The following is a 42,427-nucleotide window of genomic DNA, read 5'->3' on the forward strand; positions in this document are numbered from 1 at the left end:
CAATCACAAGATACATCGATACGACTGTATTTTCTGTGGCTTTAAAACTAATGATGACCGTGTTGGAGCTATGAACTTGTACGAATTAGGTAAACAATATATCTCCGGGATTGAAAATCCTAAATTTGAATTAACTAACGTTACTGACTGATATGTTGGTAATCTAGGGTGTTGTCAACCACCCAAATGTAGCCACGTATAGTGTGGAAGAAATTAATTGCGTTATGACCACTGACCGTAAGGTCGTGAGTTACAAGCCCCACGTCTTTAGACTGGGGTAGTTGACTTAGTAAGCTTGCTATAGTAGGAGTAGCAAATCTAGAAAGGGGCATAGCTATGCAAAAGAGTCTAAAAAATACCTTGGTTGCCGGGTTAGCGGCGGGGTTGATTTCTGGTTTAGTTAAATTAGGCTGGGAAAATATCTTGCCACCAAGAACGCCGCAACGTGATGCCGTTAACCCACCGCAAACATTTTTGCAACAATTAGGGATTCCAGCCAAGGTCACCCAGTCGACTTACAGCTACTCTGGCCACCAAATGCCTTGGGCTAGCTTTTTAGTTCACTTTGGTTTTTCGGTAACCTTTGCGACCACTTATGCACTCGCGTTGGAAAAGAAGGTGACCTGGCTAACCAAAAAGCAGGGACTACCCTTTGGGGTGGCAATGTGGATTGCCTTTCACTTAGTAATCATGCCGGCGATGAAGACTATTCCGACTGCTAAGCGCCAACCGCTAGCAGAACACGTTTCGGAAATCTTAGGTCACATGTTTTGGATGTACACCAACCACGAGGTAGCTAAGGAAATTCTTGACCGCTTAGATAGAAAATAAGGACTTAATAAACAGCTGTAAGAGGCTGTTTATTTTTTTGCGTAAATTTTCTTTACATAATCTTTACACAAGCCCCCAAGAGCCTTTACATAAGTCAGGTATGATAAAGGTGACAAAGAAAGGAAGAAGGCTCATGAAAAAAATAGTGCAAATTACAGCGCTTAGCCTGTTTTTAGGGCTTTTTTTAAGCGCTTGTGGTAACGAAAATAAAATTAAACAAGTAACGATTGTGGGGTCGACGGCTTTACAACCGATGGTAGAAGTGGCGGCAGAAGAATATCAAACTCATAATGAAGGAATCAGTATCACCGTTCAAGGTGGCGGCTCTGGAACTGGTTTGAGTCAAGTCCAGGCTGGAGCGGTAACGATTGGTAACTCTGATATTTACGCAGCCGAACAGCCGGGGATTAAAGCAGATAAGCTAGTTGATCATAAGGTAGCGGTCGTAGGGATTGGCCCGATTGTCCACAAAGGAGTTGGGGTTAAAAATGTCAGCATGGACCAGCTAGCTGGAATCTTTACAGGAAAATATACTAACTGGAAACAGTTAGGCGGCAAAGACCAGGAAATTATTGTTATCAACCGGGCACAAGGAAGCGGGACCCGGGCCGCCTTTGAAGGTAAGGTGCTACCTAAACAAAAGGCGCTTAACGCCCAAGAACAAGAGTCAAGTGGGACCGTAGCCAAGATGGTGGCGGCTACTCCGGGCGCAATCAGTTACGTGGCCTTTTCTTATTTTAAGGATAACGTGACGGCCTTAGCAGTTAACGGGGTCAAGCCAACGGACCAAAACGTAATGACCGATACGTGGAAAATCTGGGCTTATGAACATATGTATACTAAGGGCAAGCCGGATTTAGAAACGAAAAAGTTCTTAGATTATATGCGCTCAGAAGAAATTCAAACTAAGGTAGTTAAAAAACTTGGTTATATTTCCATCAACGAGATGAAAGTTAAAGTAGACTAGGGGTGAGGATGAGGATGGACAAGATTAAAGAAAAAATTACCAGTAACTCAAAGGAAACCCGGCAAGAATTGCGGGGCAAAATCCTAACTTACAGTGCCATTGGCCTAATTATTTTAGTAGTGTTAGCAATTTTTATCTTTGTCGCTTCTAAGGGACTAGCAACCTTTATCCAAGATAAAGCTAGCTTAAAGACCTTTTTAACGACGACTACCTGGAATCCTAATGTCTTAGGGGCAGATGGCAAACCTTTAGTCGGGGCTTTACCAATGATTGCCGGTTCATTTGGGGTTACCATTTTAGCCGCCTTATTGGCAACCCCTTTTGCGGTGGGAACTGCTTTGTATATGACAGAGCTTGCCGGTAAACGGGGGCGGGATTTCTTACAGGTCGTAATTGAATTATTGGTCGGCATTCCTTCGGTTGTCTATGGTTTTATCGGCTTAAATGTAGTCGTTCCCTTCGTTAGAAATCATTTTGGCGGTTCGGGTTACGGAATTTTAGCCGGGGCGGTGGTACTATTTGTAATGATTTTGCCAACGGTAACCTCGATGACAGTCGATGCCTTAAAGGCGGTTCCTAAGCACTATAAATCAGCCTCCTTGGCCTTAGGTGCCACCCAGTGGCAAACCATCTATAAGGTGTTATTACGTGCTAGTATCCCCGGAATTTTAACGGCGGTAATTTTTGGAATGGCGCGGGCCTTTGGGGAGGCCTTAGCGGTGCAAATGGTAATCGGTAACGCCTCCTTACTGCCAACTAGCTTGTTGAACCCAGCTTCGACTCTAACTAGTGTCTTGACAATGGGAATTGGTAATACTGTCATGGGGACAACTGCTAATAATGCCTTGTGGTCCCTAGCCTTAGTGCTCTTGTTAATGTCACTACTATTCAATATCTTAGTTCGCTGGGTCGTTAGAAAGAGGAAGATGTAATGAATGCAAAACTACAAAATAAAATTGCTTTAACCATTATTAAATTAATCGCAGGAATTGTGGTCTTGATCTTGGCCTTTTTAATCGGCAAGATTTTGCTTGAGGGTCTCCCTCACATTTCTTGGCAATTCTTAACTTCACCTGCCAAGGCCTTTGAAGCCGGGGGCGGGGTTGGAATTCAGCTCTTTAACTCCTTTTACCTCTTGGTGTTAACCCTCTTGATTTCTTTTCCAATCTCACTGGGGGCAGGAATTTACCTTTCCGAGTATGCTCCTAAAAATGCAGTGACTGCTACGGTGCGGATGGCCATTGAAGTTTTGAGTTCCCTTCCTTCCGTGGTGGTTGGCTTGTTTGGCTTCTTGTTATTTGTAGTCCAATTTAAATTTGGCTACTCAATTTTATCCGGGGCAATTGCCTTGACCTTTTTTAACTTGCCACTACTAACCAGAAATATTGAGGAATCTTTACAAGCAGTGCCTAACCTCCAGCGGGAAGCAGGGTTAGCCCTTGGTTTGTCAAAGTGGCGGACGGTCAACAAGATTATTTTGCCTGAGGCTTTACCTGGAATTGTAACTGGGATTGTCCTTAGTGCTGGTCGAATCTTCGGTGAAGCGGCCGCCTTAATCTTTACCGCCGGGCAGAGTGCAACTAACGTTGATTTTACAAATTGGAATCCATTTGCCTCAAATAGTCCCCTTAATTTGATGCGGCCGGCGGAAACCTTGGCGGTGCATATTTGGAAAATTAATTCGGAAGGGATTATGCCCGATGCCGACGCTGTTTCCGCGGGTGCTTCCGCAGTTTTGATTATTGCAGTGCTAGTCTTTAACCTAGGGGCCCGGTTCTTGGGTAATTACCTCTATAAGAAGTTGACGGCAGCGGCTAGCAAGTAAGGAGTGATTTTTTTGAACCAATATGACTTAAAGCAAAACTATATTTTACCTTTACCAGAGCCAGAACATGAAATTGCCTTAGAAACCAAGAACTTAGAGGTTTTTTACGGAGCTAAGCAGGCCTTTTTTGAAGGCAACCTAAAGTTTGAACGCTATAAAATCACCTCCTTAATTGGAGCTTCGGGCTGTGGCAAGTCGACTTACTTACGGTCACTAAACCGGATGAACGATGGCATCGGTACGGTAAAGGGACAGATTTTATACCGGGATTTAGATATCAACGGTCCAGACATTAATGTTTACGAGTTAAGAAAGCACATTGGGATGGTTTTCCAACGGCCTAACCCCTTTTCTAAATCAATCAAGGAAAATATTACCTTCGCCTTAAAGGAAAATGGCCTCAAAGATAAGGAAAAGTTGGCGGAAATTGTAGAAGAGAGTCTTAAAAAAGCCGCTTTGTGGGATGAGGTCAAAGATGATTTAAATAAGAGCGCGCTTGCACTGTCAGGAGGCCAACAACAACGCCTCTGCATTGCGCGGGCAATCGCGATGTCACCAGATATCTTGCTGATGGACGAACCGTGCTCAGCCTTAGACCCGATTTCAACCTTGAAGGTGGAAGAAACGATGTTGGAACTAAAGAAGAACTACACCATCATTATCGTGACCCATAATATGCAACAGGCCTCGCGGGTGAGTGATTACACAGCCTTCTTTCACATGGGCCACGTCTTAGAGTTCGATAAGACCAAGAAAATTTTCACTAATCCAACTATTCAAGCGACTAATGATTACGTTTCAGGGAATTTTGGTTAGAAGGGATAACAAATGACAGAATTAATTACAACCCAAGACGTGCACCTCTACTATGGAAAAAAAGAGGCGCTCAAAGGAATCGATTTAAATTTTCCGGATAAAGGAATTCATGCCTTAATCGGACCGTCTGGTTGCGGTAAGTCGACCTACCTACGGTGTCTAAACCGGATGAATGATTTAATTGAAAATGTTAAAATTACCGGGAGCTTTAAATTAGCCGGCCAAGATATTTATGGGCCTAAGACGGACTTAGTTGAACTGCGAAAGCAGGTGGGGATGGTCTTTCAACAGCCTAACCCCTTCCCATTTTCAATTTACGAAAACGTTACTTATGGTTTGAGGTTAGCCGGGATTAAGGATAAGCAACTCCTAGATGAACGGGTGGAAACAAGCTTGAAGCAAGCTGCCGTTTGGGATGAAGTTAAGGATAACCTTAATAAAAGTGCCTTAGCGCTCTCAGGGGGGCAGCAACAACGGGTCTGCATTGCCCGCGTGTTAGCCGTAAAACCCCAGGTGATTTTACTAGACGAGCCGACTAGTGCACTTGACCCGGTGTCCAGTAATTTAATCGAAGACATGTTGTTAACTATTAAGGATGACTACACTATCATTATTGTGACCCACAATATGCAACAGGCTTCTAGAATTTCTGATACGACTTCTTTCTTCTTAAACGGGGAGTTAATTGAGACGGGTAAGACCAAGCATGTCTTCTTAAATCCTAAAAAACAGGCAACAAATGATTATCTCAGTGGGCGCTTTGGCTAAACAGAAAGGAACTAAGTAGATGAGACGGATGTTAGATCAACAGATTGATAATTTAAAAAAAGAATTTACGACTATGAGCTTGAATGTAGAGGCTGCCATTAAAAACAGCCTGTTAGCTTTTGCGGAGCAAGACTTAGAATTGGTGCAAGAGGTGATTGCTAACGATGAGACCATCAATGCCCAGGAAATTCACTTAGAAAAGCAATGCACCCAGGTAATCGCCCTCCAACAACCTGTGGCCAGCGATCTGCGGTTAATTATTGCTATGCTAAAAGCCAGCTCTGACTTAGAACGGTTAGGCGACCATGCAATCAGCATTGCTAAGGCTACCAACCATTTTGAAAATGAACAGCGTGATGAAGCCATCGACGCGACGGTAATCGAAATGGGGCAAGCAATCCAAGCGATGCTGGCTAAAATTATTCGCGCCTATGAAAATTTAGACACTAAGCAGGCAATCGAGATTGCTAATCAAGACAACGAAATCAATGACTACTTCAAACGAATTAGAAAGTTGTCGTTAAGGGAAATTCACAACGACACTGACTTTGCCGAAAGTGGGATTGATTACCTAAATGTGGCTAACCACCTCGAAAGAATGGGCGATTACATCATTAACCTGGCTGAATGGATTTTTTATGCGACTGAGGGTAAGATTACCGAATTAGGACGTAACGATTTGTAAGGGGTTTGACTGTCAGATTAAAAATGACAAAATGACAAAAATAGAGAAAAACTTATAAAAATGGTACGTTCACTTACAAAAGTGTGTTAAAATAAAGACGTGCTCATAAGAGTAATTTTAGATGTAAACTTTTTAGGAGGCTGTTTTATGTCATTCGTAAACGGTAACGAAATCTTTACTGCTGCCCGTCAAGGTCACTATGCAGTAGGTGCTTTTAACACAAACAACTTGGAATGGACACGCGCTATCTTAAAGGCTGCCCAAGAAAAGAACACACCTGTTTTAATTCAAGTTTCAATGGGTGCTGCTAAGTACATGGGTGACTACAAGTTAGTTAAGACTTTAGTTGAAGAAGAAATGCGTGTAATGGGTATCACTGTTCCTGTTGTTATGCACTTAGACCATGGTAACTACGAAGCTGCTAAGGCATGTATCGAAGCTGGTTACACATCAGTTATGTTCGATGGCCACGACTTACCATTCGAAGAAAACTTGGCTAAGACAAAGGAAATCGTTGAATTAGCACACGCTAAGGGTATTTCTGTTGAAGCTGAAGTTGGTTCAATCGGTGGTGAAGAAGACGGTATCATCGGTGCCGGTGAATTAGCTGACGTTGAAGAAGCTAAGCAAATTGCTGCTTTAGGCGTTGACTACTTAGCATGTGGGATTGGTAACATCCACGGTAAGTACCCAGAAAACTGGCAAGGTTTAAACTTTGACCGTTTGAAGGAACTTGCAGACGCTATCGACACACCACTTGTATTACACGGTGGTTCCGGTATCCCTCAAGAACAAGTTGTTAAGGCAATCAAGATGGGTGTTTCAAAGGTTAACATCAACACAGAATGCCAATTAGCATTTGCTGACGCAACTCGTAAGTATGTTGAAGCAGGTAAGGACTTAGAAGGTAAAGGTTACGATCCTCGTAAATTACTTGCACCTGGTACACAAGCAATCGTTGACACTGTTAAGGAAATCATCGACTGGCTTGGTACACCAGCAGTTAAATAATTAAGATTTAACTGATTAAAAATTACCCCGGCTAGTAGCGCTACTAGCCGGGGCAATTTTTTTATTATTCATGCTGGTGTTGCTGATGCTGAAGTTCGATTAGGCGGCTAGAGATTAATTTATAAATCACCGCCCGGACAGCGAATTGGACCGTGAAATTAATCACGCTGTCACCGGCATCAACCTGGAGAATCTTTTCTTCTTGCTGTCTGACCTGAATTAAAGTGCTATTAAAAACAGACGCAAAGTGATTATAAGCCTCCTTTACCGAACTTTGTGCAATGACCTCCCGAATGCTTTTCTTGATAATTTCAAGCGAGTAAACGTTTTTTAAGAGGCTAATTACAATTAACTCTGCGATGTGTTCGGGTTGGTACTTTTTCTTGATAGGGCGGGCCATCAAGCCTTTTTTGACGTAGCTATTAACCATTGATGAGGTAATGGGACTGTCTGTAAGGTTATCTAAATAACGATTACCCAAGCTAACTAGTTGATCCATATAAAGTTCAAAGTCTGGAAACTCCTCCCAGGTCGGTAGGTTGGGTGCTTGAAAATTTTTAAGCCAGTTGGCTAACATAACTGTATCCATAAGAATTTCTCCCGTAAGTTTACTTAAGTAAAGTATACCATAAAATCACCTTTATAAAGATTTAAACTTTATATCTAGACTAATAATCTAGATGATATTGAATTTAGATTTAATTTGCTTTAAAATAAAGGCAGTAAGAAAACGGGGGGTTTTATAATGGATCGAAAATCGCAAATTATCAATGAAGTTTTAAGTGCAGTTTCGCATGGAATTGGGGTGGGGTTAAGCATTGCCGGCCTAGTCTTTTTGATTATTAAGGGGGTGGCGGCCAACAGTGGGCAAGCCTTGTTTGCCTACCTAGTTTATGGCATCTCCTTATTAGGCTTGTACAGCTTTTCGATGCTCTTTCACAGCCTGTATTTCACCCGGGCACGGCGCTTATTTCAGATTTTTGACCACTGTGGGATTTTCCTCTTAATTGCTGGGACCTACACTCCTTATTGTCTATTAGCAATCAAGGGGAGCTTGGGTTTAGGGCTACTGATTATTATTTGGTTACTAGCCATCTTTGGAATCATTTACCATATCTTAGCTAAAAAAAGGTTGCAGTGGATTGAAACCTTAACCTTTGTGATTATGGGCTGGTTATGTCTAGTCGGGGCGCGACCACTAGCCCAAGCTTTGGGTAGCCACGGTCTAACCTTATTGGTATTCGGTGGGATTGTGTTTACCTTAGGGGCGCTAGTTTATAGCATAAAGGGAGTCAAGTATGCCCACGTTTACTGGCACTTCTTTGTGATGCTGGGGTCCTTGTTGATGTTCTTTTCAATATATTACTATATTTAATATTAGTGTTATCATTTCCATAAACTTAGTTGCAAAAAAGATAATTAATTATTGATTAATTAATTTAGAAGCCTGGTAGTTGAATAAAAATTTTGCAAAATATTTATATTTACGAATGTAAACGCTTGCTATCGAATTGAAAATATGCTAGGCTAAACTTAAAGTTAGGTAGCTCTGAGAGGAGATGGGGTCAATGCCAGTAGTAAAGCTGACAGCAAAACAGGAAACTGTTTTAGATCGTTTTGTAAATGAAATCAATGTTTTGAATGCATTAGCTGACGTTAAGCGGCAGCAAATTATTGTTATTTTGTGTAAACATGAAAAGGAAGGCTTGACCGTAACAGATATTACCAACCAGATGGAGATAACTCAGCCAGCTGTTTCACATCATCTGAAGATTTTACGGGAAGCAGGGTTAGTATCATTTAGAAAAAATGGCCTACAAAGTGTCTACTATCTAACGGTCAGTGAACCACTTAAGAATTTGGAAGAGGTAGTACACGCTTTGAGAACTGAGATTGTAGAAGCCTAAATTTGCTACCTAATAAAAGCTAGGACATGACTTATCAGCTAAGGTTGATAGTGATGTCCTTTTTTAGGCTCACAAAAAAGAGTCAAGCTAGTTAAAAGCTATCAACTAACTAACTTGACTCTTTTACATTTGATCCATAGTCTGATTTAATAAATAATCAACCCGATTATTTCCCGGGTTATTTGCATGGCCCTTAGTCCAAGTGTAATAAGGGATGGAGAAGTTAGGTAATAAGGTGGCAACCTCTTGCCAAAGCTCCTTATTTAGGACTGCGTTTCCGTCTGCTTTGCGCCAATTCCGGCGTTGCCAAGAAGTAAGCCACCCCTTAGTGAGACTGTCTAATACGTAGCGAGAATCTAAGACAAATTCCAACGGTTCATGATTCAGCCCCAGCGCTAGTAATTTTTTAAGGGCTTGGAGAAAGGCCATGATTTCCATCCGGTTATTGGTGCTACCATACTCACCGCCGCTTTCCTCATAGCTTCCCGTTGGGGTGTTAATCAAGTAGGCCCAAGCAGCCTTATCATCTGACTTAACATGCTGGCCTAACTTGTTGCCATGGTTACGAGAACCTCCGTCCGTATAAACTTGAATTGCCGCCTTCTTAACATTAGTGGATGGTTGGGTAGTGCTTGACTCTGCATTTAACCAGTTAAGGGCAGCGGTTTTATCGGTAAAACTCTTAAAACGGGCATTAGGGAAGCCACTTACCTGTTTTTGACAGTCAGGCCAGCTGGTAAAAATCCCAGTTTGTCGTCCACGTTTGACCGCGTAAAATTTCCCCACGATAATCTTCCTTTCACTTTATAAGATAAATATATTATACCTTAAAGGTCAGTGAAATAGGAAAGGACTTCTTGTTCACTTAGTTGGGCCCGGGCTGCTCCGGCAACGTCTAAGACAACCTGACCGTTGTTTAAAATGATGGTACGGTTACCATACTTCAGGGCATCCTTAAGCTGGTGGGTAATCATGATACAAGTTAACTTTTCGGCTTGTACCACCTCATCTGTTAAGGCTAGTAACTGTTTTGAGGTGTTAGGATCGAGGGCAGCTGTGTGTTCGTCTAACAATAATAACTCCGGCCGGTTAAGGGTGGCCATCAAGAAGCTCAGTGTTTGTCTTTGCCCACCAGAAAGCGAACCGGTAGCGGTGTTTAAGTGTTCGCTCAGTCCGTTTGGCAACTTAGCCGTCAAGCTTTCAAACTCTTGGCAGTGTTGTTTGAGGTGGCGGAGGCGTAAAGTTCGTTTTTGGCCCCGCTTATAGGCCAGCAGGAGGTTTTCTGCGACAGTCATTCTAGGGGCGGTTCCCATTTTAGGGTCTTGAAAAACCTGGGCAATGTATTGAGCACGTTTTACCTCGTTGAGTTTAGTCAAATCCTGACCCTTGAGGCTAATGGAACCCTGGTCTGGACTTAGGGCCCCGTTGATTACGTTTAAGAGGGTCGACTTACCGGCCCCGTTGGTACCTAAGAGGGTGATAAAGTCCCCTTGATTTACTTGTAGCGAAAGATTTTTTAGGATCTGGCGTTCTTCACCAGTTCCCTTGTTGACAATGTTGGAAATATTATTTAACTCCAATAATGCTGTCATGGCTTTTTAACCCCCTTAGAAATAAGACCAGTTAGATTTAGTTTACGTTCAATTAATGGTAGCATTAAGCACAGTGCTAAGACTAGGGCTGAAAGTAGCTTAAAATCGTTAGTGCTAAAGCCGAGTTGCAAGACGATTAGAAGGACAAACCGGTAGAAGATACTACCAATCACAACGGCAATTAGGCGGGCCGTTAAGGAGAGTTCACCAAAGGCAACTTCCCCAATAATGATTGCCGCTAAGCCGATAACGATTGTCCCAATCCCCATATTAACGTCAGCGTAGCCGTTGTTTTGGGCGATTAACCCGCCGGCTAAACTAATCATGGCGTTAGAAATCATCAACCCTAAGATTTTCATGGCATCGGTGCTAATCCCTAAGGAGCGCGCCATCTTTTCGTTATCGCCGGTAGCGATGAAAGCTTGTCCTAAATCGGTGTTTAAGAAGAGGGCTAACAGGCTGATAACAATCAAAACAACGATAATCCCTAAAAAGACGCTGTTAAATCCTTCTGGCAGCGAGTTGAAGAAGCTGGTTGTTAAAATAGTTGGCTTATTTAAAAGTCCAACCGTAGCCTTACCCAGGATGCGTAAGTTAATTGAATAAATCCCGGTCATTACCAAAATTCCGGCTAGTAAGATAGGAATTTTTCCCTTAGTGTAAAGCAAGCCGGTAACTAAGCCGGTGAGTAGGCCCGCGCAAAGGGATAGTAAGGTAGCAGTTAGTGGTGAAGCCCCATGGACTAGGGCTGCGACACAGACACTAGCTCCAAAAGGGAAGGTCCCTTCAACGGTCATATCAGGGAAGTTGAGGATACGGAAGGTTAAGAACAGTCCCAAGCCTAAGATACCCCAGATTAGGCCTTGACCGATAGCAGATACGATTAATGTCATTTGTAGATTACCCCTTTCTTTTCTGCTTGCTTGATTAAGTCTTGTGGAATATTGATGCCAAATCTTTGAGCCTGGCTGAGGTTAAAGGCGTAGTCACCTTGGGTTACGTGTTGAATTGGCATTTGGTTTGGCTTTTTGCCCTTAAGGATTTGGGCAACTAATTTACCAGTCAAGCGGCCAATATCGTATTGACTCACACTGTAGGTTGCGACCGCGCCGGATTTAACCATGGTTGCTACTGAGGCAAAAACTGGAATTTTAGCAGCGTTGGTATTTTTCAAAAGGGCTTGGATTCCGGAAGCAACCGTGTTATCAGTTGGGACGTAAACGGCTTGCACTTCGTGGGCCATAGTGGCTGCAACCTGGTCAATATCGTTAGTGGAAGTGATGGTGTAAGTTTTAACCTCGATGCCGGCTTTTTGGGCTAGCTGTTTGAATTCCTCAAATTCTGCGGTAGAAGAATCATCGCTAGAAGTATAAATTCCCCCGATAGTTTTTAGGTTAGGCATTAACTTCTTAATCAACTTTACTTGTTGAGCAACAGGTTCAATATGTTGGGTCCCAGTAATATTGCCGTTATTGCTAGGGTTTGTTAGGCTTTTGACTAAGCCGGAACCGACTGGGTCACTAATTGCCCCCATAACAATTGGGGTCTTAGTCGTGACGTGAGCCAATGATTGGGCGGAAGGCGTGGCGATTCCGACCATCACGTTGACTTTTTCGTTAGCGAAGCGGTCGCTCATAGATTTAAGGTTACTTTGATCACCTTGAGCATTTTGGTAATCAATTTTTAGATTTTTACCAACCACATAGCCATTTTCTTTTAGGCCAGCGATAATCCCCTTGTGGATAGAATCCAAGGCTGGGTGGGTCATTAATTGTAAGATCCCTACGGTAGGGGTTTTAGCTGCCTGGGTGGATATCTTTTGTTCGTGGAAGAAAGCAAAGGTTAAGAAAGCTACCAAGGCGATAATTGTAGTAATTAAACGTTTCATAGAAATTCTCCTTTGTCATAGTATTAAAAAAGAGCGCCCCCGTTGCTACGGGAACGCCCTGTTTGTTCCCCGCACATCGGACTGTGCGGGTTTAGTGAAAAGTTAACCAGCACAGATACGCTCTGAAAAGGTCGTATCCGTACTGAGACGAAAACAACCTACTGCTGGTTTTGCCAATGAGTATTCAAATTTTGCTTAAAGTTGTTTAACATCATAACTCTTCTCCTCCGTTACTTGATACTGTAATCATAAAAGGCAGACTAAAAATTGTCAAGCACTAAAATTAAAAAAGCCTAAAAATTATCATTTGTTAGCCATAAAAAGTGTTAGTTACCGCTATCATAACTGCGTTTCTATGGTAAAATAGTAGGTAACTATTAAATTGATTGGGAGGACATGATGGATTTTATTAAAAATTTCAATAATAATGCCGCCTTGGTGGTTGATCAGGCTGGCAACGAGTGGATTGTCCTTGGTAAGGGGGTGGGCTTTGGTCAAAAGCTAGGCCAACCTATTGATGAAGCTAAAATTGAAAGGCGTTTCAAAGCGGCGGGTTCTGATGATACTACGCTCGCAACGATTAAAAGCGTTAGTCCGCTAACCCTAGAAGCAACGAGTGCGGCAATTAAGTTGATTGAGGCGGAGTCGCCAATTAGGTTTGATAACTTCCAATACCTGGCCTTAGCCGATCACATTGACTTTGCAATTATTCGCTCGGAAGGCGGAATTGACATGGAAGACCGCGCTTTACGCTGGGAGGTAAAACGTCTATTTAAGCAAGAATATAGCCTAGCTAAACGGGTGGTTAAACTAATTAACGGCCTAACGGGGGCGTCTTTACCGGCAAGTGAAGAGGTATTGATGACCTATCACCTGGTCAATGCAGAATCCGATGGGGCTAAGGTTCAAGATACAATGAAGATTACCAAGCTAATAGCTGGCATTGTAGATATTGTCCAATATCAGTATGGGCTGACCTTGGATGTGGAGTCTTTTAATTACACCCGCTTTATCGGTCATTTGCGGGCCTTTATGGTCCAAAGGTTAAGTAACGCGCGTCCATATGGGGCAGAGTTAGACGGTGAACTGTTAGTTTTAATGGAACAAAAATACCCCCAGGCAGCTGTTACGGTTAACCGCATTGATAATTTTTTACAGACTAAGATGGGGTGGACCCTTAACCCAGATGATCGGGTCTATTTAATTTTACATGTTTGGCGGGTAACACATAGGCAAGAACAGTGATTAGAACGCTTGTTTATTTTGTAAAAATATTGTAACATATGGAATAGCTACTAACGCTAAAGAGGGTGGAGATTATTAATAAGAAAGTTAAAGTTATTGGTGCTAGTATAGTTGCTTTAGTTGTACTTGCTCTAGGGGGCCTAACTTGGTACCAGCACACTCATTTTAATTCACAAGTTACAATCAACGGTACGAAAGTGGGGGGCTTAACAGCTGACGCTGCTTTAAAGAAGTTACGCTCGGTTTCATTGACGAATGCGATTTACCTAGATGGTAAGTTGTTTTACCAAGGCCAAAAGACGGCGGCCGGTTTTACCGCCAGTGATTTAGGGGCGGTCAAAAAGGTCTTAAAAAAGCAGGTAACTTTGTTTCCAACTAAGGCGGCTAAAGACTATGAAATAGCTCCAAGCAAGATTAGTAATTACCGCAAGGTCACTTTAAAACAAGAGCTTAAGGCGAAGTTAGAAAGTGAAAACTTAAAGCGGACTAAGGCTCAAGATGCTTATGCAATTCTAAAAGACGGCAAGGTTTCGGTGGTGCCAGCTAAAAAAGGGAATCAATATGATGTTGCCAAGATTTTAAAGGAATACGACCGTATTAGTTACAGTTCCGACTTAAAATTGCAGGTGCAATACCTACAACCACTCAGTGCCAAGAGTCAGGAAGTAAAGACCGAACAAACTAAGTTAGCTGAATTAGCTGGGCGCAAAGTGGACTACCAGGTGCAAGATAAGCACTATGAATTAAAGGCTAACGAAATGTTAACCTCAGCTCGCTATGTTGATGGGAAGTATCAATTTGATACGGCCGCGTTAAAGAATAAGATTAATGAGATTAACCAAGCCCAGGCTACTTTAGGAAAGACCTTTACCTTTACCACCAGCACGGGCAAAACGATTCAAGTGCCGGGTAAGACTTACGGCTGGGCCTTACGGGATAGCGATGCAATCGCAAGTATTACCAAGGCTTATGAAACCGGCAAGACGAGTTTAAATGCCGTTAATGATATTTATGGAATCGGCTACCTGACCTATGGGACGGGGTATGATACCACCCTTAACGGGGGCTTAGGTAATACCTACGCCGAGGTGTCTATTGCAGATCAACACGTTTGGTTATATAAGAACGGCCAACAAGTGGCATCCATTGACGTGGTTACAGGTAAGAAGTCGACCGGCGAAGACACTCCGACAGGTGTTTGGTACATTATGTACAAGCAATCACCATCTGTTTTGCGCGGAAGCAGTACTGGTTCTGGTTCTTATGAAGTCAAGGTTAATTACTGGGCACAATTTACAAATTCTGGCTGTGGTTTTCACGATGCTAGTTGGCGGAAAAATTGGGCTAAAGATGCCTATATTAGCGATGGTTCCGGTGGTTGTGTGAACGTAAAGCCAAGCGAGATGCCTAATATCTATAATAATCTCAGCCAAAAAGAGGCTGTAATTATTTACTAAGTTAAACACTAGGACTTAACAGATTCTGTTGAGTCCTATTTTTGTGCTAGGGCTTTTTAGTTGCATTCCGTGCTAATTAGGGTATAATAACTATTTGTAACGGGGATGTTTTGGATTCGACAGGTATAGGTCGAGCTTAAACTGCGTTTGGTTTTGCACACCTAATGTGCTCAGTTAAAATATAACTGCAAAAAATAACACAAACTCTTACGCTTTAGCTGCCTAATCGCAGTTGCGTAAATCCACCTGCCATCGTCCATGTGTCAGTGTTGGGTTTTATAATTAGTGGACTTACGCTTAATGCTCCCACCTGAAGTGTTGAGAAGAGCTTAATCAGGTTAGCCTTTAATGTTAGCCCTGTTGCTTGGCGGAATTAAGGGTGAAGCTTAAATGAAGTAACTATGAGCGTAGACGTTTAAGTGGCGATATGCTTGGACGCGGGTTCAATTCCCGCCATCTCCATTTTAGAGGTTTGAGACGTTCTAAACGTTGTTATATCAAGCTTTAGGTTTTATAAACGTTTGGTAATGTAATGCTTTTTTAGGAAAAAGTATGCCGAAAGTATCCTAACAATTATAATAACTTGCCCTGGTGAGGACCGTATATTTTAGGTACGGTCCTTTTTTTTGTTAGCCAGCCTTGTTATGACTTTATAGTTGGCTAAGAAAAAATAATTCTTGCAGCCATTACATTTTAATGTTATTCTAATAAGGTATTCAAAGTAACGGAGGTTGTGCAAATGTCATATCGCTATAAAGTTAAAGTTAATACAACCACCACCTCAATCACAATTTAGGGCTGGTTGAGTTATTTTGGAGTTTAGATTTTAAATAGAAATTACCAAGTCAACGAAAACCGCCAAGGAAAGTTAATTAAGTGGAGGTTTTGGTTGGCTTTTTTGTATTTCAACTTAGAGAAATGAGGAATTATCTATGAGTAAGGATAAAAAGGTCGCTAACCATAGCGGCTTAAATCGGTCTTTATCTTCGGGTCAGATGGAAATGATTGCGCTCGGGGGAACAATCGGGGTAGGTTTATTTATGGGCTCGACTTCGACAATCAAGTGGACGGGGCCGTCAGTGCTATTAGCCTATGCGGTAGTCGGAGTGGTCTTGTATGCAGTGATGCGCGCCTTGGGGGAAATGATTTACATTAGCCCTGGCACGGGTTCATTTGCCGATTATGCTACCCACTATATCCACCCGTTAGCCGGCTATTTGACCAAGTGGAGCAATATTTTTCAGTACGTGGTGGTTGGTATCAGTGAGGTAATCGCGGTTACCCAGTATCTGAATTATTGGTGGCCAAACTTGCCTGACTGGGTTTCCGGGCTGGTAGTTGTCGTAACCTTGACCTTGGCTAACCTAGCTTCTGCTAAGGCCTACGGGACCTTGGAATTTTACTTTGCGATGATTAAGGTAGTTACGATTGTCTTAATGATTATCCTGGGCCTATTGGTTATCTTCTTAGGGTTAGGAAATGGCTGGCATCCAGTCGGGTTGGCTAACCTATGGCAACATGGTGGCTTCTTTACCGGTGGTTTTAAGGGCTTTATGTTCTCCTTGTCAATCATTGTTGGTTCTTATCAAGGAATTGAATTATTAGGGATTACTGCTGGTGAGGCGCAAAATCCTAAGCATGCCATCGTGGCTTCAGTTAAATCGATTGTCTGGCGGATTTTAATCTTTTATATTGGGGCAATTTTTGTAATCGTAACTATCTATCCGTGGAACCAGCTAGCCGCGGTGGGTTCGCCGTTCGTGGAAACTTTCACTAAAGTCGGGATTGCCGGAGCGGCCGGGATTATCAACTTTGTAGTACTAACAGCGGCTATGTCAGGGGCCAACTCAGGGATTTATAGTTCCAGCCGAATGCTTTATAAGCTAGCGCTCGATAAGGAGGCACCGGGAGTATTTGCTAAATTATCTAAGCATATCGTTCCTAACGTAGCAATCTTAACTATTTCTGGCGGGATTTTGATTGGCTTTGTCCTCAACATTGTATTGTCGTTACTAAGCAAGTCATCTGAAAACCTCTTTGTGATTGTTTATAGTTCCAGCGTGTTACCAGGGTTAGTGCCATGGTTTGTAATTTTACTGTCTGAATTACGGTTTAGACGCCAAAATCAGGCTAGTCTAGTAGATCATCCTTTCAAGATGCCACTTTATCCCTGCTCTAACTACTTAGCGATTATTTTCTTATTGGTAATCGTACTCTTTATGTTTATTAACCCAGATACCCGGGTGTCTGTTTCCGTCGGGGCGGTCTTCTTATTAGGCTTATCATTGCTTTACTATGTTAAGCATGGCCGGCAAAAATAACTAAGTTTAAATGAACCTCTTGCATTTTGAGCAGAGGTTCATTTTTTGCTTAAGTTTCTTCATGGTATAATTTAGGTGACTTAATTTAAAAGTGAGGTTTTTGCAAATGGAAAAAGCAGCTCAAATTCAAATGTTAACGGACTTTTCAAATGCCAATGCCGTTCCTGGTTTTGAACATGAATTTGTTAAGATGTTTGTTGACCGCATCGAACCCTATGCAGATATCGAAATTGACGGCATGCTTAACGTCTATGCCAGCAAGAAGGAAAACCAAGGCAAGCGGCCGGTAATCCAGTTAGATGCCCACTCGGATGCGGTCGGGTTTATGACCCAAGCCGTACGTCCTAACGGCTTATTGAAATTTGTCCCCCTAGGTGGTTGGGTAAAGTACAATATTCCTGGGACTAAGGTTAAGGTTAGAAATAAAGAGGGCGTCTATATTCCGGGGGTAGTGGCCACTAAGCCACCGCATTTTATGGCGGCCGGAGAGGGAGATAAGGTTCCAGAGATTGCGGAAATGCAAATCGATGTCGGTTCGTCGTCGCGCAAAGAAACGCTGGAAGTCTTTAAGATTGATACTGGCTGTCCGATCTTTGTGGACGTCGACTGCCAATACAATGAACAAACCGAAGTCTTTTTTGGTAAGGACTTCGATGATCGCTTTGGGGCAGCCGTCATGGTCAATTTATTGGCGGAACTTCAAGGTAAGCAAACCAACCTAGATGTAGTTTGTGCACTTTCCTCCCAAGAAGAAGTGGGGTTACGAGGAGCTTACGTAACCGCTCGAAAGATTAAGCCGGACGTAGCCATCGTGCTAGAATCATGCCCAGCCGACGATACCTTTGAGCCAGACTGGCTATCACAAACGGGAATGAAACGGGGGCCAATGTTAAGGGACATGGATAAAACCTTTATCCCTAACCCGGTTTTCCAACAGTATGTGTGTGAGCTAGCGGACCAAAGAAAAATTCCTTACACCCGGTCTGTAAGAACTGGGGGCGGTCAAGATGGAGCGGCCATTTATTACGAAAATGGAGCACCTACGATTGTAATTGGGATTCCGGTTCGCTATGAACACTCACCATATTGCTTTGCTTCTTATCAGGATTATCAAGCTTCATTGGCCTTGGCCTTAGCAATCGTTGAGGATTTGACGGTTGAGAAGTTAGCCAGTTTTAAACAACCGCGGTTGTAAAATTTCCTAAAAAAGACATATATTTTTAATAATTTTTGGCTAAAATAAGCTAGATAGAGAAGAGAGGGGACGTTTATGAAATTATTAATGGTGGAAGATAATAAGTCTGTTTCTGAAATGATGTCGATGTTTTTTAAAAAGGAACAATGGGATGTTGAGTACGCCTATGATGGCGAAGAAGCAGTCGAAAAGTTTAAGCAGGCTCCAGATAGTTGGGACATGGTTACGCTTGACCTAAACTTACCTAAAAAAGACGGGATGCAAGTGAACGCTGAAATTCGGGCAATTTCCAAAACAGTTCCGATTATTATTTTGACTGCCCGTGATTCGGAAAGTGACCAAGTTTTAGGCTTGGAAATGGGGGCTGATGATTATGTAGTCAAACCCTTCTCACCGATTACCTTAATTGCGCGGATTAAGGCTTTACACCGGCGGGCTGAAATTCCTAGTGTCAAAGTGGCTAACGTTCTTAATGACACCGAGGTTTACGACGTGGTCACAGATCACTTTAAGCTTAATACGAAGACGCGTGAAGCCTTCTTGTTTGATAAACAGATTAATGATTTAACGCCCAAAGAATTTGATTTATTAAAGACCTTAGCCCAAAAACCAAGACAGGTCTTCTCCCGCGAACAGCTATTACAATTGGTCTGGGATTATGAATACTATGGGGATGAACGGACCGTTGATGCCCACATTAAGAAATTACGGCAGAAGTTAGAAAAGGTTGGTCCACAGGTAATCCAAACCGTCTGGGGGGTCGGTTATAAATTCGATGATTCTGAGGTAAAACTTAAATGAAATTAATCTATCAACAAATGTTGGCCTTCTTTGTGGTCATTATTACTTTGTTGGTAATTTTAGGGGCCTCATTTTTCCATTTAATGAGAGAAAATGTCTACCAATCTACTTGGCAACAAATGGAGACCTACGCTTATAGCTTGAAGAGTACTTCCTTGAAGTTAGTCAACACTTCTAATGGTGAACAAATCGCCCTAAATGTTAGCAACTTGGAAATCAGTGAGTTACTCCTTCAAAACCAAAAGGTTCACTTCACAATCTACACCGGACGTGATAAGGTCCTGTACCCTTTGGACGGGTTTCAGTCAGTGATTTCTAAAACTGATTGGCAAAAACTGCAGGCGGGGCAAATTTTGCGGCGGCGCAAGGATATTGGGGATCGAAAAAAGGTTAACCAAAAACAGTTGAGCACGTCCCAAAATAAACTGAGTTCCGCCCAAAAACAGCTCCCTAATTGGGGTAAGCAAGTTATCACAACCGATGTCTTCGTACCCTGTTTTAACTCGCAAGGTAAGTTAGTGGCAGTTATTTCAGTCGGGGCAATGGTTTCTAATATCGAATCAAGTATTAAGGAAATCCAAAAGAGCTTGATTTATGCCCTGCTAGTTTCGGCGCTTCTAGGGATTTTAATTAGTTATATCCTGGCTCACTATAGTACCAAACGGATTAGCCGCTTACGTAAGGCCAGTCACCAGATTGCCGGAGGTAATTTTGACGTTCAGATTGAAAATAACGGCCGTGATGAGCTTGATTATTTGGCCGCCGATTTCAATAAAATGGCTAGCTCATTAAAGGAGTCGCAAGAAGAAATTAAGCGGCAAGAAGAACGACGGCGCCAGTTTATGGCTGACGCGGCCCATGAAATGCGGACCCCACTAACTACGATTAACGGTCTCCTAGAAGGATTAGCTTACGATGCCATTCCTGAAGAAAGCAAGGGCCAAAGTATCGAGTTGATGCGCAATGAAACCAAGCGCTTAATTAGGCTAGTTAACGAAAATTTAGATTATGAAAAGATTCGGAGTGGGGCGATTAGCCTATCGAAATCTAAATTTGATGCCGTTACCGTAATTCATAACCTGGTTGAACAGTTACAACAAAAGGCCCAGGAAAGTAATGATCGCTTTGAGTTGGCCTTGCCTAAGCAGTTAGAAGTCTACGCTGATTATGACCGCTTCGTGCAAATTTTATTTAACGTGATGCAAAATGCGGTCCAGTTTACCGATGATGGGGTGATTAATATTAGCGCTGAACGTGGCTTTAATGAAGTCATAATCCGGATTACTGATACTGGAATTGGAATGAGCCAAGAGCAGTTGCGCAATATCTGGGAGCGTTATTACAAGGCTGACCCATCACGTAATAATACCAAGTATGGAGAATCCGGCTTGGGCTTAGCAATTGTCCACCAGCTAATGCAGTTGCACCAAGGTAAAATCGAGGTAACTAGTCAAGAGGGAAAGGGGACGACCTTTAGCTTAACTTTCCCTAGCCCTAAGTAATTAGGTAATCAAAAAAGAAGGAATTCTAAGAGCAATTCTTAGGATTCCTTCTTTTTACTTATTGTGCAGTAGCCTGACTGCTAGCAGTGGAGGCGCTAGCGTCAGTACTAGCGTCGCTTGCTTCTTGATCAGTGGTCTTTAACTCGGGGGCATCAGAGTTATAAAGGTTGGCAGTAGTTTGGTTGCCCTTTTGGCTCCAAAGGCTGGTAGAGTTATTACCTAGGATTTGTTGGAGCTTTTCGAGTTGGCTTAACTGCTTTTTGTAGTTGTAATTTTGTGGATTTACTGGGGTAAAACCTGCTGGAACATAGAAGCGCAGTAGGTTTTTGTTATTGAGCGAATCAGACAAAGCTAACTCAGTGCGGACCTTTTGCTTATCGGCCTTGAGCTCCTGTTTAAGTTTATTGGTAGGGTGGGTGATTACGGTCCCACTCCCATTTTGATAAATGGTAGAGCCAACAACTGTGTACTTAGGGGTGACAAAGGTACCGCTTCTAAAGGCTACAACCTGATCATGGCTTGGTGAGAATAAGTCGGTTCCAAATTGGACGTACTTCGAACTGTCAATTCCTAGGAGGTGGAGAAGGGTTGGTAGTACGTCAATTTCGCCCCCGTATTGCTCTTGAATTCCTCCGGTAGTGATACCAGGAATATGAATCATGAATGGTACGCGCTGCATCTGGGCATCGTCATAGTCAGACCAGGTGGTGGCAGACTTGCCTAGTAGTGGGGCCAGTTTTAGGTTGCGGGAATCAGAAATACCGTAGTGGTCTCCGTAGATAACGATGATGGAGTTATTGTAGAGGCCTGATTCCTTTAGGTAGTTAAAGAACTCGTTTACAGCTTGATCTAGATAATGGGCCGTTACAAAGTAATTATCAACCGTGCTATCCCCGGTGTTAGCTGCTTTGAAGCTAGTGTTTTTCTTGTCTAATTCAAACGGGAAGTGGTTTGAAACGGTAATGAACTTAGCATAGAAAGGTTGTTGCAATCTTTCTAAGTATTTAACCGAGTCGTGGAAGAGCAATTTGTCTTTGAGGCCATACTCAGTGAGGTTATTAGAATTGGTATTGTAATAAGAGGCATCAAAGAAATATTGGTAGCCCATGTTCTTATAGGTATTGTCCCGATTCCAAAATGAACCCACATTACCATGGAAGACGGCGGAACTGTAGTTACCCTCTTGGTTTAAAATCGCTGGGGCTGCTTGGAAGGTGTTATCACTACCGAGGGTGGTAAATAAGGAGCCTTGTGGCAGCCCGTAGGTGCTAGTTTCAAGCATATTTTCGGCATCGGAAGTTTTACCCTGACCCACTTGGTTAAAGAAGTTGGCAAAACTATAAGTTTCGTTGCCGTTGTAGAGACTGTTTAAGAAAGGAGTAACCTCTTTGCCATCTAACTTATAGTTGATTAAAAATTGCTGGAAACTCTCTAGGTGAATGACAATCACGTTTTTTCCCTGGGCAATGCCAAATAAGTCCGGATTAGGTTTGGCGTAATGTTCCTTAGTAAAGGTTAAAACCTTATTTAAATCGGCACTCTCTGCGTCGCTTCTAGCTTGGTTGGTCTTAACGGTTTTAAGGCCATCGTAAACTGTGTAGGCGTCAAGGCCCAGGTACTTAACGAGGTAAACCCGGTCAAAGGTCCGTCCTAATAGCTGGGGCCGCGAGATCTCGGCCAAAGTCAAGTTGAAAAAAAACATTAAACAACCCAAGGAACTGATAGCTACGGCCGTCTTGCGCGCTACGGGCTGAGGGTCGAGTTTGATTTTCTTGGTAATTAATGCCCCTAAAATCAACACTAAATCTAAAATTAAGATAAGGTCAGCCGGTTCCAGTAAAGCTAGTGAACTAGTACTCAGCCCATTTGAAACTGACGAGTAACCGAAAATAACGTTAAAGGTCATGAAGTCGGTAAACTCGCGGTAATAAATCACATTAAAAATGATGAGGGCGCTATTGGCAATGTAAATTAAAACCATGGTTAGGTACGAAAGTAAGGTTCGGTGTACATACAAAGCCAATCCGAATAACAGCATGGTGGTTGCAAGGGGGTTGATTAAAAGGACCAACCATTGGTAGGGAGTAGCTACCCCTAACTTAAAGTCCATACAGTAAACAATGATGGTTTTTAACCAAAAAAGTCCGACTAGGAAGGTAAAAAAGCCCTTGCGTGTATTTAGAAATTCACTAATTTTTTTTAAACGCACGGTTATAAACCGTCCTTTCCAAAAGAATGTCACCTAATTTTAAACCAAAAAAGAATTTTAAGTCAATTAAGCTTGGGGGACTTACTGAAGTCTTAAAAAATTAGCGATGAAAATAAATAATAAATTTTCATTTTTGGGGTTGATTTAAATAAATGTGAACTAGTCACAAGAAATGATAGTTGGTAAACTAGGGCTATTTAAAACGCTTGTGAAGAAAGTTCTTGAAAATACTTTCTTGTGCGTCATTAAAGCGTTAAAGCGGTAAATTTAAGACTTGAAATTAGGGGGCAGAAACTGATAAAATATTTTTTTGTTATGACAAGAGAGAATGCATAAGAAGAGAAAAGAGAGGAACTTAATATGTTAATTGCGCTAATTCCAGCTTTAGCTTGGGGAAGTGTTGGCTTAATTTCCGGTAAATTAGGTGGAAATGCCAACCAACAAACACTTGGAATGACTTGGGGGGCTTTGGTCTTCTCAATTTTAATGACGCTATTTTCCTGGCAACACTTTATTAGTAGTAATAGTTTAAAACTATGGTTGGTCGGAATTGTTTCAGGTTTATTTTGGAGTTTAGGTCAAAACCAACAATTCCACGCGATGAAGGCGGTCGGAATTTCTAAGGCTGTGCCAATTTCAACGGGGGCCCAGTTAGTGTCTAACGCCTTGGCCGGGGCTTTGTTGTTCCATGAATGGACAACCGGCCGGCAACTATCGCTAGGGACAATCGCCTTAGTGGTATTGGTATTAGGGGCAACGTTAACAGCCTTAAAGGATAAGAGTGTCGCAACTGATAATACCGTGAAAGAAAATTGGGCTTTAGGTAGCCGGGCGTTAGTCCTATCTACCCTTGGTTATTTGGGTTATACAGTAGTAGTAACTTGGGCAAGCGTTGATACTCAGGCAATGGTGTTACCACAAGCTTTAGGGATGGTTGCTGGTGCTTCGGTCTTTGCTTTAGGTAAAGATGCCTTCGAAGTGGCTACCTTCAGAAATATTATTACCGGTTTAGTTTGGGGAACAGGGAACTTCTTCATGTTCATGGCGACTGCAGCCGTCGGGTTAGCAATTAGTTTTTCCTTCTCCCAAATGGGAATCGTTATTTCCACCTTCGGTTCAATCCTCCTATTGGGTGAACATAAGACGAAAAAAGAATGGCTATACGTATGTCTAGGCTCAATTCTAGTAATTGCCGGTGGGATTATCTTAGGACAATTGAAATAAAGTTGCAGAACTCCGCTCAAGTGTAGCGGGGTTCTTTTTTCTTAGTTGTTAAGTATTTTTAAGGAAAAATAATAATTTATCGTCAATTTGTGCTTTAAAAATTGTGGGTATAATTGTATAATTACTTCTGTAGATAACATTTACTAAGGAGAGATCTAAATGGCTCATATTTCATTTGATAGCTCAAATTTAACTAAGTTTGTTAACCCTAACGAACTTGGTGAAATGCAAGCTTTAGTTACAGCAGTTGATAAAGAATTACGTGAAGGTACTGGTGCAGGTAACGACTTCCGTGGTTTCTTAAACTTACCAGTTGACTACGATAAGGAAGAATTTGCACGGATTAAAGAAGCTGCTAAGAAGATTCAATCAGACTCAGATGTTTTGGTTGTAATCGGTATCGGTGGCTCATACTTAGGTGCCCGGGCAGCAATTGAATTCTTACACCACTCATTTTATAACTACTTACCAGCTGAAAAGCGGAATGCACCACAAATCTTCTTTGCTGGTAACTCAATTTCATCATCATATGTTCATGACTTATTAGACTTAATCGGGGACCGTGACTTCTCAGTTAACGTAATCTCCAAGTCTGGTACAACTACTGAACCTTCAATCGCTTTCCGTGTCTTTAAGGAAAAATTGGTTGAAAAGTATGGTCAAGAAGGTGCACGCGAACGGATTTATGCTACAACAGACCGGGCACGTGGAGCTTTGAAGACCGAAGCTGATGCAGAAGGTTACCAAACATTTGTCATTCCTGATGATGTTGGTGGTCGTTTCTCTGTATTGACACCAGTTGGGTTATTACCAATTGCTGTTTCAGGCGCAGATATTGATAAATTAATGGCTGGGGCAGCCCAAGCTCGTGAAGACTACGCTGATGCTGACTTAGAAAAGAACGAAGCATACCAATACGCAGCTTTACGTAACATCTTATACCGCAAGGGTTACACTACTGAAATCCTTGAAAACTACGAACCATCCTTACAATACTTCTCAGAATGGTGGAAGCAATTGATGGGTGAATCAGAAGGTAAGGATCAAAAAGGTATCTACCCTTCATCAGCTAACTTCTCAACAGACTTACACTCATTAGGTCAATACATCCAAGAAGGACGTCGGAACTTAATGGAAACTGTTGTTAAAGTTGGTAAGCCAAACCATGACGTGGCTATTCCTAAGGAAGAAGAAAACTTGGATGGTTTAGGTTACTTAGAAGGTAAGTCAATGGACTTCGTTAATACTAAGGCCTTCCAAGGGGTTGTTTTAGCTCACACTGACGGTGATGTTCCTAACATGATCGTTAATATTCCTGACCAAACAGCTTTCACTTTAGGCTACACAATCTACTTCTTTGAAATTGCTGTTGCTATTTCAGGTTACTTAAATGGCATCAACCCATTCAACCAACCAGGGGTTGAAGCTTACAAGAAGAACATGTTTGCTTTACTTGGTCGCCCAGGTTATGAAGAATTAACTGCAGAATTGACTAAGCGTTTAGAAAAATAAGCTGCTTTTAAAGCTCAAGCTAAAGGTCCTCAGGCTTTTGGCTTGGGCTTTTTTTAGTTGACCTGGCAAAGAAAAGACTTGAAATTACTAGGCTTTTAGCGATTAGCTTGGTACAATAGAGATTAATAAAGGATTATAGAGGTGACGAGAATGGCACAAATTTCTTATGGCATTTTAGGTGCAAGCCAGCCGGCAACAGAATTTGTCAAGGCAATCGAACAAGTTGAAGAAGCTAAAGTGGTAGCCATTGCCGGCCGGAGTCTTGCCGATGCGCAAAAACAAGCTGAGAGGTTGGGACTTGAGCGAGCATATGGTAGTTATGAAGAGTTATGTGAAGTAAGTGATGTAGATGTAATCTACATTCCTAAGTATAACCGGGCCCACTACGCTTGTGCTAAGTATGCGCTCGAGCATGGTAAGCATATTTTGATGGCACAACCCTTTACTAGACACAAGGTGGGGGCCGGAGAATTATTCCAGCTAGCTGCCAATAAGAATTTGCTATTGATGGAAGAACAAAGTGTACTCTTCTTGCCGTTAATGCAACGAATTAAGGCGGAAGTGGCTAAGGGGACGATTGGTAAACTACGGTTTATCGAAATTAAACGTTACCTCAAGCTCGCTAACAATAACGACTGGCTCCAAGACTTGGCAGCTGGTGGGGGGGCTTTAAATGTAGGTGGGAGTAACCCCTTAGAACTGGCAGCTTACTTAACTGATGGTGAAGTATCGGAGTGGGCAGGGTTTGCTGAAAATAATATTGGTGAAGCCGACCGCTCCGCCAGCTTGACCTTTAAGGTAGCTGACTTGTTAGTCAATGCCTTTGTCACCACCGAATTAACCGGTGAAGATAAGCTAACCTTGGTGGGAACAGACGGAAAGATTACCGTTCCTAATTATACCGAAGCTAAGGTTGCTACAGTTGAAACAACTAGTGGGACAAACCAGTTAGTAGATCAAAACTACCAGTCAGGCTTAGCTTACCTATTAGCTCACTTCAATGAGTGTCTAGCTAAGGGATTAGTTGCTAGTCCACTTGTAACGCCTGCTCAAACTATTAAGGCATTAACAGTCATCGAAGACCTCTATCAAAGATGGTACGGTGATCCTTTAAACTAGGATAAATAAAAGGCCCACGCTAATTTCTAGCGTGGGCCTTTTATTAGGTTAAATTAAAATCTTAAAGACCAAAAATAGCCTTGTAAAGTAAAGCGGCACTAATACCGGCACAGATAGGTGCAAGCACTGGTACCCATGAGTAATCCCATTGGGAAGAACCTTTGTGCTTCAGTGGAAGTAAGGCGTGCACAATCCGAGGACCAAGGTCACGAGCAGGGTTTAAGGCTGGACCAGTAGGACCACCGAATGAAGTAACTAATACCATCACTAATAGACCGATGCCGATGAAGCCTGCACCTTGGTTACCGTGAGCAAAAATTGGTGAGTGGGTAATTGCTAAGGCAGCAAAAACTAATGTGAAAGTCCCAAAGTATTCGTTCACAAACCCATTTAAGCGGCTCTTAGAAGCGTCGATAGTTGAGAAAGTTCCTAAGATAGCTTCAGGATTTTCTGTGAGGTCGTAGTGAGGTTTAAAGCAGGCAACAATAACTAATTGCCCCACCATTGCCCCTAAGAACTGAACGGCGATGTAAGGAAGAACTTCGGACCAAGGGAAGTCGCCGGCAAAAGCTAACCCTAAAGTAAAGGCAGGGTTGATGTGGTTACCAGAAACAGATCCAAACATTAAAGCGGGAATCATAACCGCAAACCCGTAACCAACAGCGATTGTCATCCAACCACTCCTGGAACCCTTAGTACCATTTAATTCAACGTTGGCAACAGAACCGTTACCTAAAATAACCATGATAGCTGTCCCAAAGAATTCGGCAGCTAATCTTGCTGTTAATGCGAAATGCATATGAGCCTCCTATATAAATATGTATAAACTTGATAATTATGTAACAATGAAATAATTACTCATACTATCATAATAAGGGACTTAGTTAATGTCAATAAGCTTTCTAAATTATTTGCAAAGTTTTTCGAGAAAAAATTAAGCTTTTCACAAATGAATTTGAAAAAGATTTTGTTAACATAGAAAAGCAAGGTGTTTAGACTTGTAATTTTATTTAAATACCATAGAATATAAAGTAGTAGCCTAAGGGGGTTTTTAGATGATAGCGAAAGCGGTAGAAGAAATGTTCAGCCAGCGTAAGGGTGGATATTTAATCCCGGCTGAAATAGTGGCTAATGTTTCTGAAACTAATAATTTAAATCATGCTTTATTGGTACTAACCAAGGTGAAGTATGCAAAGATTCCAGTTTTAGATAAAGAACAACGGGTTACGGGCTTGCTTTCTTTAGCGATGATAACCGAGACCATGCTAGGCTTAAATGGGATTGACCCTAGCCGGCTAAACCGGATGACTGTTAAAGAAATAATGCAGACCGATTTTCCTAAGATTCAGGCGCCATATGATATTGAAGAAATTCTGCACCTGTTGGTGGATCAACCCTTCTTAACGGTAGTTGATCAGGCGGGCGTTTTTTTAGGAATTATTACCCGGCGGGAAATTATGAAAGAAGTCAATTACTTTGCGCATGATTTAGAAAGGCAATATCTAATTGAACCTAAGGCAGGCTATCTAGAGGAAACAAAAAACACGGGGACTAAGGTAAAACTAGTTGTTCCCAAGAGGAGGAGTTCTAGTGCCAAAGTTAGACGCTAATGAAATTATTCGGACGATTGCGGAATCTAAAAAGCAAACGCCGGTTAAGGTTTTTGTTAAGGGCAAATTAAATGAATTAGAGGTACCAGCAAGCATCGATGCTTATCTAAACGATAAAGCTGGGGTCTTATTTGGGGATTGGCAAGAAGTTGAAGCCTTTTTAAAGGCTAACCAAGCTAAGATTACTAATTACCGGGTTGAAAATGATGGGCGCAACACTGGGGTGCCTATGATTGATAAAAAGCAATTTAATGCCCGGATTGAACCAGGTGCAATTATCCGTGACCAAGTTGAAATCGGAGATAACGCCGTGATTATGATGGGGGCCGTTATCAACATTGGGGCCGAAGTCGGTGAAGGTTCAATGATTGATATGGGGGCTATCCTTGGTGGCCGGGCCCTAGTTGGTAAGCACTGCCACATTGGGGCCGGCACGGTCTTAGCTGGCGTGGTAGAACCACCTTCTGCCCAACCAGTTACAATCGAAGATGATGTTTTAATTGGGGCTAACGCAGTAGTCCTAGAAGGTGTTCGGGTCGGAAAGGGTGCAATTGTTGCCGCTGGTGCAGTTGTTACTAAAGACGTTGAACCTTATACTGTGGTTGCAGGTACTCCTGCTCGTAAGATTAAGGATGTTAAAGACGTTGCCGGCGATAAGAAGGAAATCGTTGACGACTTACGGAAACTTTAAGACTAGAAGTGGGATGTTAAGCAGTCCCACTTTTTTTAAATAAAGAAGGGTTAATGATGGCATTTACAGCTGAAGAACTAATTAAAATTAGACGACAACTACACCAAATTCCAGAAATTGGGATGGAAGAATTTGAAACTTCCGCTAAGTTAATGGCAATCATCAAGTCATTGCCACAAACTTTTTTGGAAATTAAGACTTGGAAGACCGCAATCTTAGTTCATGTTCAAGGAAAGAATCCTAGCAAGACGATTGGCTATCGGACTGATATTGATGGGCTACCAGTGACAGAACAAACCGGCTTGCCATACGCTTCCAAACACGCAGGCCGGATGCACGCTTGTGGTCATGACATCCACATGACGGTGGCGCTTGGGATTTTAAGCCACTTTGCGGAGGTTCAACCAGAATGTAACCTGACGTTTCTTTTCCAGCCATCCGAAGAAATTTTAAGTGGTGGCAAGCAGGTTTATGAAAGTGGGGTCATGGATGAATGGATGCCTGATGAAATCTATGCTTTTCACGATAACCCCCAATTACCTGCGGGGACAATCGGTTGTCGGTTGGGCACCTTATTTGCAGGCACTTGTGAAATTCATGCCACTTTTACCGGCAAGAGTGGTCATGCTGCTTACCCGCACATGGCTAATGATATGGTTGTTGCTGGGGCACAATTTGTCAACCAAATTCAGACAATTGTTAGCCGCAATGTTGATCCAATCCAAGCCGGAGTGGTGACTCTTGGCCACTTTGAAGCCGGGACAACTGGTAACGTGATAGCTGGTAAGTGCCAAATTGATGGGACGATTAGGGCGCTGACCCAAGTAAATAATCGCTTGATTCAAAAGCGGGTGGAAGCAATCGCCAAGGGGGTTGCCCAAGCTTTTGACTGTCAATTGGATTTGAAATTAGAACAAGGTGGTTATTATCCGGTTGAAAATAATGACCAGACGACTAAGGCTTTTATCGACTTTATGCAAGCCAACCCAGAGGTCGACTTTGTGGAAACTCAGCCGGCTATGACCGGAGAAGATTTTGGCTTTTTACTCTCTAAAATTCCGGGAACCATGTTTTGGTTAGGGGTGGATAGTCCCTACTCACTTCATTCTGAATACTTGGCTCCTAAGGAAGAGGCAATTTTTGCAGGGGTAAAGGCAATGGTGGCTTACATTGAACACCGCCAAACCGAAGTTTTTGCGGCCAAATACTAGGCTATAAAAAATCTGACCCATCCTCATTGCGGGGATGGGTCAGGTTTTTTATTTACCGGCTAAGTTTAAGGGGCTAGTGGGAATTACAAAGCCATTGCTTCTTAACACTTCTAGATAGCGCTCTAAAAAGGCGCTTTGAATTGCAAACTGGGCGCCATTTTTAGTATAAATGGCAATTCTTAAGACCATGCGCCCGTTGCCGCTGTCAAAGGTGCCTAAAATGTTAGGACCACTGGTAATGTCAGGGTAGTTAGGCTTTAATTCCTCATTCACCTTGGTTACTAAGGCAATCATTTCCTTAATTTCTTTTTTAGGATCAAGTCCAATTTCAATTAAAGCCCGCATATCGTTACGCGAGAGGTTACTGATGATGGTAATGCTACGGTTAGGAATAAAGTTCAAAGTACCGTCATAGCCTAAGATCTGGGTAGTTCTTAGCCCTACTGAGTGAACGGTGCCTTCGATAGTTCCAATCTTAACGCTATCTCCGACCGCTAGTTGTTGTTCTAGGAGAATAAAAGCCCCGGTAATTACGTCGCTGACGAATCCTTGGGCCCCTAAACCTAAGGCAACTGATAAAATTCCAGCCCCGGCTAGGAGGGTTCCGACAGGGACACCTAGAATTGATAGGATTGCGTAGAGATAAAAGAAGAGAATCGTATAGTGGAAAATATTGCGGGTCAACGAATAGACCGTTTCGATACGATTGCTAGCCAGGTTTTGGACAAAACGGGTGTGTCTAAAACTTCGTTTAATAATGCTTTTGCCAATGAGGTTAAGCAAGATGAAGAGTAACGAAACTAGCAGTAGCGCGATGGTAGTAGAGACGACTTTTCCAATAATAGCGTCCCAATCAATATTAGCAACATACCGAGAAAGAATGTTGGTTTGCTTACTAACTTGTTTACTAACGTCGCTAGTTACTCCGGCTGTTAAGAGAATAGTATTAAGTTGCACAAATGACACCTGCCTAAAAATAATCTTAATTCTAATGATATCAAATCTAAGGGCGAGAAGAAACATTAAGAATTTAAGAAACTGACTGGTTGCAATTTGAAGTTTTAGGGTAAGAATGATATCCTAAAATAGGTAAATAAAATGCGGAAAGTGGGAAAAAGTATGGTTTTAACATTTGGACAATTAGCAGGTTTAATTGCTGCAGGAGCATTTTTAATACTAGTAATCGCCTTATGCTTTGTGCTCAAGGGCTTAATCAAGACCCTGGAAGAAACAACTAAAAGTATTGGGGCGGTAACCGAGGATATTAACGGCATCTCTAAAGAATTGGAACAGTTAGTAAATAAAACTAATACTTTGATGGATGATGTTAATCAAAAAAGTGCCAAGCTAGATCCACTTTTTGAAACAATGGCAGAATTAAGCGAATCTATTTCAGATTTAAATGCTGCTAGCCGGAATATGGCTGAAAGGGTGAGTGGTTCAGCTAAGGCTGCGACCCAAGCTTCAATGGCTTTTAGACTAGGAAAGCAAGCACTTAAGTTTTATAATAAACATAAGAAGAATCCGACAGACTAGAAGTGGAGGTAATTGATGATGAAGAAAACTTTCTTACTAGGTTTAGGTGCGGTTGCAGGTGCATCCTTTTTACTTTCTAAAAAGGTTACGGAAGAACAACGTGAAAAGATTGCCCTAAAACTGGATGAAGCATTGCTAGATGGACGAGAAAAAGCGCTCAAGTACGATCGCTATTTGCGCGACTTCTTACAAGCTAACAGCTTAGATTTTGCTCCTTTAAAAGATAAGGTTTTGGCCAAGACTGATGCTTTAAAGGAAAATGAGAAAATGACGGACGCAATTACTTCTTTGAAGCAAGCAACTACTGAATTGCGCGAACATTTAAGAGCTGCTAAGGAAGAGTTAGCAGAGGAAGACTTAGCAGAAGATATGCAAGACGACATCATAATCGATGGGCGTTCAGCTTTTGGAGAAGCTAAAGATGTTGCTGACTTTGAAAGTGAACATCCAACCGAAGTCTTTTATCCTAAAAAGAGTACTAAAGTAACAGACTAAGTGAATTAAAAAGAGCACGTTTACTGATTGCAAGTAAGCGTGCTTCTTTTTTAAAAGAGGGCATCCTCTTGTTTTTGGCGGAGGATTTTAAAGGTCTCCACCATCAAGACAGTATCTTCTACCAATTTATCCAGTCTAAAGATAATATCATGGTTGATAATCTCATTCCGGTAGAGATCTTGGCCTTCTACAAACACAATCTCAGGTAAAACCTGGGCTTTCATGTAGGCTAGAATTGGCTTTAATTGCATTTCAGCCACTAGGTAGTGTTTAGGAGAGCCGGCTGTAATGACTAGGGAGACAACTTTATCCCTAAGGGCTTTTTCAGGTAGGAGGTCAAGAATATTTTTGACGGAGCCGGGGATAGCAGCTTGAAAAATAGGACTGCCAATAATTAAAGCGTCTGCGGCCATAATCTTAGTAGTAACTTCTAGGGTGTCGCCACTGTACTCTAAGTAGTTACGACCGTCACTAAATTGGATATCTTTTTTAGCGAGCTCGATTAGCTCAAAGTCAATTTCACTAAAATCAGTGGCTATTTTTTGGGCGACGTAGTTCATGACCGTTAAAGTTTTTTTACCAACGACTGAACCAGCAAGGGCTACAATTTTCATTTTAATCACTTCCTCGTATATTTCTTGATGGCAGGTAGGATGTCCTTACCAATAATTTCAATATTTTTCATAACTTTTTCAAAGGGAAGACCACCAAAATCAATTTGAGCCATGTAACGTTGGTGTCCAAATTGTTTATGCTGGTAGAGGATCTTTTCAATAATAGCTTGGGGACTACCGATAGCCATTACATCTTGAATTTTAGCTCCGTTAGCAAATAGGCGCTTGTTAAAGCCGGTTCCATTAGCGAGGGTGATGCCCTTATCAACGTAAGGGTAAAATTCGCGTAAGGCGGTCTTGGTATCTGCGGCCGCGTAGAAAAGTCCGGTGGTAGCAACCGGAAAATCGGTTGGTTGATAACCACTAAGGCGCAAGCTCTGGCGGTAAGCATCAACGGAGCGTTTAAAGATGGCAACAGGTCCGCCTAACATTGCGATGGCCATAGGCACGCCCTGCATCCCTGCTTTAATGGCGCTTTCTGCCGGCCCACCGACTGCCCGCCAGATAGGGAGCTTGTCGTTTAATGGGCGCGGTAGAATTTCTGCATCATGGAGTGGTGCGCGGAAATTACCTTGCCAAGTAATCCTTTTTTCTTGATTTATTTTTAGTAATAATTCAAATTTTTCTTCGAACAATTCTTCGTAATCGCTGACGTTGTAGCCTAACAGTTCAAATAAGCCTAAACGCGAGGCCCGGCCACCGATAATCTCGGCCCGTCCGTTAGATAAAAGGTCGATGGTTGCAAAGTTCTCATAGATTCTTACCGGATCTGAAGTTGACACGATAGTAGCAGCTGAACCAAGCTTAATTTTAGAGGTAGCTTGAGCGACTGCCCCTAATAAAACGGCATGAGCTTGGCCCACAAAATATTGTTGGTGACTTTCGCCGATACTAAAAAAATCAAGGCCAGCGTCTTCTGCCAACTTGGCTTCTTGGATAATTTGATTAACCCTTTCTTTAGCTGAAACCCGCTCGCCGGTGAGCGCATCAGGCATATGATCACCTAGAGAATAAAGGCCAAATTCCAGTCCAGTTTTGGGGGTAATACGATAGTCAGTCATGGACATGCTAATCCCTCATTTATTTTACTTACTTTTTGTAAGTATTATACCAAATGATTTATGTTTGTAAAGGAAAAAATAAAATAACCTCAAATTAGCATTGGCTTGCTAGTTTGAGGTTATTTCAATAATGCTTAATCGAATTTTATTTAACGGGTAGGGTAATTAAGTCCTTAGGATAGTGGGTAAATGGTTCTACCCCGGTATCGGTAACGTAAACGCAGTCTTCAATTCTAACTCCGGCTACGCCTGGGATATAGATACCTGGTTCGATGGAGAAGCACATACCGGGTTCTAATTCCATATTATTTCCTTCCATAATTGATGGGAATTCGTGGTCACTTTGGCCCATTCCGTGACCAAGTCGGTGGATAAAGTATTGACCATAGCCAGCCTTGTCAATCACATCGCGGGCAATTTTATCCAGCTGGGCGGCGGTCATCCCTGGTTTAGCAGCAGCTTGGGCAGTCAATTGAGCTTCTAAGCAAACATCGTAGATTTCTTTTGACTTAGCATCAATTTGACCAAAGGCTACAGTTCTTGAAGCATCGGATACAAAGCCCTTATAGACGGTCCCAAGGTCGAATAAACAAAGTTCGTTAGGACGAATCTTGTCTGCCTTAGGGGCGCCGTGTGGGTCAGCAGCGTTAGCGCCACTTTGAACGATGGTATCAAAACTCATGTGGAGGATACCTTTTTTCTTCAAGGCATATTCAATTTCGGCCACAATATCTTGTTCAGTCTTATCTTGGGCTAAAGCGTTGAAGCCCACTTCAAAAGCAAAGTCAGCCCATTTACCAGCGACTTTTAATAATTCGATGTCTGCTGGGGTTTTGTAGAGTTTTTCGTGTTCGATTAAGGGACTGATATTGCCTGTAAAATCGGCGCTAGGGAATTGTTGTTTGAAAGCCTCGTAACGTTCAACAGTTAAGTTACCCTTTTCAATTGCCCACTTAACTGGATTACCAGCGGTTTGAAGAATGTGGTCCTTGATTAAAGCAAAAGGATTTTCATGGTCGAGGTAACCATAGACAGGATATTTCCAGCCCACTTCTTTTACAGCCTCGACCTCTAGGGCAGGTGCAAAAATGAAAGGATCTTTATCAGGAAAGATAAAGAGGGCTAACACCCGTTCAATGGGGTCACTGCCGAAACCTGTAAAGTATTGGATGTTCTTGTAATCGCTGACGTAAGCAATATCATAGTCGTTTTCAGCCAGCCATTGTTGGACCTTAGTTAAATGTGACATGAGGGTCACTCCTTTTATGTAAGTTTTACTAACTACCTCATTATAGCACACTAGTATTAGGCCCGTTAATTTTTGAAAAGCTAGCCGAATTTTTTGAAAATAATTATGAAAACTTGGCTTGAAACGCTTGCATTTTATGGTGAACTTTGATAAATTAAATAAGGCATTATGAAAGAAGTTATGAAAAATAAATTTTGGAGGAAAGCTAACATGGAAAAGCAAACCATCACTATTTATGATGTTGCGCATGAAGCAGGCGTTTCAATGGCAACTGTTTCTCGGGTTGTTAACGGTAACCCTAACGTTAAGCCCGCTACAAGAAAAAAGGTTTTGGAAGTAATCGATCGCTTAGACTACCGGCCTAATGCAGTCGCACGGGGATTAGCAAGTAAAAAGACAACTACTGTTGGGGTAATTATTCCCGATGTGACTAACGTTTACTTCTCATCATTAGCTCGCGGGATTGATGATGTGGCTGCAATGTACAAGTACAACATTATCTTAGCCAACTCAGACGGTAATCCTAAAAAAGAAATTCAAGTGTTGAACACTTTATTGGCTAAGCAAGTTGACGGTATTATCTTTATGGGTAATAACATTACTGATGATTTACGCGCTCAGTTTGAACGTTCTAAGACGCCAATTGTTTTAGCGGGTTCTGTGGACCCTAAAGAAGAAGTTGAAAGTGTACACATTGATTATGTGGCGGCCGTCGAAGAAGCTGTTTCTGACTTGATTAATCATGGTAACAAGCGGGTGGCCTTCATTTCTGGACCACTTTCAGACCCAATCAATGGTCAATACAGACTTAAAGGTTACAAGAACGTTTTAGCTAAGCATGGGATTGAATATGATCCAGAATTAGTCTTTGAAACAGACTATAGCTATCGGTCTGGCGAAATTTTATGGCCTGCGATGGTAGCTGCTAAAGCAACAGCCGCTTTTGTAGGTGACGATGAATTGGCTGCCGGGGTTATCAACGGTGCCCAAGATGCTGGGGTTAAGGTTCCAGATGAATTTGAAGTTATTACCAGCAACAACTCTAAGTTGACTGAAATCATTCGGCCACAAATGTCTTCCATCACCCAACCACTTTACGATATTGGGGCGGTGGCAATGCGTTTCTTGACTAAGATGATGAACAAGGAAACGGTTGAAGAAAAGACGATTGAATTACCATATGGCTTTATCAAGCGCTCTTCAACTAAATAAGCATAGCTAAGGTTAGATTATGGATTGAAAGTTTTTTAAGGCTTTCAATCCATATTTTTTTGTCCAAGCTAATAAATTGTTTCAAAAAGCAAGTAGTCCAATGTGAAATATTCTTATATGGAATATTTTTTGGGTAGAAAATATTGTTATAACAAGCATAAGTTTAATGACACTTGTGAATTTAAGAGTTATAATAAAGTTGCATTTAGGTTAGAATCATTCTAAAGGGGGTGACTAGCTTCTATTTGGAGGCTAGATAATCATGAAGAAACCAAAAGTTTGTATTTTTTCTACTTGCTTAGTTGATTTACTCTTTCCTAAAGTTGGGATTGCGATGGTCGAAGTGCTAGAACGCCTAGGTTGTGAAACCGTCTTACCGGAGAAACAAATATGTTGTGGACAACCAACTTATAACAGTGGCTACTCTAAAGCAAGTATAAAAACCTTTAAAAATGAAATTGATGCCTTGTTAAGTATCGACGCCGATTATATTGTGGGCCCTTCAGGTTCCTGCGTCTTTATGATTAAAGAGTACAAGGATATCTTTAAAGACGATCCAGAATATGGACCTAAGGCCGCAGAAATTGATAGTAAAATTTATGAATTTACCCAATTTATCTACCGGGTATTAGGCATTTTGGATTGCGGGGCGCAATTAGATGCTAAGGTAACGGTTCACCGTTCTTGTCACATGACTCGGTTAATTGGAGAGAGAACCGCGCCCTTTGTCCTATTAGACCACGTTAAGGACCTCAAACGGATTCCTTTAAAAAATGTGCAACTATGTTGTGGATTTGGGGGAACTTTCTCCGCCAAAAGGCCAGAATTGTCTGTAGAAATGGTTGACGAAAAGGTAAAAAATATCATGGATACCGATGCCGAAATTTTAATTGGAACCGAAGAATCCTGCTTGATGAATATCGCTGGCCGGATGAATCGCTTGGGGCATCAAATTAAGGCTATGCATATTGCCGAGGTTTTGAACCACAACGTCGATCCAAGTAGAATTAAGTATATCTCAGATACTGACCACGTTGTGGTTCCAACTAATGGAGAAGGGGTGTTTTAAATGGGAATTTCAACAAGCAATAAGCCTTACCTAGAAAGAATTGCGGACGCTAAGAGCGATAAGTTCATGCAAGCTGCTGTTGCTAAGGCCCAAGATGCCCAATTCATTAAGCGGACAAAAGCGCGGCGTGAGATGGGGCACTGGAACGAATGGCGCGATTTAGCAGAACAAATTCGCCAACACGTTTTAAAGTATTTACCAGATTACCTGGAAGAATTTGCGGGTAACGTTGAAAAACAAGGGGGTCACGTCTTTTTTGCCCAAACCGAAAAGGAAGCGCGTGACTTTATTAAGGAGCTAGTAATTAAAAAGCAAGCTCATAACGTTGTTAAGTCTAAGTCAATGGTGACAACTGAAATTGATTTAGATAAGACCTTGCAAGACATCGAGGGAGTCAATGTTTTGGAAAGTGACTTGGCTGAGTTTATCCTCCAAGAAGATAATTGGGATGAACCAACGCACATTGTCTTTCCAACCTTGCATAAAAACCGCGATCAAGTTCAAGCCGAATTTAAAAAATTAGGTTACACCGGTGATAACGACCCACAACATGAAGCCCGGTTTGTTAGGGGCTATTTGCGAGACTACTTCATGAAAGCCGACTTCGGTATTACGGGCTGTAACTTTGCGGTTGCGGATAAAGGGATTATTAATCTAGATACTAACGAAGGAAATGCGGATTTAACCATGGCCTTACCTAAGACGCAGGTGGTCGTAATGGGGATGGAACGCATTGTTCCTTCTATGAAGGAAGCCGAAGTTTTAGATAATATGCTTGCCCGTTCAGCTGTAGGTCAGAAGTTAACGACTTACTGTACTTTTTCTGGTAAACAAGTTGTCGGTGAAGTCGATGGTCCGGAAGACTTTTGGGTAGTTATTTTAGATAATGGGCGCTCTAACGCTTTAGGCACGGAATTTGAGCCAATTTTACAATGTATCCGTTGCGGTGCTTGCATGAATGTTTGCCCTGTTTACCGGCATATTGGGGGGAAAGGTTATGGCTCGATTTACCCCGGACCTTTGGGCAAGGTGTTATCACCAATTTTGGGTGGTTATGACCAATTTGAAGACCTGCCTTACGCTTGTTCCTTGTGTGCTGCTTGCAGCGAGACCTGCCCAGTAAAGATTCCGTTACACAATTTGATTAGAAAACACCGGATTGTTGAGATGGATGACAAACACTTAGATCATAGTATGACTAACTTAATCATGAAGGTGATTGGAACGGGGACGGGCTCACCATTCTTATTCCAATCTGCTTTAAAGATGGAGCACTTTGGGTTGGGGATGTTTGGTAAGGCCCAAGATGAAAAAGATGTCAGTGGGACTATCTATGAGAATGGTAAAATTAAGCATTTACCTAAGGTAGCGCCTAAGTTAGTTAAGGGTTGGTCTGATATTCGTGATATTCCAGTACCACCTAAAAATAAGGACAATTTCCGCAACTGGTATAAGAAGCACCAACCAGTTGAAGTAGCAATTAGGGTTAAGCAAAAGGGAGATGAAAGTGATGACTAATTTATTAAGCCAAGCTAATAGCAAAGAAAATCGTGAAGCTTTTTTAGATAGGATTGCGAAAAAAGCTGGGCGGCCTCGTCATCAGGTTAAAGCTTTCACTCCGTTAAATGATCTCCCTGAACAAGTTTTAGCGGATAAAAGTGGAGTAGAATTGCTAACAATCGCTAAAGAAAACGCCGAGGAAGTTAATGCTAAGGTGGTTGTGAAAAAGCGGGCTGAATTGGAAGACTTTCTGAAGGATTATGCCCAAGAAATTGGGGCTAAACGGCTCTTGCTACCGGGGGTTAAATCGGCTAAATGGCAAGAATATCAGTTAGACCACTGGGCAAAGGCAACCGGGATTGAGCAAACAGATTGTTGGTCCACCGAGTTGAGTCGAATGGAAAATGAACAACTAGCTAATCAAGCTGATTTAGCGGTCGGCTTTGCGGATTACTTAATTGCTAACACAGGCACAATCACCGTGGTTGTTAGTCCTAAACAGGGACGGGGGTTTAATTTCTTACCAGAACATTATTTGGCCTTGGTTCCTAAGAGTGGCTTAGTTGCTTCAACTAGGCAGGCGGTCACCAAGTATGAACAACGCTTGGCAGCGGGGAGCTTAAAAACATCAGCGATTAACTTTATCTCTGGTCCCTCAAATTCCGGTGATATTGAAATGGAACTGGTAGTAGGGGTACACGGACCATTGGATTGTACCTACTTAGTGGTAGAAGATTTATAAAACTAATAATTGACCTAGCACCTTCGTTTTTAGGGGCTAGGTTTTTTTAGTTTGGCAAAGGATAACTTGTTAGACTTACCTAGTAACTTTTGGCTATAATTGTGTCTTAGGTAGGTGACATGATGAATATTCAGAAATTTGTTGCACAAAGGAAAAAATTAGGACTAACACAAGTAACTTTATGTCAAGGAATCTGTACTCAAGCGACCTTAAGCAAATTTGAAAGGGGGAGCCAACTCCCCTCTCTGGCTATTTTGACCCAACTGTGTGCTAGGCTAGGCCTGGGGTTAGATGACCTAGATGACGGCGAAATATTGACTTTAAGGACAATCAAGGCTAGGCTAGCAGAGATTGAAGAAAACCTAATGGTTGAAGATTTCCCTAAAGTTAAGCAACTTTTAAAAAAGATTGATGTTAGCCAAATAAAGACTAAGGAAGAAGTACTACGTTACTATCTCTTAGAGGGAATGACTAACGTGTTAACTAACCAACCTTTGGGACGGGTAACAGCTTCCTTTAACCCAATTTTAAAGGCGTTAGACACTAACAATTTGAGTCTGTACGTTTATTTGGCTTATTTAGGTGAAGGAATTTTTTATATGCGCCACGATGCTTCCAGACAGGCGCACTTCTTTTTTCATAAGGTTGAGCGCTTCTTTAACAAGTTACCTAAAAAAATAGGGGGCGAGTTGACCTATGCGTACTTAACGATGGCTTACTTTTTAGCGGAATACCATTCATTAATGGCCGATTTTGAGGAAAGTAACCGCTTGATCAAATTGGCTTTAGCTAAGTGTGCTAGTAGCCACAGAACCTACTATTTGCCCCGCTTAAAACTATTAGAAGCAGAAAATAATTTAAACTTGAAAAAAGATAACCAAGTGATTTTAGAAGCGTTAGAAGATGCCCGCGCCTTTGCACGCCTAAACAATAATAATGCGGTCCAACTTCAGGTGGCAGCCTTGCTTCGTAGCTATCAGCGGCTAGTTTTGGATTAAAGATTATGTAATAATGTTTATGAGGTGAAGGAAGATGACGTGGATACCAGTCTTAGTTTTATGTTTGCTGGTAATAGTAAGTTTTAAACGAATTTATTTTTTTAAAAAGTGGACGAGTTGGCAAAAAATAACTTTATACTCAGCGCTAGTTTACAGTATCACGGTGGTGTGGCTAACTTTTTATCCAGCTGGGATGGCCTTTTTTGCTGGTAGCTATAAAACAATTAAATATTTTGGTAACGTAGCTTACAACCTCGTGGCACTTAAATATTTTGACGGGGGGTTTGTAGAAAATGTCTTGATGACCGTCCCCGCGGGAGTATACTTGCGACTAGCTAAACCCAAGTTAAGTTCAGTCCAATTAATTGGCTGGGCATTACTACCTGGCTTAGCGATTGAATGCTGTCAGTTTATAAGTGATATGGCGGTCAATCTTCAGCGCGTAGTTGACATCGATGATCTGTGTGCCAACACATTAGGGGTATTACTAGGTTTTGTGCTCTTACAATTACTGGAACATACCAGTCTAAAAAAACTAATTATTAAATTGTCTTTAGCTAATTAAGGATTGCATGAGCGTCATTAATTTGTTATTATGAAAGTTGGCATGATAGCCAAATTTGAAATAATCGGAAAGAGGTATTAGAAATGTCAGGACATTCAAAATGGCATAACATCCAAGGCCGCAAAAATGCCCAAGATGCAAAACGTGGAAAAATTTTCCAAAAAATATCACGAGAAATCTATATGGCTGCAAAGAGTGGTGGTCCTGACCCAGACTCTAACCCACAATTGCGCTTAATGATGGATAAAGCTCGTGCTGCCAACATGCCTAAAGATAACATTAAACGGGCACTAGACAAAGCTACTGGTGCCGGTGGTGAAAACTACGAAGAAATTACTTACGAAGGTTACGGTCCTGGTGGGGTAGCTATTTTAGTTCACACTTTAACAGATAACCGCAACCGGACTGCTTCTGCTGTACGGACAGACTTCAACCGTAATGGTGGTGCCTTAGGTGAAACAGGTTCTGTTAGCTTTATGTTTGACCGTAAGGGTTACATTGCGATTGCACGCGAAGAATTAGACGTTGACGAAGATCAAATGTTTGAAGACATCTTAGAAGCAGGGGCTGAAGATATGCAAGCTTCAGATGATGTCTTTGAAATCTATACAGATCCTAAGTCATTTGCAGAAGTGCGTGACGCTTTAGAAAAGAAATATGATTTAGCAACCGCTGAATTAACAATGATTCCCCAAAATACAGTTCCAGTTCCGGAAGATAAAGTGGAACAATTACAACGTTTAATTGATCGGCTTGAAGATGAAGACGACGTATCAGAAGTCTTTACTGCCGCTGAATTTCCAGAAGATTAATTAATTATTTAAGCACTAAGGAGAGTGGTGTGGGCCCTGTCAAGTAGACACTAAAAAAATATAAACTTTATGCAGCCTGATTTCGGTATTCTACCGGAGTTAGGCTGTTTAATTTCCATTGATAACGCTTATGATAACGCTTAGTGTTGTAGTAAGTAACATAGTCGTTAATACCAGCTACTAAGTC

Annotated in this window: 43 protein-coding genes, 1 other RNA gene and 1 pseudogene; 33 read left to right on the forward strand and 12 right to left on the reverse strand. The window is 41.9% G+C overall.

Translation table 11 applies throughout. The annotated features are described in order from the left end of the window. The 9 genes and pseudogenes from FC14_RS10850 to fba all read left to right on the forward strand — a co-directional run. Window positions 1-151, forward strand: a pseudogene (locus tag FC14_RS10850) (RNA-guided endonuclease TnpB family protein); the annotation flags it as partial. 185 nt (window positions 152-336) lie between these two features. Beyond that, on the forward strand, window positions 337-831 hold the full coding sequence (locus tag FC14_RS02250) for a DUF1440 domain-containing protein (protein WP_056976203.1): 495 nt from the start codon (window positions 337-339) through the stop codon (window positions 829-831). A 133-nt stretch (window positions 832-964) separates the two neighbouring features. Further along, a complete protein-coding gene (locus FC14_RS02255) occupies window positions 965-1,798 on the forward strand; it encodes a phosphate ABC transporter substrate-binding protein (RefSeq protein WP_056976205.1) in 834 nt (277 codons plus the stop codon). Between the two features lie 14 nt (window positions 1,799-1,812). Continuing rightward, the gene (gene pstC, locus FC14_RS02260; protein WP_056976207.1) at window positions 1,813-2,730 is read left to right on the forward strand and encodes a phosphate ABC transporter permease subunit PstC; all 918 of its coding nucleotides are present in this window, start codon (window positions 1,813-1,815) and stop codon (window positions 2,728-2,730) included. Next, window positions 2,730-3,623, forward strand: a complete 894-nt coding sequence (pstA, locus tag FC14_RS02265) for a phosphate ABC transporter permease PstA (protein ID WP_056976209.1) — start codon at window positions 2,730-2,732, stop codon at window positions 3,621-3,623. The genes pstC and pstA overlap by 1 nt, the downstream gene beginning before the upstream one ends. 12 nt (window positions 3,624-3,635) lie before the next feature. Next, window positions 3,636-4,439 (forward strand): phosphate ABC transporter ATP-binding protein PstB, encoded by an 804-nt coding sequence (gene pstB, locus FC14_RS02270; protein ID WP_416274331.1) that lies wholly within the window; start codon window positions 3,636-3,638, stop codon window positions 4,437-4,439. Between the two features lie 12 nt (window positions 4,440-4,451). Beyond that, complete coding sequence (gene pstB, locus FC14_RS02275; protein ID WP_056976211.1) at window positions 4,452-5,207, forward strand: phosphate ABC transporter ATP-binding protein PstB; 756 nt, start codon at window positions 4,452-4,454, stop codon at window positions 5,205-5,207. A 19-nt stretch (window positions 5,208-5,226) separates the two neighbouring features. Beyond that, on the forward strand, window positions 5,227-5,892 hold the full coding sequence (phoU, locus tag FC14_RS02280) for a phosphate signaling complex protein PhoU (RefSeq protein WP_056976213.1): 666 nt from the start codon (window positions 5,227-5,229) through the stop codon (window positions 5,890-5,892). A gap of 147 nt (window positions 5,893-6,039) precedes the next feature. Then, complete coding sequence (gene fba / locus FC14_RS02285; RefSeq protein WP_050610789.1) at window positions 6,040-6,903, forward strand: class II fructose-1,6-bisphosphate aldolase; 864 nt, start codon at window positions 6,040-6,042, stop codon at window positions 6,901-6,903. A gap of 64 nt (window positions 6,904-6,967) precedes the next feature. On the opposite strand, the gene FC14_RS02290 is transcribed toward fba, so the two are convergent. Further along, window positions 6,968-7,492 carry a DUF1836 domain-containing protein gene (locus FC14_RS02290; protein WP_082618663.1) on the reverse strand — a complete coding sequence of 175 codons (525 nt, stop codon included), beginning with the start codon at window positions 7,490-7,492 and terminating at the stop codon, window positions 6,968-6,970. A 156-nt stretch (window positions 7,493-7,648) separates the two neighbouring features. On the opposite strand from FC14_RS02290, the gene trhA reads away from it, so the two are divergent. Both trhA and FC14_RS02300 read left to right on the forward strand, forming a co-directional pair. Continuing rightward, window positions 7,649-8,278, forward strand: a complete 630-nt coding sequence (trhA, locus tag FC14_RS02295) for a PAQR family membrane homeostasis protein TrhA (protein ID WP_056976214.1) — start codon at window positions 7,649-7,651, stop codon at window positions 8,276-8,278. 193 nt (window positions 8,279-8,471) lie between these two features. Continuing rightward, window positions 8,472-8,810: an ArsR/SmtB family transcription factor gene (locus FC14_RS02300; protein WP_050610787.1), complete on the forward strand. Its 339-nt coding sequence runs from the start codon at window positions 8,472-8,474 to the stop codon at window positions 8,808-8,810. A 123-nt stretch (window positions 8,811-8,933) separates the two neighbouring features. On the opposite strand, the gene FC14_RS02305 is transcribed toward FC14_RS02300, so the two are convergent. From FC14_RS02305 to trpX, 4 genes are read right to left on the reverse strand one after another with little or no spacing between them, the layout of a single operon-like run. Next, window positions 8,934-9,599 (reverse strand): ribonuclease H family protein, encoded by a 666-nt coding sequence (locus FC14_RS02305; protein ID WP_056976216.1) that lies wholly within the window; start codon window positions 9,597-9,599, stop codon window positions 8,934-8,936. A gap of 38 nt (window positions 9,600-9,637) precedes the next feature. Beyond that, window positions 9,638-10,402, reverse strand: coding sequence for an ABC transporter ATP-binding protein (locus FC14_RS02310; protein WP_056976218.1), 765 nt, complete (start codon window positions 10,400-10,402; stop codon window positions 9,638-9,640). Beyond that, window positions 10,399-11,295: an ABC transporter permease gene (locus FC14_RS02315; protein ID WP_050610784.1), complete on the reverse strand. Its 897-nt coding sequence runs from the start codon at window positions 11,293-11,295 to the stop codon at window positions 10,399-10,401. Before FC14_RS02315 ends, FC14_RS02310 begins: the two co-directional genes overlap by 4 nt. Then, complete coding sequence (gene trpX, locus FC14_RS02320) at window positions 11,292-12,290, reverse strand: tryptophan ABC transporter substrate-binding protein (RefSeq protein WP_056976220.1); 999 nt, start codon at window positions 12,288-12,290, stop codon at window positions 11,292-11,294. Before trpX ends, FC14_RS02315 begins: the two co-directional genes overlap by 4 nt. A gap of 399 nt (window positions 12,291-12,689) precedes the next feature. On the opposite strand from trpX, the gene FC14_RS02325 reads away from it, so the two are divergent. The 7 genes from FC14_RS02325 to FC14_RS02350 all read left to right on the forward strand — a co-directional run bounded on the left by FC14_RS02325 (window position 12,690) and on the right by FC14_RS02350 (window position 20,811). Further along, window positions 12,690-13,535: a PRD domain-containing protein gene (locus FC14_RS02325; protein WP_056976222.1), complete on the forward strand. Its 846-nt coding sequence runs from the start codon at window positions 12,690-12,692 to the stop codon at window positions 13,533-13,535. A gap of 65 nt (window positions 13,536-13,600) precedes the next feature. Further along, on the forward strand, window positions 13,601-14,992 hold the full coding sequence (locus FC14_RS02330; protein WP_056976223.1) for a L,D-transpeptidase: 1,392 nt from the start codon (window positions 13,601-13,603) through the stop codon (window positions 14,990-14,992). Window positions 14,993-15,093: 101 nt separating this feature from the next. Next, window positions 15,094-15,457, forward strand: a transfer-messenger RNA (tmRNA) gene (gene ssrA / locus FC14_RS10335). Between the two features lie 467 nt (window positions 15,458-15,924). Then, a complete protein-coding gene (locus FC14_RS02335; RefSeq protein WP_056976225.1) occupies window positions 15,925-17,313 on the forward strand; it encodes an amino acid permease in 1,389 nt (462 codons plus the stop codon). A gap of 106 nt (window positions 17,314-17,419) precedes the next feature. After that, entirely contained in the window at window positions 17,420-18,508 is a 1,089-nt protein-coding gene (locus tag FC14_RS02340) for a M42 family metallopeptidase (RefSeq protein ID WP_056976227.1), read from the forward strand. A gap of 75 nt (window positions 18,509-18,583) precedes the next feature. Beyond that, window positions 18,584-19,309, forward strand: coding sequence for a response regulator transcription factor (locus FC14_RS02345; RefSeq protein WP_056976229.1), 726 nt, complete (start codon window positions 18,584-18,586; stop codon window positions 19,307-19,309). Next, on the forward strand, window positions 19,306-20,811 hold the full coding sequence (locus FC14_RS02350) for a sensor histidine kinase (RefSeq protein WP_056976231.1): 1,506 nt from the start codon (window positions 19,306-19,308) through the stop codon (window positions 20,809-20,811). Before FC14_RS02345 ends, FC14_RS02350 begins: the two co-directional genes overlap by 4 nt. 58 nt (window positions 20,812-20,869) lie before the next feature. On the opposite strand, the gene FC14_RS02355 is transcribed toward FC14_RS02350, so the two are convergent. After that, complete coding sequence (locus FC14_RS02355; protein WP_056976233.1) at window positions 20,870-23,020, reverse strand: LTA synthase family protein; 2,151 nt, start codon at window positions 23,018-23,020, stop codon at window positions 20,870-20,872. A gap of 360 nt (window positions 23,021-23,380) precedes the next feature. On the opposite strand from FC14_RS02355, the gene FC14_RS02360 reads away from it, so the two are divergent. The 3 genes from FC14_RS02360 to FC14_RS02370 all read left to right on the forward strand — a co-directional run bounded on the left by FC14_RS02360 (window position 23,381) and on the right by FC14_RS02370 (window position 26,875). Further along, window positions 23,381-24,244, forward strand: a complete 864-nt coding sequence (locus tag FC14_RS02360; RefSeq protein WP_056976235.1) for a GRP family sugar transporter — start codon at window positions 23,381-23,383, stop codon at window positions 24,242-24,244. 159 nt (window positions 24,245-24,403) lie between these two features. Continuing rightward, window positions 24,404-25,756, forward strand: coding sequence for a glucose-6-phosphate isomerase (locus FC14_RS02365; protein ID WP_050610774.1), 1,353 nt, complete (start codon window positions 24,404-24,406; stop codon window positions 25,754-25,756). Between the two features lie 150 nt (window positions 25,757-25,906). After that, window positions 25,907-26,875 carry a Gfo/Idh/MocA family protein gene (locus FC14_RS02370; protein ID WP_056976237.1) on the forward strand — a complete coding sequence of 323 codons (969 nt, stop codon included), beginning with the start codon at window positions 25,907-25,909 and terminating at the stop codon, window positions 26,873-26,875. A gap of 61 nt (window positions 26,876-26,936) precedes the next feature. Here the strand turns inward: FC14_RS02370 and FC14_RS02375 are convergent, their stop codons facing one another. After that, window positions 26,937-27,674, reverse strand: coding sequence for an MIP/aquaporin family protein (locus FC14_RS02375; RefSeq protein WP_056976239.1), 738 nt, complete (start codon window positions 27,672-27,674; stop codon window positions 26,937-26,939). A gap of 256 nt (window positions 27,675-27,930) precedes the next feature. On the opposite strand from FC14_RS02375, the gene cbpB reads away from it, so the two are divergent. From cbpB to FC14_RS02390, 3 genes are read left to right on the forward strand one after another with little or no spacing between them, the layout of a single operon-like run. Continuing rightward, complete coding sequence (gene cbpB, locus FC14_RS02380; RefSeq protein ID WP_056976242.1) at window positions 27,931-28,485, forward strand: cyclic-di-AMP-binding protein CbpB; 555 nt, start codon at window positions 27,931-27,933, stop codon at window positions 28,483-28,485. Further along, window positions 28,466-29,176 carry a 2,3,4,5-tetrahydropyridine-2,6-dicarboxylate N-acetyltransferase gene (dapD, locus tag FC14_RS02385; RefSeq protein ID WP_056976244.1) on the forward strand — a complete coding sequence of 237 codons (711 nt, stop codon included), beginning with the start codon at window positions 28,466-28,468 and terminating at the stop codon, window positions 29,174-29,176. The genes cbpB and dapD overlap by 20 nt, the downstream gene beginning before the upstream one ends. A gap of 56 nt (window positions 29,177-29,232) precedes the next feature. After that, window positions 29,233-30,387 carry an N-acetyldiaminopimelate deacetylase gene (locus FC14_RS02390; protein WP_056976246.1) on the forward strand — a complete coding sequence of 385 codons (1,155 nt, stop codon included), beginning with the start codon at window positions 29,233-29,235 and terminating at the stop codon, window positions 30,385-30,387. A 48-nt stretch (window positions 30,388-30,435) separates the two neighbouring features. Here the strand turns inward: FC14_RS02390 and FC14_RS02395 are convergent, their stop codons facing one another. Beyond that, window positions 30,436-31,344, reverse strand: a complete 909-nt coding sequence (locus tag FC14_RS02395) for a mechanosensitive ion channel family protein (protein ID WP_056976248.1) — start codon at window positions 31,342-31,344, stop codon at window positions 30,436-30,438. A 162-nt stretch (window positions 31,345-31,506) separates the two neighbouring features. Here FC14_RS02395 and FC14_RS02400 point away from each other — a divergent pair, with 162 nt between their 5' ends. Continuing rightward, a complete protein-coding gene (locus FC14_RS02400) occupies window positions 31,507-31,923 on the forward strand; it encodes a DUF948 domain-containing protein (RefSeq protein WP_056976282.1) in 417 nt (138 codons plus the stop codon). A 15-nt stretch (window positions 31,924-31,938) separates the two neighbouring features. Further along, window positions 31,939-32,418 (forward strand): hypothetical protein, encoded by a 480-nt coding sequence (locus FC14_RS02405; RefSeq protein ID WP_235804495.1) that lies wholly within the window; start codon window positions 31,939-31,941, stop codon window positions 32,416-32,418. Window positions 32,419-32,468: 50 nt separating this feature from the next. Here FC14_RS02405 and FC14_RS02410 read toward each other — a convergent pair whose 3' ends face one another. The 3 genes from FC14_RS02410 to FC14_RS02420 all read right to left on the reverse strand — a co-directional run bounded on the left by FC14_RS02410 (window position 32,469) and on the right by FC14_RS02420 (window position 35,342). Continuing rightward, window positions 32,469-33,032: an NADPH-dependent FMN reductase gene (locus FC14_RS02410; RefSeq protein WP_056976252.1), complete on the reverse strand. Its 564-nt coding sequence runs from the start codon at window positions 33,030-33,032 to the stop codon at window positions 32,469-32,471. Between the two features lie 5 nt (window positions 33,033-33,037). Continuing rightward, complete coding sequence (locus tag FC14_RS02415) at window positions 33,038-34,099, reverse strand: LLM class flavin-dependent oxidoreductase (RefSeq protein WP_056976255.1); 1,062 nt, start codon at window positions 34,097-34,099, stop codon at window positions 33,038-33,040. 139 nt (window positions 34,100-34,238) lie between these two features. Continuing rightward, complete coding sequence (locus tag FC14_RS02420; protein WP_050610764.1) at window positions 34,239-35,342, reverse strand: M24 family metallopeptidase; 1,104 nt, start codon at window positions 35,340-35,342, stop codon at window positions 34,239-34,241. A gap of 210 nt (window positions 35,343-35,552) precedes the next feature. Between FC14_RS02420 and ccpA the strand changes: the two genes are divergently transcribed. The 7 genes from ccpA (at window position 35,553) to FC14_RS02455 (ending at window position 42,240) form a co-directional block, all read left to right on the forward strand. Continuing rightward, entirely contained in the window at window positions 35,553-36,554 is a 1,002-nt protein-coding gene (gene ccpA, locus FC14_RS02425) for a catabolite control protein A (protein ID WP_050610763.1), read from the forward strand. Between the two features lie 262 nt (window positions 36,555-36,816). Continuing rightward, window positions 36,817-37,623 (forward strand): (Fe-S)-binding protein, encoded by an 807-nt coding sequence (locus tag FC14_RS02430; RefSeq protein WP_056976257.1) that lies wholly within the window; start codon window positions 36,817-36,819, stop codon window positions 37,621-37,623. Next, window positions 37,624-39,141, forward strand: a complete 1,518-nt coding sequence (locus FC14_RS02435; protein ID WP_056976259.1) for a LutB/LldF family L-lactate oxidation iron-sulfur protein — start codon at window positions 37,624-37,626, stop codon at window positions 39,139-39,141. Continuing rightward, window positions 39,134-39,865 (forward strand): LutC/YkgG family protein, encoded by a 732-nt coding sequence (locus FC14_RS02440; RefSeq protein ID WP_056976261.1) that lies wholly within the window; start codon window positions 39,134-39,136, stop codon window positions 39,863-39,865. The genes FC14_RS02435 and FC14_RS02440 overlap by 8 nt, the downstream gene beginning before the upstream one ends. Before the next feature lie 122 nt (window positions 39,866-39,987). Continuing rightward, window positions 39,988-40,863, forward strand: a complete 876-nt coding sequence (locus tag FC14_RS02445) for a helix-turn-helix domain-containing protein (RefSeq protein ID WP_056976264.1) — start codon at window positions 39,988-39,990, stop codon at window positions 40,861-40,863. Window positions 40,864-40,897: 34 nt separating this feature from the next. Next, window positions 40,898-41,428, forward strand: a complete 531-nt coding sequence (locus FC14_RS02450) for a VanZ family protein (protein ID WP_056976266.1) — start codon at window positions 40,898-40,900, stop codon at window positions 41,426-41,428. An 83-nt stretch (window positions 41,429-41,511) separates the two neighbouring features. Continuing rightward, the gene (locus FC14_RS02455; RefSeq protein ID WP_050610757.1) at window positions 41,512-42,240 is read left to right on the forward strand and encodes a YebC/PmpR family DNA-binding transcriptional regulator; all 729 of its coding nucleotides are present in this window, start codon (window positions 41,512-41,514) and stop codon (window positions 42,238-42,240) included. A 67-nt stretch (window positions 42,241-42,307) separates the two neighbouring features. On the opposite strand, the gene FC14_RS11115 is transcribed toward FC14_RS02455, so the two are convergent. Continuing rightward, the gene (locus FC14_RS11115) at window positions 42,308-42,412 is read right to left on the reverse strand and encodes an IS3 family transposase (RefSeq protein ID WP_420890255.1); all 105 of its coding nucleotides are present in this window, start codon (window positions 42,410-42,412) and stop codon (window positions 42,308-42,310) included. Window positions 42,413-42,427: the final 15 nt, after the last annotated feature.

This window comes from Ligilactobacillus agilis DSM 20509, assembly GCF_001436215.1.
Classification (GTDB): domain Bacteria; phylum Bacillota; class Bacilli; order Lactobacillales; family Lactobacillaceae; genus Ligilactobacillus; species Ligilactobacillus agilis.

Excerpts from the sequence above, each read along its gene's own strand:
- cbpB (WP_056976242.1), top strand. The coding sequence starts at position 27,931 with ATGATAGCGAAAGCGGTAGAAGAAATGTTCAGCCAGCGTAAGGGTGGA.
- FC14_RS02340 (WP_056976227.1), top strand. The coding sequence starts at position 17,420 with ATGGAAAAAGCAGCTCAAATTCAAATGTTAACGGACTTTTCAAATGCC.
- FC14_RS02430 (WP_056976257.1), top strand. The coding sequence starts at position 36,817 with ATGAAGAAACCAAAAGTTTGTATTTTTTCTACTTGCTTAGTTGATTTA.
- FC14_RS02365 (WP_050610774.1), top strand. The coding sequence starts at position 24,404 with ATGGCTCATATTTCATTTGATAGCTCAAATTTAACTAAGTTTGTTAAC.
- FC14_RS02445 (WP_056976264.1), top strand. The coding sequence starts at position 39,988 with ATGAATATTCAGAAATTTGTTGCACAAAGGAAAAAATTAGGACTAACA.
- pstA (WP_056976209.1), top strand. The coding sequence starts at position 2,730 with ATGAATGCAAAACTACAAAATAAAATTGCTTTAACCATTATTAAATTA.
- FC14_RS02250 (WP_056976203.1), top strand. The coding sequence starts at position 337 with ATGCAAAAGAGTCTAAAAAATACCTTGGTTGCCGGGTTAGCGGCGGGG.
- FC14_RS02325 (WP_056976222.1), top strand. The coding sequence starts at position 12,690 with ATGGATTTTATTAAAAATTTCAATAATAATGCCGCCTTGGTGGTTGAT.
- FC14_RS02255 (WP_056976205.1), top strand. The coding sequence starts at position 965 with ATGAAAAAAATAGTGCAAATTACAGCGCTTAGCCTGTTTTTAGGGCTT.
- FC14_RS02360 (WP_056976235.1), top strand. The coding sequence starts at position 23,381 with ATGTTAATTGCGCTAATTCCAGCTTTAGCTTGGGGAAGTGTTGGCTTA.
- FC14_RS02300 (WP_050610787.1), top strand. The coding sequence starts at position 8,472 with ATGCCAGTAGTAAAGCTGACAGCAAAACAGGAAACTGTTTTAGATCGT.
- FC14_RS02410 (WP_056976252.1), bottom strand. The coding sequence starts at position 33,032 with ATGAAAATTGTAGCCCTTGCTGGTTCAGTCGTTGGTAAAAAAACTTTA.
- phoU (WP_056976213.1), top strand. The coding sequence starts at position 5,227 with ATGAGACGGATGTTAGATCAACAGATTGATAATTTAAAAAAAGAATTT.
- FC14_RS02420 (WP_050610764.1), bottom strand. The coding sequence starts at position 35,342 with ATGTCACATTTAACTAAGGTCCAACAATGGCTGGCTGAAAACGACTAT.
- FC14_RS02335 (WP_056976225.1), top strand. The coding sequence starts at position 15,925 with ATGAGTAAGGATAAAAAGGTCGCTAACCATAGCGGCTTAAATCGGTCT.
- FC14_RS02370 (WP_056976237.1), top strand. The coding sequence starts at position 25,907 with ATGGCACAAATTTCTTATGGCATTTTAGGTGCAAGCCAGCCGGCAACA.
- FC14_RS02415 (WP_056976255.1), bottom strand. The coding sequence starts at position 34,099 with ATGTCCATGACTGACTATCGTATTACCCCCAAAACTGGACTGGAATTT.
- FC14_RS02290 (WP_082618663.1), bottom strand. The coding sequence starts at position 7,492 with ATGGATACAGTTATGTTAGCCAACTGGCTTAAAAATTTTCAAGCACCC.
- ccpA (WP_050610763.1), top strand. The coding sequence starts at position 35,553 with ATGGAAAAGCAAACCATCACTATTTATGATGTTGCGCATGAAGCAGGC.
- FC14_RS02450 (WP_056976266.1), top strand. The coding sequence starts at position 40,898 with ATGACGTGGATACCAGTCTTAGTTTTATGTTTGCTGGTAATAGTAAGT.
- FC14_RS02400 (WP_056976282.1), top strand. The coding sequence starts at position 31,507 with ATGGTTTTAACATTTGGACAATTAGCAGGTTTAATTGCTGCAGGAGCA.
- pstC (WP_056976207.1), top strand. The coding sequence starts at position 1,813 with ATGGACAAGATTAAAGAAAAAATTACCAGTAACTCAAAGGAAACCCGG.
- FC14_RS02350 (WP_056976231.1), top strand. The coding sequence starts at position 19,306 with ATGAAATTAATCTATCAACAAATGTTGGCCTTCTTTGTGGTCATTATT.
- FC14_RS02390 (WP_056976246.1), top strand. The coding sequence starts at position 29,233 with ATGGCATTTACAGCTGAAGAACTAATTAAAATTAGACGACAACTACAC.
- FC14_RS02440 (WP_056976261.1), top strand. The coding sequence starts at position 39,134 with ATGACTAATTTATTAAGCCAAGCTAATAGCAAAGAAAATCGTGAAGCT.
- fba (WP_050610789.1), top strand. The coding sequence starts at position 6,040 with ATGTCATTCGTAAACGGTAACGAAATCTTTACTGCTGCCCGTCAAGGT.
- FC14_RS02375 (WP_056976239.1), bottom strand. The coding sequence starts at position 27,674 with ATGCATTTCGCATTAACAGCAAGATTAGCTGCCGAATTCTTTGGGACA.
- FC14_RS02405 (WP_235804495.1), top strand. The coding sequence starts at position 31,939 with ATGATGAAGAAAACTTTCTTACTAGGTTTAGGTGCGGTTGCAGGTGCA.
- FC14_RS02315 (WP_050610784.1), bottom strand. The coding sequence starts at position 11,295 with ATGACATTAATCGTATCTGCTATCGGTCAAGGCCTAATCTGGGGTATC.
- FC14_RS02435 (WP_056976259.1), top strand. The coding sequence starts at position 37,624 with ATGGGAATTTCAACAAGCAATAAGCCTTACCTAGAAAGAATTGCGGAC.
- FC14_RS02455 (WP_050610757.1), top strand. The coding sequence starts at position 41,512 with ATGTCAGGACATTCAAAATGGCATAACATCCAAGGCCGCAAAAATGCC.
- trpX (WP_056976220.1), bottom strand. The coding sequence starts at position 12,290 with ATGAAACGTTTAATTACTACAATTATCGCCTTGGTAGCTTTCTTAACC.
- trhA (WP_056976214.1), top strand. The coding sequence starts at position 7,649 with ATGGATCGAAAATCGCAAATTATCAATGAAGTTTTAAGTGCAGTTTCG.
- FC14_RS02310 (WP_056976218.1), bottom strand. The coding sequence starts at position 10,402 with ATGACAGCATTATTGGAGTTAAATAATATTTCCAACATTGTCAACAAG.
- pstB (WP_056976211.1), top strand. The coding sequence starts at position 4,452 with ATGACAGAATTAATTACAACCCAAGACGTGCACCTCTACTATGGAAAA.
- FC14_RS02345 (WP_056976229.1), top strand. The coding sequence starts at position 18,584 with ATGAAATTATTAATGGTGGAAGATAATAAGTCTGTTTCTGAAATGATG.